General features: G+C 24.4%; 42 protein-coding genes (1 of these 42 running past the window's edge). 16 read left to right on the top strand and 26 right to left on the bottom strand.

The genetic code is table 11. The features are described from left to right. The 8 genes from Q0087_RS07250 to Q0087_RS07215 form a co-directional block, all read right to left on the bottom strand. Positions 1–855: the 5' portion of a glycosyltransferase family 2 protein gene (locus Q0087_RS07250; RefSeq protein WP_297899021.1), read on the bottom strand. Its footprint begins 144 nt before the window's first position; 855 of the gene's 999 nt are visible here — the first part of the coding sequence; it begins with the start codon at positions 853–855; the stop codon falls past the left edge of the window. Then, positions 855–3,218 carry a glycosyltransferase family 2 protein gene (locus Q0087_RS07245; RefSeq protein ID WP_297899034.1) on the bottom strand — a complete coding sequence of 788 codons (2,364 nt, stop codon included), beginning with the start codon at positions 3,216–3,218 and terminating at the stop codon, positions 855–857. The genes Q0087_RS07250 and Q0087_RS07245 overlap by 1 nt, the downstream gene beginning before the upstream one ends. 172 nt (positions 3,219–3,390) lie before the next feature. Next, positions 3,391–5,277, bottom strand: coding sequence for a CDP-glycerol glycerophosphotransferase family protein (locus Q0087_RS07240; RefSeq protein WP_297899020.1), 1,887 nt, complete (start codon positions 5,275–5,277; stop codon positions 3,391–3,393). Between the two features lie 294 nt (positions 5,278–5,571). Further along, on the bottom strand, positions 5,572–6,741 hold the full coding sequence (locus Q0087_RS07235; RefSeq protein ID WP_297899019.1) for a CDP-glycerol glycerophosphotransferase family protein: 1,170 nt from the start codon (positions 6,739–6,741) through the stop codon (positions 5,572–5,574). Between the two features lie 20 nt (positions 6,742–6,761). Continuing rightward, the gene (locus Q0087_RS07230; RefSeq protein WP_297899018.1) at positions 6,762–7,505 is read right to left on the bottom strand and encodes an ABC transporter ATP-binding protein; all 744 of its coding nucleotides are present in this window, start codon (positions 7,503–7,505) and stop codon (positions 6,762–6,764) included. Positions 7,506–7,513: 8 nt separating this feature from the next. Further along, positions 7,514–8,308 (bottom strand): ABC transporter permease, encoded by a 795-nt coding sequence (locus Q0087_RS07225; protein ID WP_297899017.1) that lies wholly within the window; start codon positions 8,306–8,308, stop codon positions 7,514–7,516. A 438-nt stretch (positions 8,309–8,746) separates the two neighbouring features. Beyond that, positions 8,747–9,772 carry a ribitol-5-phosphate dehydrogenase gene (locus Q0087_RS07220; protein WP_297899016.1) on the bottom strand — a complete coding sequence of 342 codons (1,026 nt, stop codon included), beginning with the start codon at positions 9,770–9,772 and terminating at the stop codon, positions 8,747–8,749. Between the two features lie 78 nt (positions 9,773–9,850). After that, positions 9,851–10,555, bottom strand: coding sequence for a 2-C-methyl-D-erythritol 4-phosphate cytidylyltransferase (locus Q0087_RS07215; RefSeq protein WP_297899015.1), 705 nt, complete (start codon positions 10,553–10,555; stop codon positions 9,851–9,853). A 690-nt stretch (positions 10,556–11,245) separates the two neighbouring features. On the opposite strand from Q0087_RS07215, the gene Q0087_RS07210 reads away from it, so the two are divergent. The 4 genes from Q0087_RS07210 to Q0087_RS07195 all read left to right on the top strand — a co-directional run bounded on the left by Q0087_RS07210 (position 11,246) and on the right by Q0087_RS07195 (position 16,415). After that, a complete protein-coding gene (locus Q0087_RS07210) occupies positions 11,246–12,583 on the top strand; it encodes a polysaccharide pyruvyl transferase family protein (RefSeq protein ID WP_297899014.1) in 1,338 nt (445 codons plus the stop codon). A 602-nt stretch (positions 12,584–13,185) separates the two neighbouring features. Then, positions 13,186–14,241 (top strand): polysaccharide pyruvyl transferase family protein, encoded by a 1,056-nt coding sequence (locus tag Q0087_RS07205; protein WP_297899013.1) that lies wholly within the window; start codon positions 13,186–13,188, stop codon positions 14,239–14,241. A gap of 121 nt (positions 14,242–14,362) precedes the next feature. After that, the gene (locus Q0087_RS07200) at positions 14,363–15,538 is read left to right on the top strand and encodes a polysaccharide pyruvyl transferase family protein (RefSeq protein ID WP_297899012.1); all 1,176 of its coding nucleotides are present in this window, start codon (positions 14,363–14,365) and stop codon (positions 15,536–15,538) included. Between the two features lie 70 nt (positions 15,539–15,608). After that, positions 15,609–16,415 (top strand): right-handed parallel beta-helix repeat-containing protein, encoded by an 807-nt coding sequence (locus tag Q0087_RS07195; RefSeq protein WP_297899011.1) that lies wholly within the window; start codon positions 15,609–15,611, stop codon positions 16,413–16,415. A 150-nt stretch (positions 16,416–16,565) separates the two neighbouring features. On the opposite strand, the gene Q0087_RS07190 is transcribed toward Q0087_RS07195, so the two are convergent. The 5 genes from Q0087_RS07190 to Q0087_RS07170 form a co-directional block, all read right to left on the bottom strand. Next, positions 16,566–18,356 carry a CDP-glycerol glycerophosphotransferase family protein gene (locus Q0087_RS07190; protein WP_297899009.1) on the bottom strand — a complete coding sequence of 597 codons (1,791 nt, stop codon included), beginning with the start codon at positions 18,354–18,356 and terminating at the stop codon, positions 16,566–16,568. Between the two features lie 122 nt (positions 18,357–18,478). Then, positions 18,479–19,618 carry an acyltransferase family protein gene (locus Q0087_RS07185; RefSeq protein WP_297899008.1) on the bottom strand — a complete coding sequence of 380 codons (1,140 nt, stop codon included), beginning with the start codon at positions 19,616–19,618 and terminating at the stop codon, positions 18,479–18,481. A 676-nt stretch (positions 19,619–20,294) separates the two neighbouring features. Beyond that, positions 20,295–21,164, bottom strand: a complete 870-nt coding sequence (gene rfbA / locus Q0087_RS07180; protein WP_297899007.1) for a glucose-1-phosphate thymidylyltransferase RfbA — start codon at positions 21,162–21,164, stop codon at positions 20,295–20,297. Between the two features lie 11 nt (positions 21,165–21,175). Next, the gene (rfbD, locus tag Q0087_RS07175; protein WP_297899006.1) at positions 21,176–22,033 is read right to left on the bottom strand and encodes a dTDP-4-dehydrorhamnose reductase; all 858 of its coding nucleotides are present in this window, start codon (positions 22,031–22,033) and stop codon (positions 21,176–21,178) included. A gap of 177 nt (positions 22,034–22,210) precedes the next feature. Further along, positions 22,211–23,530 (bottom strand): UDP-glucose/GDP-mannose dehydrogenase family protein, encoded by a 1,320-nt coding sequence (locus Q0087_RS07170; protein WP_297899005.1) that lies wholly within the window; start codon positions 23,528–23,530, stop codon positions 22,211–22,213. Between the two features lie 1,002 nt (positions 23,531–24,532). Between Q0087_RS07170 and Q0087_RS07165 the strand changes: the two genes are divergently transcribed. The 3 genes from Q0087_RS07165 to gyrA all read left to right on the top strand — a co-directional run bounded on the left by Q0087_RS07165 (position 24,533) and on the right by gyrA (position 30,494). After that, a complete protein-coding gene (locus Q0087_RS07165; RefSeq protein WP_297899004.1) occupies positions 24,533–25,828 on the top strand; it encodes a nucleotide sugar dehydrogenase in 1,296 nt (431 codons plus the stop codon). A gap of 130 nt (positions 25,829–25,958) precedes the next feature. After that, entirely contained in the window at positions 25,959–27,881 is a 1,923-nt protein-coding gene (gyrB, locus tag Q0087_RS07160) for a DNA topoisomerase (ATP-hydrolyzing) subunit B (RefSeq protein WP_297899003.1), read from the top strand. 180 nt (positions 27,882–28,061) lie between these two features. Next, the gene (gene gyrA / locus Q0087_RS07155) at positions 28,062–30,494 is read left to right on the top strand and encodes a DNA gyrase subunit A (RefSeq protein ID WP_297899002.1); all 2,433 of its coding nucleotides are present in this window, start codon (positions 28,062–28,064) and stop codon (positions 30,492–30,494) included. A 70-nt stretch (positions 30,495–30,564) separates the two neighbouring features. On the opposite strand, the gene Q0087_RS07150 is transcribed toward gyrA, so the two are convergent. The 7 genes from Q0087_RS07150 to Q0087_RS07120 form a co-directional block, all read right to left on the bottom strand. After that, positions 30,565–31,740 (bottom strand): glycosyltransferase, encoded by a 1,176-nt coding sequence (locus tag Q0087_RS07150; protein ID WP_297899001.1) that lies wholly within the window; start codon positions 31,738–31,740, stop codon positions 30,565–30,567. A 67-nt stretch (positions 31,741–31,807) separates the two neighbouring features. After that, positions 31,808–32,917 (bottom strand): glycosyltransferase family 2 protein, encoded by a 1,110-nt coding sequence (locus tag Q0087_RS07145; RefSeq protein ID WP_297899000.1) that lies wholly within the window; start codon positions 32,915–32,917, stop codon positions 31,808–31,810. 33 nt (positions 32,918–32,950) lie between these two features. Further along, positions 32,951–33,445, bottom strand: coding sequence for a hypothetical protein (locus Q0087_RS07140; protein WP_297898998.1), 495 nt, complete (start codon positions 33,443–33,445; stop codon positions 32,951–32,953). A gap of 40 nt (positions 33,446–33,485) precedes the next feature. Continuing rightward, positions 33,486–34,850 (bottom strand): glycosyltransferase, encoded by a 1,365-nt coding sequence (locus tag Q0087_RS07135; RefSeq protein WP_297898996.1) that lies wholly within the window; start codon positions 34,848–34,850, stop codon positions 33,486–33,488. A 158-nt stretch (positions 34,851–35,008) separates the two neighbouring features. Then, the gene (locus Q0087_RS07130; protein ID WP_297898995.1) at positions 35,009–36,280 is read right to left on the bottom strand and encodes a glycosyltransferase family 2 protein; all 1,272 of its coding nucleotides are present in this window, start codon (positions 36,278–36,280) and stop codon (positions 35,009–35,011) included. Positions 36,281–36,599: 319 nt separating this feature from the next. Next, on the bottom strand, positions 36,600–37,724 hold the full coding sequence (locus Q0087_RS07125; RefSeq protein ID WP_297898994.1) for a polysaccharide pyruvyl transferase family protein: 1,125 nt from the start codon (positions 37,722–37,724) through the stop codon (positions 36,600–36,602). 77 nt (positions 37,725–37,801) lie between these two features. After that, the gene (locus Q0087_RS07120) at positions 37,802–39,043 is read right to left on the bottom strand and encodes a hypothetical protein (RefSeq protein WP_297898991.1); all 1,242 of its coding nucleotides are present in this window, start codon (positions 39,041–39,043) and stop codon (positions 37,802–37,804) included. Between the two features lie 452 nt (positions 39,044–39,495). On the opposite strand from Q0087_RS07120, the gene hacA reads away from it, so the two are divergent. The 6 genes from hacA (at position 39,496) to mmp11 (ending at position 45,751) form a co-directional block, all read left to right on the top strand. After that, complete coding sequence (hacA, locus tag Q0087_RS07115; protein ID WP_297899033.1) at positions 39,496–40,743, top strand: homoaconitase large subunit; 1,248 nt, start codon at positions 39,496–39,498, stop codon at positions 40,741–40,743. A 15-nt stretch (positions 40,744–40,758) separates the two neighbouring features. Next, on the top strand, positions 40,759–41,238 hold the full coding sequence (locus Q0087_RS07110; protein WP_297898990.1) for a 3-isopropylmalate dehydratase small subunit: 480 nt from the start codon (positions 40,759–40,761) through the stop codon (positions 41,236–41,238). 23 nt (positions 41,239–41,261) lie between these two features. After that, the gene (locus Q0087_RS07105; RefSeq protein ID WP_297898989.1) at positions 41,262–42,275 is read left to right on the top strand and encodes an isocitrate/isopropylmalate family dehydrogenase; all 1,014 of its coding nucleotides are present in this window, start codon (positions 41,262–41,264) and stop codon (positions 42,273–42,275) included. Positions 42,276–42,371: 96 nt separating this feature from the next. Continuing rightward, positions 42,372–43,583, top strand: coding sequence for an aminotransferase class V-fold PLP-dependent enzyme (locus tag Q0087_RS07100; protein WP_297898988.1), 1,212 nt, complete (start codon positions 42,372–42,374; stop codon positions 43,581–43,583). Between the two features lie 392 nt (positions 43,584–43,975). Continuing rightward, complete coding sequence (ribH, locus tag Q0087_RS07095; protein WP_297898987.1) at positions 43,976–44,392, top strand: 6,7-dimethyl-8-ribityllumazine synthase; 417 nt, start codon at positions 43,976–43,978, stop codon at positions 44,390–44,392. Positions 44,393–44,812: 420 nt separating this feature from the next. Continuing rightward, the gene (mmp11, locus tag Q0087_RS07090; RefSeq protein ID WP_297898986.1) at positions 44,813–45,751 is read left to right on the top strand and encodes a methanogenesis marker protein 11; all 939 of its coding nucleotides are present in this window, start codon (positions 44,813–44,815) and stop codon (positions 45,749–45,751) included. A 157-nt stretch (positions 45,752–45,908) separates the two neighbouring features. Here the strand turns inward: mmp11 and Q0087_RS07085 are convergent, their stop codons facing one another. Beyond that, complete coding sequence (locus tag Q0087_RS07085; protein ID WP_297898985.1) at positions 45,909–47,576, bottom strand: glycosyltransferase; 1,668 nt, start codon at positions 47,574–47,576, stop codon at positions 45,909–45,911. 663 nt (positions 47,577–48,239) lie between these two features. On the opposite strand from Q0087_RS07085, the gene purE reads away from it, so the two are divergent. Next, positions 48,240–49,298 (top strand): 5-(carboxyamino)imidazole ribonucleotide mutase, encoded by a 1,059-nt coding sequence (purE, locus tag Q0087_RS07080; protein WP_297898984.1) that lies wholly within the window; start codon positions 48,240–48,242, stop codon positions 49,296–49,298. Positions 49,299–49,433: 135 nt separating this feature from the next. Then, the gene (locus Q0087_RS07075) at positions 49,434–50,717 is read left to right on the top strand and encodes a UbiD family decarboxylase (protein ID WP_297898983.1); all 1,284 of its coding nucleotides are present in this window, start codon (positions 49,434–49,436) and stop codon (positions 50,715–50,717) included. 124 nt (positions 50,718–50,841) lie between these two features. Here the strand turns inward: Q0087_RS07075 and rfbB are convergent, their stop codons facing one another. From rfbB to thiL, 4 genes are all read right to left on the bottom strand, one after another. Then, the gene (gene rfbB, locus Q0087_RS07070) at positions 50,842–51,867 is read right to left on the bottom strand and encodes a dTDP-glucose 4,6-dehydratase (protein ID WP_297899032.1); all 1,026 of its coding nucleotides are present in this window, start codon (positions 51,865–51,867) and stop codon (positions 50,842–50,844) included. 46 nt (positions 51,868–51,913) lie between these two features. Beyond that, complete coding sequence (gene rfbC / locus Q0087_RS07065) at positions 51,914–52,471, bottom strand: dTDP-4-dehydrorhamnose 3,5-epimerase (protein WP_297898982.1); 558 nt, start codon at positions 52,469–52,471, stop codon at positions 51,914–51,916. A 231-nt stretch (positions 52,472–52,702) separates the two neighbouring features. Continuing rightward, positions 52,703–53,707: an AmmeMemoRadiSam system radical SAM enzyme gene (gene amrS, locus Q0087_RS07060; RefSeq protein WP_297898981.1), complete on the bottom strand. Its 1,005-nt coding sequence runs from the start codon at positions 53,705–53,707 to the stop codon at positions 52,703–52,705. Positions 53,708–53,810: 103 nt separating this feature from the next. Beyond that, the gene (gene thiL, locus Q0087_RS07055; RefSeq protein ID WP_297898980.1) at positions 53,811–54,917 is read right to left on the bottom strand and encodes a thiamine-phosphate kinase; all 1,107 of its coding nucleotides are present in this window, start codon (positions 54,915–54,917) and stop codon (positions 53,811–53,813) included. 462 nt (positions 54,918–55,379) lie between these two features. Between thiL and Q0087_RS07050 the strand changes: the two genes are divergently transcribed. After that, entirely contained in the window at positions 55,380–56,522 is a 1,143-nt protein-coding gene (locus Q0087_RS07050; RefSeq protein ID WP_297898979.1) for a hypothetical protein, read from the top strand. A 163-nt stretch (positions 56,523–56,685) separates the two neighbouring features. On the opposite strand, the gene cfbA is transcribed toward Q0087_RS07050, so the two are convergent. Beyond that, entirely contained in the window at positions 56,686–57,210 is a 525-nt protein-coding gene (gene cfbA / locus Q0087_RS07045) for a sirohydrochlorin nickelochelatase (protein WP_297898978.1), read from the bottom strand. Positions 57,211–57,671: the final 461 nt, after the last annotated feature.

Below are 57,671 nucleotides of genomic sequence, written 5' to 3'. Positions count from 1 at the left end.
TCCATAACCCTTTTTAAAGAAAAATAAATATTTTATTAAAAATCCAATAAATAAAAATCCGATATTAATAACTATTTGAGGCCATGGCATGTTTTTATAAATCAACCATATATTATTACGAGCAGCAAGTTTTATTTTAAACTCATTATACCTACTACCACTACTACCACTACCAACATGATAAACAATTGCTTTTGGAGAATAAACATTTTTATATCCATATATTTGTGCCCTGTAAGAAATATCAACATCTTCCATATATGCAAAAAAATTTTCATCAAAATATCCAATTTTGTTTAAAATTGATTTTCTATATAAAGCAGCACCAGCACAACTACTAAATATTTCTCTAGATTTTGAATAGTTTTTTGAAGATAATCCATCCCCTGATTTTTTTGTCCATCCCAATAAAGTGTATTCATCACCAGCATCATCAATTAAATCCTTATTGTTATATTGAAGCATTTTACTACTTACACTAAAAATTTTATCATCTTTTTCTATAGATTCAACTAAATAATAAAAAAAATCAGAAGTTATTTCAACATCATTATTAAGTAAACAAATATAAGTAGAATCATTTGAATTAGAAAATTTTATTCCTTGGTTTACAGCTTTCGAAAACCCTAAATTTATATTATTAAATAAAACATTGTAAGTGATGTTTTTTAAATTTTCATTTTTTAATTTATCATTTAAATATTCCCTACTTCCATCAGTTGATCCATTATCTATAATTATTATATATAAATGATTGATTCTTAATTTTTCTGAAAATTTTCGCTCTAATGAATTTAAACAAATTTTTAAAAAGTTCAAACCATTAAAATTAGGAATAACAATAGAAATTCTCATTATTTTTCACCATTTAATATTTCTTTAATATAAAGCAATATTAAAAACATCCTATGAGTACTATAAAATAATGAATAGGAAAAAGGAATTTTTCCATTCTTAAATGAAGATTTAAACATTACTTTTTGAGATAAATTGGTAGATATTAATTTTTGATAAATTCTAATTGATTTAGATTCCCTATATAATTTTAAAACATCTTTATAGTAATTATTAAAAAATATTTTATTTTTTCTTAAATAATCAATGTTAACAAGTTTATTAGATAAATACAAATCAAAAACTAAGAATTTTGATTTATTAGAAGGATAGGGAGTTTTTTTATAAAAATACGCCAATTCTTGAGTTGAAAAATTATATAGACTTTTGCTATCAGAATTAAAAATTGGTGTTGATAAAAATGAAAATTCTCCAAATTCTTGTTTATCATTTAATGATTCCAATTTAGAGAATGTTTTTTCCAAAAAAGAATTATCATAAGTAACGGGGATATCAACGAATAATAAATATTTAGATTTAGATTCTTTTATAATTGTTTTTCTAAAATTATCATTTCCCAAAATATTAAAATTATTCATAGAGATATATTCATTAGAAACTTTATCTTTTAAATTTTTATTTAAATATATATCAAAGGACTTGAAAGTTTGGTTATAAATTGATTTTAACAAATCTTCTAATTCAGATTTTTCAATTTTTATATTATCAATAATTATAGATATAAATGAGTTATTAAGATGCTCATTTGTAGTCAAAATATAATGTGCATTAAACTTTTTATAGTTCCCTTTATCGTATAATAACTGAATATCATCTTTAATATTATTAGAAAACTTAAAATCGATCCCTTTTAAAAAATCCTTTTTAAATAACTTATCAGATAATAAAAAATCATGTTTTAAATTAGAATTAATTGTTTCTCTTTTTGAAAATTCGTTTATAGTATATTGATCATTTTTAGAAAATTTTTTATCAATAACTGGATCCATAGGGAATAAAACCCAGTCATAATTTTCCATATTAAGTTTATCAAACATTTTTTTAAATAGTATTGGTGAAAAAAGAATATCTTCTTCAATGAAAAATAAAAATTTTCCTTTAGATTTATTAACAGCATTGTTTTTAAATTCTTCATTTGATTTAGATTTAACAACCTGAATATTTGGTTTATTTATTATTTCATTATTTAAACTATTAAACAACTCTTCTGAAATAATTAATTCAAAAGAAGGGAAATGTGAATTATAACAATTTAAAATAGTCCTATTTAAAGAATCTAAATCTAAAGCAATTTTATCTCCATTATTGATTCTCAAATCAGTCAAGACTATAGAAATTATTGGATTTTTTGCCATTTCATCGTTTTTAATTATTAAATCACTCATTTTGAGATCACTATTATTTTCCACTACCTTAGTCCATGTTCCAGGAAATAAATCATCTCTTAATTGATTAATAATTTCCTTACATCGCTTTAATGTTTTAATATCCGATCTCCAAAAAAATCTATAGGTTATATTAATAAATAGGGCAGTGAGCTCCTTATATATCAGGGTATCGATATATTTTAAAGCATTTCTTTCAAATTCATATAATCTATCATTTTGACCATATTTTTTCAATTCGTTCTTATAATTTATACAATAAGTGTTAAAAGAGTTTAATATGATTTTATAAGATTTATAATAAGAATTAACAGAATTCAAATTGGAATCCTGTGAAAGAGAGGAATCTTCTAAGAATAATCTTTTTTTATATATTAAAAAATCATGAGGGCAACCCACAATTTTTTTACAATTATATAAAAAAGAAAAGAAAAATCCAGCATCACTTGCATGAGTTAAAATAGGCATTTTAACACCTGTTTCCAAAATTTTCTCCCTTCTAAACATCTTATTTAATATTAACATAGTCCAAATTATCCTTTCATCATGAGGAAGAATATCATCTGAAAGAGAAAGTTCTTTTGCATTTTTATAAGACCTTTTTGACCAAGTATCAACAGTAGTTTGTGGACCTATAATTAAATCAGGAGTTTCACCATTAGATTCATGGAAATTTATGGTTTCATTAATATGATAAAAAGAATCTTCAGCAAAAAGGTCACCATCTGGATCTAAAAATCCTATATATTCTCCTTTAGCTACATCTAAAGCATTATTACGGGCAATAGCTACTCCTTGATTCTCTTGGATTATAACATTGATATTAGAATATTTATTAGAATATTTATCAATTATTTTCTGTGTTGAATCTGTAGAACCATCATTAATTATTATAACCTCAAAATTTTGAAAACTCTGATTTAAAATTGAATCAAGAGTATCAGAGATATTTTCTTCCACATTATATGCAGGTACAATAATTGAAAACCTATAGCTAATAATAATTCCTCCTTTCCATTAATTATAGAAAAATTTACTTTAATTGCAATTCTAAAAATTTTTAATTTTTTATAAGATGAAATACCTTTTATTAAATATTAAATTTCCATTTATAGTAATTTAAAAACTTATAATGATTATTTAAAACTTTTCATTTATTATCCAAATTAATCAATTTTTTTATTAAGTCATAAACTCTTTTAGAAGATTTTCCATCAAAATCCTCAAAAAATCTATTTTTAAATTTATCAATTTTAAATTTATCCAAATCTTCGGATTTTATACAGTTAGCTATATCTTCAAAGGCATATACAATTTTTCCTGGTGCAAATTTATTAAAATCATAATAAAAACCTCTATCCACCAAATATTCATCGAAATCATAACAATAAAATAACATTGGAATATCTAAAATTGATGCTTCAAAAACTACTGATGAATAATCAGTGATTAATATATCTGTAATAAACAAAATATCATTAATTTCATAGGTATTAGAAAAATCGAAAACATTGTTCTTATATTTTTCAGGTATCTCTATTTTTTTATTAATAAATGGATGTTGTTTTATTATTAAAACATAGCCAGAATCGCATTTATTATAGCTTTTTTTGAATTCATTGTCGGATTTTTCATTGCCCGATTTATTAATTTTTTCAGTACAAGTAGAGTATTGTTTAATATTAGAATTTAATGAATCTAAAAATTTTTCTATATTAAATTTTTCCATAGGGTAATAAGCATCATCTTTACCTTCCCCCCTAAATGTAGGAGAAAATAATATAATTTTTTTATTTTTAAGCATTGGAAATTCATCATAAATCTTATTCAAAACATATTTTTTATATCCATCATCAAAAAATATATCAGTCCTTGGAATACCCGTTACTACTACTTTTTCATCTGAAATCCCAAATCCTTCACTATAAAATCTTTTTATTTCATTAGAACTTACTATTGCATAATCATAACTACGATGGTTTGAAGAACTCTGATCAACCCCTCCAATTTTACCTAACCTTGAAAATCCAAAAGTTTTAAAAGCTCCTGCTGCATGCCATAGTTGAATAAGTTTTACTTCATTTTTAAGATTAAAATTATGAATATTAGGATAGAAATCATCTAATAATATTATTTTAGAAGTAGAAATAAAGTTAACAAAATGAATCATGTCAAAAATATTAAAATCTTTAATTTTTTTATTTAACAAAAACTTAACAATTTCTATTTCATTATCATTACTTAAAATATTATAAACAGATTGAAAATTTCCAGACAAATAGTTTTTTCTTTCAGACAAGAATAAGATTCTATTATTTACAATTTTTTTATGCTTAAAAAATTTATAAAGAAACCCCATAATTCCTATTTTTAACAATCTTTTGCTATATATAAAACCAGCTAAAATTGATGTTTTCCAATTTATATGCATTAAAATAGACCCAAATGTATTATTTTTTTGATAAAAATTTGGTGACTTATCTACTAAACCTTTTGAAGCTAAATAGCCATCAATGAAGAAAAAAGGAAAAGATATGATTGAAATAATTCCTAAAAAAAAGCTATTTAACTTTTTCAATGTTCTGTATTTAATATCTTGCTTATTATTAATTAAATTTCTCAATATCTCTTCATTTGGTTCCAAATATAATTTATTTAGTTCAAATTTTGGAAGGTAATACATTTTTTTAAAATTGGCTGGCCTATTTCTATTAAGATATTTAATTGAAAAATTTTCGATAATTTCATTACCATAAATCAAGCTAAAATTAATATTAATATCTCCAATAAAATCTTTATCCAAAAAAAGATTATCAATTTCAAATTTTTCATTAGCTGATATGAAACAACATTTCGAAACATGATCTATGTTAAAACTTGTAATTTTAAAAGGCAATCTTCTATTCTCTAATTCATTACTAAAGATAATTCCTAATCTAGGAACATTGATATCATCATATCTAAATTTAATTGATATAGACATGTTTAATATACTATTAATAATATTTAGATCAGTGATTTCAAGTATTGGTTTCATATAACACCTTTATTATATATAATTAGAATTCATTATATAACTAAATAATAGATATAATAAATAATATGCTCATTTTTAATAAGATTAAAAATATTATATAAAATAAATATAGATTTAAAATTATTTAAATATATATAAAAGTTATTAAAAATTATAATAAATTAAATAAAAATAAATAAAAAACATATGCTTAAATAAGGTTATTATTATTTTAAAAGAAGCATTAATGAGAATAATATTAAAATAGTGAATACTATATAATAAAAAAAATATTTCTGAAAATAAGAAATTAGCCTAATTTTCTGACAATATGTAGTCAACTATTCTTTTAGAAGATTTATCATCTAAGTAATCATAATTTCTAAATACGAATTTTTTAATTTTATCAATGTCAAAATTATTATTTTTTATGATTTCAATTATTTCATTAGTATCATTAGCTATAGGTCCAGGCACATCATTATATTCAAAATAGAAACCTCTTTCATTTGAAATATAATATTCTAAATCAAAAGGATAGAAAATAATTGGTTTAAGGAGAACAGCAAACTCTATCATTATAGAAGAATAATCCGTAATCAAAATATCAGAAATCAGCAAAATTTCTTGAACATTATCGTGTTTAGATATATCAATTGAATTTTTAACCGTGGAAATATTATATTTTGGGTGAGATTTAAATATTAAAAAATATTCATCTCCTAAATTTGATTTAAATAGGTTTCCATCAAAATTAACCGTAATTTTATCATTTAAAGATTTATTTTCACGAAATGTCGGAGCATAAAGCACTATTTTTTTCCCTTTAACTTCAGGATACTTTTCTTCAAATTTTGTTCGGATATTTCTTACATTATCCGGATTAATATTATTTTTGTCAAAATAGTAATCAATTCTAGGAATTCCAAATGGCAATATCTTTTTTTCATCAACTTGAAATGCTTTTTGATAAATTTCAGAAATATTAGATGATGTAACAATTAAATGATCAATTTTACTTCCACTCATTTTTAATAATTCTTTAATATTATTATCATCTGTAGTATGAAATCCAAATTTTTTAAAAGCTCCAGGAGCATGCCATAACTGTATTATTTTAATATTATCTTTAAAGTTCATATATGCAATTGGGAAAAAATTATCATTTAAAAAAACAAAATGAGATTTAGATAATTTATATGTTTTTATAAAAAAGAAGTTTAATAAATAAAAAAATTTTTTAAATTTATCTTTAAATGATTTTGATTTATCAAAAGAATAGCTAGATTTATAAATATAATTATATTTAAAATTGTCCCTATTATCTAATTCCCTCTTTATATAAGATAAATTGCTATTTAAAGAAATCTCATCTATTTCATCCATAATAAATGAAACATTTTTATTATTTCTAATTTTTTTTTCACTAGTGAAAAAACTAAAAAAATTAAATATAGAAGCAAATAATTTATATTTAAAATTCATAATAAATAACCTTTAAAAATTTATTTATTAACACTTTCAGTATATAATTCAGCAACGTCGTCTACATTCCCTTCCATTATTAATTTACCATTTTCTAATAATATTGCTTTATTACATAAATCTTTAACTTGTTTTATTGAATGAGATACAAATAAAACAGTAGTATTTCTATCTTCTATCAGAGACATCATTTTTTTAAAACTCTTTTTCCTAAATTTAGCATCTCCAACTGATAGAACTTCATCTAAAATGAGTATATCTGGATTAACCATTGTTGAAATTGAAAAACCTAATCTTGCTCTCATTCCAGAGGAATAATTTGATACTGGAACATTTAAAAATTTTCTAATCTCTGCAAAATCAACTATTTCATCAAATTTTTCTTCCATATATTTTGTTGAAAAACCTAGAGTTGCCCCTCTAAGAAATATATTTTCTCGTCCAGTATAACTCTTGTCAAAACCTGTACTTAATTCTAATAATGGAACTACTCTTCCTTTAGTTTCAACAGTCCCTTTACTTGGTTTCATTACTCCTGCAATTACTTTAAGTAAAGTACTTTTTCCTGCCCCATTTAATCCCAATATAGCTAACCTATCTCCTTTTTCAACCTCAAGGTTAATATTTTGAAGAGCCCAAAATTCTTGAAACATTAATTCTCTATTTTTAAGATCTTTAAAATAGTTTTTTATGCTAAATTTTCCTTGTCTTTTTAAGTTAAACCTTACAGAAACATTATCAACATCAATAACCTTCTCACCCAAATTATCACCTAAATATAAAGTATAAACTTGTCTTGATACTTAAATAAAAGAGCAATACCCAATACAAGGAAAAATATTGTTATCCCTAGAACATAAAATACTTGAAAGGGATCATATGATTGCCCATAAATTACAGATCTTCTAATCATGTCAATTATCTGAAATATCGGATTATATTGGAAAATAAATTGATATTTCTCAGGAACAATTGATACTGGATAAAATAATGCACTACACCACATCAACAAGGTAGTAAAAACTCCCCATAAATGTTGAACATCCCTAAAGAAAACTACAATTGTAGCAAGTGTCAAACCAACACCTAATGTCAAAAAGAACAAAAGAAAGAATGGCAAAATTAATGAAAATACATGCCAAGTTAAAACAACTCCTGTAACAATTACAAGAAGAGCTAAAACAATTAATGACATTAAAAATGTTACATATTTCCCAAGAACACTAGCTAAAGGATATATATACTTCGGAACATAAATCCTTTTTATAATTGAAGCCTTTTTTAATGAATTTAAAGAAGCTTTTGTTCCTCCTGAAAAAAAATCAAAAGCTAATCTCCCACATAATAAATAAACAGGATAATTTTCAATAGTTCTACCTAAAAAAGTTGAAAATACTATGGTTAAAACAATTGTATATAATAAAGGACTTAAAAATATCCAAAAAATCCCTAAAAAGGATCTCCGATATTCTAGCTTTACACTCTTTTTAACAAGTTCATACAATAGATACCTATATTTCATGAAATTTAGAATAAACCTATTGTTCGTTATACTTTCAAATGCCATTATTATCCTCAAACGTGTGCCAATTATGAAAAAATCAATTTAAATAAGATTAATTATAAAAAAAATATGATTCAATAAACATACTAACAAATACTAGAATTTAATAAATTTAAATAAAATAAATCTAGTAATATAATAATAAATCCCATATAAATTAATAAATCTAGTAATATAATAATAAATCTAGTAATATAATAATAAATCTAATAATAAATTAATAAATATCAATGATTAAATTAATAAATCTACTAAAAAGTATCTTAATAAAATATCATGTAAGTATTATATTAAAAATACTATTATAGAAGACGATAATATTTTTATTTTGTCATCATTGTTAATAAATTTATAGTGTTAAATTTATTTATAATATAAAATTTTATGAAAATGATTTTATTATTAAGGCAAAAACAAAATTGAAAATATAAATATTAAAAATTATTTTTTCCATACAAGAACAGTTTTACCAAAATCGGAATTAAAATCTCTCTCAAAAGCTAGATTAATATCATTTAAAGAGTTAATTTCAACAACATCATTGACAATATTTTCTAAATATTTCAATATTTTTGGATATTTTTCAAATAACCCTATTGTTTTAATAAAATCTTTTCTACCGCTCCTACTAGTTCCAAATAAAAATAAACCTTTTTCAAGAATCATTCTAGTATTAATAGGTACTGAATATTCAGAAACTCCTAAAAGAGAAATAGTTCCTTCTGGATTAATTAAATCAATAATTTGATCTACTGCAAGTTGTGAGCCTCTACCACCAACACATTCAAAAGCATGATCAACTCTCAAATCCTGAGGAACTTCATTAATTTTAAATGTTTCATCAGCAAAAGTAAATATATTTAGTTTTTCTTCATTTTTTCCAAATATGATGATTTTAGATTCTGGGAAAAATATTTTAAGTAAAAGAGAGGTTATATAACCTAAATTTCCATCACCCCAAATTCCGATTTTATCTTTCCTATTATGAGAAATTTTAGAAAATCTAGTAATTGAATGAACACTTACACTAATAAGTTCAGTAAATGAAGCAACTTCTTTATTAATATTATTAGGTAATTTAACAAGTCTTTCAGGATTTGAAATAATATAATCCTGCATAAATCCATCAAAACCACTAGCCCTAAATTTACTACTTTCTAAATAATTTTCAGATATAACTTCATCTTTCTCCATTGGAGTATTTGGAATAATTACTACCAACTCACCAACTCTAAAAGTTCCAGTATTATCACTAACAACTTCCCCAATTCCTTCATGTATCAAAGCCATTGGAAGTTTTTCAGCTAATGTTTCAGGATCCCTACTTCCATTATAATATCTTTGATCTGCCTGACAGATTGATAGATAAGTAGGTCTAACCACAACATTATTTTCCAAATCTTCTGCTTCATCATAAATTTCTTCAAATAATTTTGGAGAAACTAAGCGATATACTGTATTAATCATTGTTTCAACCGATATATTTTCTTAAAAAATCCAATTTCACAAAATATATATTTTATTTTCTATATTATTTTAACTATATTATTCTCCTTTTAAAATTGAATTTGCTACTCTCAAATCATTAGGATATGTAATTTTAATATTAGTAACTTCTCCATTAACAAGTGAAACTTTTTCATTGTTAATTGTAAAAATCTTACAAGCATCTGTTAAAATTTCTTTATCTTCTTCTGGAACCATATTATAAAGTCTTTTTAATTTTTTTAAAATAAATGACTGAGGAGTTTGCCCTTGATACATATTTTGCCTATTTGGAATATTGGTAATGAAATTACCATTATTACTTTCTACAATTGTATCTGTTGCAGGAATTACTGTATCACAAGCCCCAAATTTTTTTGCAAATTTTATATTGTCTTCAATAATTCGATGAGTTATAAAGGGCCTAACTGAATCATGAGTAATAATAATATCCTCATCTTCAACATCATAATTGTCTTCTATATAACTAATAGCATTCATAATAGTTTCATTACGAATGCTACCTCCTTCTATAACCACGATTTTTTTAGAATTTGGTATATATTTAGCTACAAGGTCTTCAGTATAATTAATCCATTGTTTTGGACATAATACAACTATTTTCTCTAAATTTTCATTTATATAAAATTTCTCAATAGTGTGTATTATAATAGGCTTTTTTCCTAATAATAAAAATTGCTTTGGTTTCTCGACATTTCCCATCCTAGTTCCTGTTCCACCTGCTAAAATAGCTGCAAATATCATGTTATTTCCTCAAATATTAATAAAATAAAATAATAATAAGTATGTAAATTTTAATTTAAACAATAATTACTTAATTTAAACAACAATTACCTATAATTTAATCCAGAAGCAATACTTAAATCAAATTTTTCTACTGTTTTAAGTATTTCAAAGAATAATGCAAATAAATTTGTATATAAAGTGCATATTAATAAAATTTTATAATTTATAACATTTATAATTATAGTATAAATTTAATAATATTTTAGTTATTTTATAAAAATAATATTTTAATTAAAATAATATTTTAATTATATTATATTAATTATATTATAAAAATAATAATTTTAATTATTATTATAAATTATTCTAATTATAAAAGTGCCAAGAATCTAATTATAATAGTATAAAAAAGACATATTTTAAATTAAAAATTATCAAAACTTAATATTATTATTGAATTTAATATTTAAATATTTGAAATATTATAATCTATTAAAATGAATATTATAATTTATTAAATAATTTAATAATGGATATAATATAAAATAATTATAGATTATTAAGAAAATTAAGATTTTGTAGAATTTTAAAAAATAAAATGGATAAATAAATATATATGAAATTTACAAAAAGTATTTTAAGATGATTGATTGTTTGAGTGGTTATCTATCTACAAACTTATTATTTACAAACAAAAAGTGATTGTTTATGAAAATATTAGTTAGATCTGGAACATCTCCATTAATGAATTTTACTCCAGGACAACTTATTGCAAGAAATGCATTTGGAGGAAATTTAGGAAATTTAGCATATCAATTTGGAGTTTATAGGACATTAATAAACAAAGAAACAGAACTTTTACCTGACTATTATGGTGTAGATAGAGGAAGAATAACATTAAAAGATGCTGAAATGATTAATAAAAAGTATTCAGCATATATCTGTCCTATGGCAAATGGATTTAGAGAAGGATTTATAAATCATTTGATAAAATACACTAGTTTCATTGAAAATCTTGAAATTCCTTTTGTTGTTGCAGGAATTGGAGTTTCTACAGATATAAAAAGTGATGGATATGAAAATTTTCCATTTGATGAACATGTTACTAATTTTATAAATGCAATCCGTGACAATGGAACTATTATAGGAGTAAGGGGCAGAATAACAGGGAATTATTTGTCTAATTTAGGATTTAAAGAAAAAAAAGATTTCATGGTGATTGGTTGTCCAGCAATGTTTTCATTTGGAAATCATTTAAAAATTAGAGATAAAAAGATAACAAAAGAATCTCTAATATCTATAAATTCTGGTTTATATTCCTCAAAAATAAATAATTTTATTTTTAAAACAATGCAAGAATTTTCAAATTACTATTTTATTCCACAATGGAGATCAGAACTTAGATTAACATATATCGGAAGACCAAATCTAAAACAAAAAAGCGAAGTGTATCCAGTTGATTTGGAATCACCAGCTTACAAAAATAACCGTGTTCGAGCCCCAATAAATGCCCAAGGATGGATAGATTTTTTAAAAAAGATTGATTTAAGCTTTGGAGCAAGATTGCATGGAAATATAATGGCCACAATAGCAGGTACACCAAGTATAATGATTGTTAAAGATGGAAGAATGCGAGAATTAGCAGATTTTCATAGATTGACAAATATAACTGAAAATGAATTAATTGAATTTGATTCAGTTTTGGATATTATTGAAAATGTTGATTTTAATTCACCTGAAAAAGGCCATACCGATAGATTTAATAACTATTTAAAATTTTGGAAAAAAAATAAGATTAAAACTGCTTATGATGAAGATTTTAATCTTAAAAAACTTCCTATAGATGATTTATTAAGAAAAAATTCATCACTCCCTATTGAAACAACCTCAAAATTGAAAAAGGAAGAAGTTAAAGAAAGAGTTAAAGAATTTAAAATTGCGAAAAATAGCTGGAAAGTCGAAATTAATGAAAATAATGAAATTAAAAATCTTCTTTCTCAAAATAATATATATAATAAGCTACTAAATTATTTTAAATTTAATTAAAAGAACTAATATTTATTTTTTTAATTATTACCTTATAAAATAACTATATTGTAAAATAATTAAATTTTATATAAAAAATCTAAAAAATATAAATATAAAATTGAATATGAATAAAAGAAGATAAAAGTAAATAATATTATTAAAAATATTATTATATAAAAATTATATATAAATAATAATTAAATATATAATAGAATAAATATATCCGAAATTATAGAAAATATCTGAAATTATAAGAAATCACAATAGTAGTATAAATACTAAGCATAAATATTAAAAATTAATATTTAAAGAGATAATAAGGCAATTATAATTTAAAAAATAAAAAATTATTATATAAAAAATATTATAATTTAAAATATTATAATTTAAAAAATTATAATTTAAAATATTGAAATTTAAAATAATATAATTAAAATAATAAAAATTATAAATTAATTAATAATCTAATTTAAAACTCTAATTTTACTAGTATAAATATTATTAAGAGACAAATAGTAATAATATTACAATATAAATTATTTATAATAATTATTCAGAATTTTATAATAATAAAAATCATGTGGCATTTTTCACAGAAAACTATTTTTGGAGCAGATTAAATGAAATATGGAGTATTATATCATAGATATACAAAAAATTTAGGTGATGATATTCAAGCTTACGCATCATCAAGATTCCTACCTCAAATAGACTATATGGTCGATAGAGAAGAATTAGACACATTCAAAAGTGAAAACAATGAAGCAGTAAGTGTCATAATGAGTGCATGGATGTTTAGGAAAAAATGGAACTGGCCACCATCCCCAAACATACTCCCCCTATTCGTAGGAATGCACATGATAAGAAAAGGCATTGAAGGAAAAGCATCCCCAATAACTAATGAATGTTTCCAAGGTTTGGGTGGAGACTATCTAAGAAGTTATGGACCTATAGGGTGCAGAGATAAGATAACAGCCAAAATGTTTAAAAAACTTTCAATAGATAGTTTCTTTTCTGGCTGTATAACACTAACATTACCAGAATTTGAAAGAACTAAACCTAAAAAAGAATATATTTGTCTAGTTGATCTGCCAAAAGATGTGGAAAAAAAGATAAAAAACAAATTAAAAGGGAAAAATATTGAAGTAAGAACTTACAGCCATATAAATAGTGATTCTAAAAAACCTTACCATGAGATGACTTGGGAAGAAAGGGCCAAAAATGTTGAAGAACGACTAAAAATCTATCAAAATGCTAAATGCGTAGTAACAATAAGACTACATGCAACACTACCCTGCCTAGCAATGGGAGTACCAGTCTTATGGGTTTTAAAAAGTCCTAATTGGGGAAGATTTAATCCATATAGAAAATGGGTTAGAGTAGTAAGTCCTAAAGATATTATGAAAGACAATTATGACTTTGATTTTGTAAATCCTGATCCAAATTCTGGAGATCATTTGAAAACTAGAAAAAAAATGATTAAAAGAATTAAAAAATTTATAAATGAAAATGAAGATAAAGCTACTATTGAAGATATCAAAAAGACTAGTTTTACTGAAGAAGAACGAAAAGAATTCCAATTCCAATTAATGAAAAACGCTCTTGATAAATGGTTAAGACCAAGTATGGATATGGTTAATGAAATAGAAGAGTTAAAAAGAGAATTGAAAAAATAAAAACTCACAATTTATTTAAAAATATTACATGGCAAAATTTTATTAAAAATATATCATTAAATGCCATATTATTAATTATATAATTTATTTACTATAAAAATCTAAATTTGGAGCAAATTAAATGAAATATGGAGTATTATATCATAGATATACAAAAAATTTAGGTGATGATATTCAAGCTTACGCATCATCAAGATTCCTACCTCAAATAGACTATATGGTCGATAGAGAAGAATTAGACACATTCAAAAGTGAAAACAATGAAGCAGTAAGTGTCATAATGAGTGCATGGATGTTTAGGAAAAAATGGAACTGGCCACCATCCCAAAACATACTCCCCCTATTCGTAGGAATGCACATGATAAGGAAGACAATAGAAGGGAAAGCATCTCCCTTAGTTGATGAAGGGTTTGAAGGTTTGGGTGGAGATTATTTAAGAAGTTATGGGCCTATAGGATGCAGAGACAAGCCAACCGAAAGATCATTTAAAAGACTTTCAATAGATAGCTTTTTTTCAGGTTGTATCACACTAACATTACCAGAATTTGAAAAAACTAAACCTAAAAAAGAATATATTTGTCTAGTTGATTTACCAAAAGATGTAGAAGAAAAAATAAGAAATCAATTGAAAGGTGAAGATATAGAGATAAGAAATTATACTCACATAAATCGTGACCCTGAAAATCAATTCTATGAAATGACTTGGGAAGAAAGGGCCAAAAATGTTGAAGAACGACTAAAAATCTATCAAAATGCTAAATGCGTAGTAACAATAAGACTACATGCAACACTACCCTGCCTAGCAATGGGAGTACCAGTCTTATGGATACCATTAAATCCTAAATGGTCAAGGTTTGATCCATATAGAAATTGGGTTGAATGTGTTAGCCCTGAGGATTTTATGCAAGACAAATATAATTTTGATTTTATGAACCCTGCTCCAAATTGGGGAAAACATCTAGAAACTCGTGAAAAATTAATAGGGACAATAAAAAAATTTATAAATGAAAATGAAGATAAAAATACTATTGAAGATATCAAAAAAACTAGTTTTACTGAAGAAGAACAAAAAGAATTCCAATTCCAATTAATGAAAACCACTCTTGACAAATGGCTAAGACCAAGTATGGACATGGTAAATCAAATCACGAAAAAAAATAGAGAGATAAATAAACTAACAAAAAATAATGAAAAATTAAATAAAGAAAATAAAAAACTTAAAAATGAAATTAAACTAAAAAATAGGACATTTTTCCAAAAAGTTAAAGGAAAGATATCTCGAATGATAAAAGGATAAAAGATAAATAAAATGCATAATTAGAAATAAAAGTGTCAGCCTATTTATCTTTTTAATAGTGGGTGAAATTATGAAGTTAAAACATGTTTTAATTGTAGTTTTATTGTTTTCTACTCTAGTTATTGGAATGAGTGGAATTGATGCTAAAACATACCAAATAGATAAAAAAGATTCTGATAAGAAAATTAAAAGTATTTTTAAGAATGTTAAAAATAAAGATGTTGTTATTTTTAAAACAGCAAATCATAAAAACTTAGATTTAACATTGAAGAAGTCAATTACTATTAAGACAAAGGGTAAGGTAAAAATTAGGTCATTAACGATTAATGCTGATAAAACAAAAGTTTCTGGTTTAACATTACAACAAATAACAGTTAAAGGAAAATATAACACAATACAAAAAAATATTGTAGAAAATCATAAAAGTTCTGGATACATTTTCTATGATCCTGCTTATAATAGACCCTATGATGGATCCATTATTATTTATGGTTCAAGTAACAAAATACTTTCAAATAAAATAAGAAATAATAATAATTCTTGTGGAATAGTTATTTTAGATGCCGCTACTAAAAATATAGTTCGTGAAAATTTAATTTACAAAAATTCATTATTTGGCATATTATTGTATTCTGGTGAAGAAAAAAACAAAGGAAATACGATAATCAGAAATACAATAAAATATAACGGAAAGCATGGTTTGTTTTTAGAGCGCTCAGATAATAACTATATTAAGTTAAATAGAATAATTAGCAATTCAGGTATTGGTATTGTTGTTAATAAAGCCTTCAATAATCAGTTCATAAAAAACAATATTCAGAAAAATAAAATAAATAATATTACATATACTAATGAAATAGATTATAGAGATGTTTAATAGGATTTTAAGCTATAATATTCTCTATTTTTTGTTTTATTTTTAGTTTTTTTAATATGATTTAATTTTTATTTAATTTTTATTTAATTTAATTTTTATTTAATTTTTATTTATTAGCCATTATTATCTAGCTTATTTTTTATTTTTATTCTATTTCTTTTTATTTTTTTCTAAAACATTACAAATATAATTTATAATTCTTTCTGTTGATTTCCCATCAACCTCTTCAAAGAACTTATCCTTAAAGTCTTTTATTTTATAGTTCTCAAAATCATTATTTTTAATAGAATTAATTAGCTCATCTTGAGTATAAGTTATTTTTCCAGGGACAAAGCTCTTATATTCAAAATAAAAGCTACGATTAGAAATATAATCATCTAAATCAAATGCATAGAAAATCATTGGAACATCTAATAAAGAAGCCTCAAATACCGTAGAAGAATAATCTGTAATTAGAATATCCGTGACAAAAAGTAAATCATTTATATCTTCATTAACGTCCAAATCAAGTATATAATCAGAATATTCCTTAGGAATTTTAAATTTATTGTTTATAAAAAAATGTCTTTTTATAATTATTGCATATTCTTGATTCAAATCATTATAAATTTTAACAGGGTCAAATTTCTTTATAGGATAATAGCCATTTCTTCTATTAGTTCCTCTAAATGTAGGCCCAAATAGTATAATTTTCTTGTCTTTTAACTGAGGATATTTTTTATAGAAATTTTCTTTAGTTGAATCAATATAATCAGTATCAAAAAATATATCTGTTCTTGGGATACCTAATGGAAGAATTTTATCTGAAGAAACTCCATAAGCCTCTGAATAACAGTCTATAACAGCACTACTTGAAACTGTAGCCATGTCATATTTCCTATGATTTTTAGAATCAAGTTTTGGGCCTCCAGGTCTTCCAAATCTTGTAAATCCAAAAGTTTTAAAAGCACCTGCTGCATGCCATAACTGAATTAAAGTTTGATTATTAAAATTCAAAATATTTACTGGGCTAAAATAATTATCTAATAAAATAACATTAGAACTAGCCATATCCTTGTAAGTATTCCACTTATGACTAAAGCTAGTAATTGGAAAACTTTGATTTATGGTTGAAACCTTAATATTAACGTTTTTAGTATTTTCATTATTTTTTATATAATCATACACAAATTTGAGATTTCCTGTTAAATTTTGTCCTCTTTCTGAGATAAACATTACAGTATTTTCTTTTTGATAGATTAATACAGCTAATTGATAAATTTTATTTAACATGTAATTTTTGAAATTTATAAATAATTTTTCAACGGGAAAATTGGAAAATGAAGATATTCTCCATAATATATGTCTTATTCCTCTTTTAATAACATTTTTATCTTCTAAATATAAATCTCCTCCTGAAGAATTTAAATCAGGAGTTTTGATCATTATAAAAATAGATTCGAAAATAAAGAAAGGAATTAAAAATATTGATATAATTAGTGCTATTATTCTTATAAAAAGTGATAAAACATGCCTTAAAATATTTAAATTATTCTTATCGTTTATTTTAATTAATTTAATCTGATTTTCATCATTTTCAATGAGGTATTTTGAAACAAAATCATTATTTATATCGTTATCCAAATCAAAAGAAAAATCTGTAACAATATGATTTCCATAGTGTAAAGATAAATAAAATTTAATTTCTTTCCATTTTTTATCTAGAAATATATCATTTATTTCAAATTTTTGAGAAAATTCTAAAGAATCTAAATTTTTAAAAGATATATATCGCCTATTAGTAATTAGAACAGGCAATATCAAATTATTTTTGCCATTAAAAAAATTTATTTTTAATTTAGGTTCAAAAACATCAGGATCATAATCAATATCACAATTAACATTAATATATAGATTATTACTCTTAACAATGCATTCTTTTATAATTAATTCCGTTTTCATGAAAATCATTGAGTGAATTTATTAATTTATTAATTAGTAGAATTAATCTTATTTAATCAATTCAGTAACACATAAACCCATAATAGTATAGTATAAATTAAAATTTTAAAATATAAATAAGCCTAATTAGGAGCAGGCTTAATAAATATTTTAGATATTATGTCAAATATCTTATTTAATATGTTTGTTATGAAATCTCTTGATAAAACATATGTGATTATTAAAGCAGTTATTACAATGTAAACACCGGCCAAATAAGGATTATCCAATAAAAATGACCCTAGATCAGAATGTATAAAGTATATATCTAATATTCTAGTGAAGTAAAAATGTAAAACATAGACAGCTAATGAATTTTTACCTATTTTAGTTAGAAATGTTTCTTTGTCAGTCATGAGATAGTTCATCAATATTACAGCAAATAAACTAGCAAGAAGCACAAGCAATCTCATTAACATTCCAATTTTATTACCTAAATCTAGTTGAGAATAGCTAAGTTCAAAAGAAAAAAATCCTGAAGGATATGTTCTAAATACAAAAGTAAGAGATATTAATAATAAAGCTAAAATTCCAAAGGTTATTAATTTATAATTAACAAAGAAATCTTTTATTTTTAAAAATAACCCTTTTAATTTAGGATTAATTGTGTTTAAGTAATAATCAGAGTTTTTAAAATAATAACCTAACATGAAAAGAGGCAAATAATAAATAAACTTAGTGAATGCAAATATATTTGATCCAAAAGTAACTACGCCTATTAATAAAGATCCTGCTATCATTATCCAGAAGAAATACTTAATTCTGACAAATATTGGTAGGAATAATCTCATTAAAAATAGAGTTAATAAATACCATAAACCTCTTGCAGGGACTATATAAGGCATTTCAGGAATATTAGAACCTAATACTATAACTGTGAATATAATCCAAAGTGTACAGAAGAATATATAGGGTATAAAAATCCCTTTAAAAGCTTTTATTTCAGTATTTTCATCAACCTTAGAAAAGTATCCACTTACAAAAAATATAACTGGCATTATAATAATCATAGAACTTTTCGCAATTGCACCATAAAAAGGAACACTAGAAAAAGGATTCATTAAATGGAATAAAACTACTAATAATATCCCTAAACCTCTTAAATTATCATATTTTAGCAATCTAACTTTTTTAACCTTATCATTAAAACTTCCCAATGTTGATGATGAAGTAGCAGATGATACACTATTTAAAACCAAAAATTTTTTAAGATTATTCAGCACAAAAATACACCTTTATATCAAATAAAATATTTAATTAAGTAAACAAAAATATGTAAAATGTTTCAATAAAATAATAAACTGAAAAATTTATCTTCTAAAAAAATTCATAATTATATATTTCAAAAATTAGCTACTAATTTTAAATTTAAATCTAAGCAAATTTAAAAATTATATAATTGAACCTATGAAATTTCAAATTAAATTAATAATATAAATTAATAATATAAATTAATAACTAATTATTAACTACAATTAATTAAATTAATAATTTATTAGCCAAACTATTACCATATTACATAAATATAGTTATTACATTATAATATAATATCATAAAAATAAAAATTTTTACAAACTTCTTTATGAAAGCAAAAATTTTTATATTTTACAATTAAATTGCCTTTTAAAATATAATGAAGGCAACTTTTCAAGATTAAATAATTATCAAAAAGCATTTTATATTCTATAATTTAGAATATACTATTTAATATACTATTTTATTTATTATACATTATTTTTCAAAATTATGTATTATCAATTTTTAAATTATTATCATGATTATTAATATTGCTCATGAAAAATTTATTATAATTATTAATAATTTATAATAACATTATTTTTAATAATAATCATAATTAAATTGATAATCATTATTAAAAATTTATAAGTATTATATCATTTATCGATTATTAGCTAACTTAGACAGATATTTACCATAATCTGTTTTTTTCAAATTATCAGATATTTCAATAAGCTTCTCTTTAGAAATATAACCTTTATAATAAGCTATTTCCTCTAAGCAAGCAATATATAAACCTTGCCTTTTTTGAACAGTCTCTATGAAGTTAGCTGCTTCTAAAAGACCATTATGGGTACCTGTATCTAGCCAAGCCATGCCTCTACCAAGAAGTTCAACTTTGAGTTTATTTTGTTTTAAATACTCTTCATTGATAGAAGTTATCTCTAATTCACCCCTAAGTGAAGGTTTAACATTTTTAGCTATCTTGATGACATTATTATCATAAAAATAAAGTCCAGGAACTATATAATTCGATTTTGGATTATTTGGTTTCTCTTCAATGGATAAGACATTTCCATAATCATCAAATTCTACAACACCAAAATCTTCAGGATTATTAGTATAATATCCAAAAATAATTGCACCTTGGTCTAATTTAGCTGCATTTTTCAATATTTCGGTCAATCTATGGCCATAAAAAACATTATCTCCCAAAACTAAGGCAACATTATCAGAACCAATAAATTCTTCTCCAATTATAAAAGCTTCAGCTAACCCTTTTGGTTCTTTTTGTTCGCAATAAGAAAAAGAAATACCTAAATCCTCACCATTCCCAAGTAATTTCTTATATTGAGGAAGATCATGAGGAGTTGAAATAATAAGTATCTCCTTAATACCTGCAAGCATTAAAACCGATATTGGATAATAAATCATTGGTTTATCATATAAAGGAATAAGTTGCTTAGAAATAGCTTTTGTGATTGGATAAAGTCGAGTTCCAGAACCTCCTGCCAGAACAATGCCTTTCATTAAAACACCTCCTATTCACTATTTTCTAATTCAAGTTCAATGTAACTTTTAAGAGCATCCTTATATGATCTTAATTTTTTAAAACCATTATTTTCCCATTTTTCATTTGAAAGTACAGAATATTTTGGTCTTTCAGCTGGTGTTGGATATTCTTTAGTAGTTACTGGGATAACATTAACATCAATATTTGCTAATTCAAATATTTGTTTTGCAAACTCATACCAAGTACAACTATCACTATTTGTAACATGATAAACCCCATATTTATCTGTTTTTATAATTTCAGAAATACTTTTAGACAGATCTTTTGCAAATGTAGGAGAACCATATTGATCATTAACAACAGTGATTTTATTATTGTTTTTTGATAATTCTAACATTGTTTTTACAAAATTTTTGCCATTAAACCCATATAGCCATGCAGTCCTAATAATAAAATATTCCTCCATGTTTTCTTTAATGAATAATTCTCCTTGGAGTTTAGTTTTACCATAATAACTTTTAGGGCCAATTCCATCCTCTTCTTTATAAGGTTTAGATTCTTCTCCAGAAAAAACATAGTCAGTACTTATATGTAAAAGTTTAGCATTAATTTCGTTTGAAGCAATAGCCAAGTTTTTAGGCCCTATAGAATTAACATTATAAGCTAAATCCTGATTAGTCTCACAACCATCAACATCAGTATAGGCAGCTACATTGATTACAATTTCCGGTTTTTCATTTTTAAAAACTTTTATAACTTCATCAAAGTTAGTTATATCTAATTCTTCAACATCAGTAAGGATTAAATCATGTTTATTTTCGTTTTTCAATGTTTCAACTAAATCAGAACCTAACATTCCATTATATCCAGTTATCAATATTTTCATATTATCCTCCTTTATTCTATTAAATAAAAATACATTTAATTCTTTTATGATTAATTATAAATTTGATATCCAATTCCAATTACTAAATATGTTGAAAATTAATATAATATAAATTACAAATTAATATAAATAATTAGAACTTATAGCACATAGTTGCAGAATAATAATTACAGTATACTAATTACCAATTTGGTAATATTCAAAACCAAGTTTATTTAATAATTCTCTATCAAATTGATTTCTACCATCAAAAATAATTTTATTATTTAATCTATTATAAATTTCATTAAAATCAGGACTTCTAAATTCATTCCATTCAGTCACAATAATAAGTCCATTGCTATTATCCAATACATCATATTTACTATTACAAAACTCAATATTTTCATTATTTTCAAAAATATTCTTAGCTATTTCAGTAGCTTTAGGATCATAAGCTTTTATTTTTGCACCAGCATCAATTAAACCATTAATTATAACAACAGATGGAGCTTCGCGCATATCATCAGTTCCAGGTTTAAATGATAATCCCCAAAGGCCAAAACTTAGGTTTGAAAGATCTTCACCAAATTTTCTTTTTATTTTGTCAATAATAACTTTTTTTTGTTCGTTATTTATATTTTCAACTTCTTTTAAAATTTTAGGAGAATATCCTGCTATTTCACCTGTTTTTATAAGTGCACTAACATCTTTTGGGAAGCAACTTCCCCCATAACCACAACCAGCATATAGAAAGCTATAACCAATCCTTTTATCGCTTCCAACACCTAAACGAACTTGATTAACATCTGCTCCTACATTTTCACAGATATTGGCTATCTCATTCATGAAAGAAATTCTAGTAGCTAACATTGCATTAGAAGCATATTTAGACATTTCAGCACTTCTAATATCCATTACAATAAATCTATCGTTGTTTTTAATATAAGGAGAATAAAGTTCTTTAATTGTTTTTATTGTTTTTTCATGGTTTGAACCGATTATAACCCTATCTGGCCTCATAGAATCTTCAACAGCAGTTCCTTCTTTTAAAAATTCTGGATTTGAAACCATGTGAAATTTATAGTTAACTCCCCTTTTATCAAGTTCTTTTTGTATAATTTTTTGAATTTTATCTCCTGTTCCAACAGGAACTGTTGATTTTGTAACAATTATAAGATCTTTAGACATTAATTCTCCGATATTTTTAGCTACTTGAAAAACAACGTTCAAGTCAGCACAACCATCAGATGCCATTGGAGTTCCTACAGCAATAAAACAAATATCACATATGTCTAATCCTTCATTTAATTTAGTAGTGAAAATAAGATTCCCTTTCTTGTGATTTTTGATAACCATATTTTCTAAATGCTGTTCATAAATAGGCATTATGCCGTTCTTGAGAGAATTAATTTTATTTTCATCAATATCTACACAATAAACATTATTTCCCATTTCTGAAAAGCAAGTCCCTGTTACTAAACCTACATACCCTGTTCCAATAACTGTTATATTCATAATAATCCACTGATAAATTTAATATTTAAATAAATATTTTTAATACCTTTAATGTTTCAAAAAATAACTAATAGCAAGTTATTTTGTATAAGATTGAATTTTATAATATACAATATATTATACAATATACAAATAATATATCGTAATATGATTTAGAAATTAAAATTTCATATAAATTTTGTAAAAAAATTAATAAAAACCTTAATTAGTAAAATATGTTTCAATTAAGAAGATAAATGAAAATTAATTATTTAATAAGAATTTTAATTCAATAATAACATAATATTAATATATATACAAATGCAAATATAATATTAACAAATATGAAATAATTCTAAATATGAAATAATTCAATATACTATTAATAAATAAAGAATAATTCGATATACTATTAATAGATATGAAAATATAATATTTTGTATAATAAAATAATGCAGGTATTAATAATCCTATTAAATAATTAATATAAATTTTAATATATTATAAAATTTAAATTTATTATAAGCTTCAAAGTAATATTGGCTTAAATAATTATTAAATATATTTAATTTATATATTAAAACTTATTAATACATTTAAACTTAATATTAATTTTACTGATATAAATATTTTAATAAATATTTTAATATTATATAGAATTTAGTATTAATTTTAATTAATAACTATCTATTAAAAATAAATTATATATCTATTAAAAATAAATTATATAAATATTAAAACATATTTTTTAATTGAATTACAACAACAAAATATCATTTTTTTTTAAAAAAAAAAAAAAAAAATAAGAAGTAGTTATAAGAAACTATTTTATTTAAAAAAATTATCTTATTAAAAGTAATTTTCTTTTTAATATATGAAAAAACAATTAAAAAATTAAACTATTGAAATCTTATTGATTTATATAAATTTTCTATTAAAACTAATATATATCTAAATTAAAATCAAAAAAGATTATTAAATAATTTAATTAATTCTATAATATAAAATTAGCTAGTGATTATAATGAAAGTCTGTATAATTGGTCAAGGGTATATTGGTCTTCCAACAGCAGTTTTGTTTGCAGATAATAACTGTGAAGTGATAGGTGTTGATATAAACCCTAAAATTATTGATTGTTTAAACAGTTGTCAAATTCATATAGAAGAACCAGGGTTGAAAGAAAAATTAAAGCTAGCTATAGATAATAAAAAGTATCATGCATCTTTAGAACCTCAAAAAAGTGATGTCTTTATAATTACAGTTCCAACTCCAAACAATATAAAAGATCTTTCTTGTGATTTAAGTTTTGTTATCTCTGCATGTGAATCAATAGTTCCTTATTTAGAAAAAGGAAATATTGTTATTGTTGAATCTACAATAGCCCCAATGTCAACAGATGAAATTATAAAACCTATTTTTGAAAGTGCGGGTTTTGAGATTGGTAAAGACTTATACTTATCACATTGTCCTGAAAGAGTTCTCCCAGGAAAAATAATGGAAGAGCTTATAAATAATGACAGGATAGTTGGTGGAATAACAGAAGAATGCTCTAACAAATCAGCCCAAGTTTATGAGACTTTTGTTAAAGGCAAAATAATGAAAACAGAGGCTAAAACTGCTGAAATGTCTAAATGTATGGAAAATACATTTAGAGATGTTAATATAGCATTAGCTAATGAATTAACGAAAGTATGCTCAAAAATAGGAGTAAATGCACTAGATGTTATTGAATTAGCTAACAAACATCCAAGAGTGAACATACATAGTCCTGGACCAGGTGTTGGTGGGCACTGTCTAGCTATTGATCCTTATTTCATTTATTCCTTAGCTCCTGAAGAAGCAAAAATTATTAAATTAGCTAGAGATACTAATAATAGTATGCCTAAATTTGTGGTTGATAAAACAAAAGAAATTTTAGAAAATATAAATAATGTTGAAAAAGCCAAAATAGCTGTTTTAGGAGTTGCATATAAAGGAAATACTGGAGATACAAGAGAAAGTCCTGCCTTGATATGTATAGATTTATTAAAAAAAGAAGGTTTTGAAATAGCTATTCATGATCCTCATGTTGAAAATGAAAACTACTGTAGTTTTGAAGAAGCTATTCAAAATGCTGATATATCCATTATATTATCTGACCACGAAGAATATAAAAATTTAGACTATGATTTAATCAAAGAAAAAATGAAAAACCCTATTATTTTTGATACAAAAAATATCATATCTAATAATTCCAAAATTAATAAAACCAATACATCTAAAAAAGATGAAATTGAAATTATAAACTATGGAAATTTATGGAATATAAAAAAATTTTGAAATAAATAAAAATTTCCAAATTTTTAAAAAAAAAATTTATAAATAAAATTTATAAATAAAATTAATATAATCATAATATTTAAATTCATAATATTTAAATTTTAAAAAAATAAAGGTTAAAGAAGAAAATATGACAGATGAAACACACTACAACGATGAAGACATTAAAGTATTAGAAGGATTAGAGGCTGTTAGAAAACGTCCAGGAATGTATATTGGATCAACAAGTAGCCGTGGGCTTCACCATTTAGCATGGGAAATTGTAGATAATGGTATTGATGAAGCATTAGCAGGTTTTTCTGATCTTATAAAAGTATCCATAAATGAAGACAATTCTATTACAGTTATCGATAATGGAAGAGGAATACCTACAGGTATCCATCCGAAAACAGGAGTTTCAACTATTGAAACCGTGTTTACTATTTTACATGCAGGAGGTAAATTTGGTGAAGGAGGATATAAAGTTTCTGGAGGATTACATGGAGTTGGAGCTAGTGTTGTTAATGCATTAAGTAGTTTTTTAAAAGTTGAAGTATGCCAAAAAGGGTCCATCTATTCAATGAGTTTTAGAAATGGTGGAAAAGATATTGAAAAATTAAAAGTGGTTGGAAGTTGTGATCCAGAAATCACTGGAACCTCTGTAACTTTCAAACCAGACCCTGAAATTTTTACTGAAACAATAGAATTTGATTATGACATTCTAAAAACACGTTTAAGAGAATTAGCATTTTTAAATAAAGGTTTAAAAATAATTTTAGCTGATAAAAGGAAAACAGAAGAAATTCAAGAAGAATTTCTATATGATGGTGGAATAAAACAGTATATTGAAATGCTAAATAAAAACAGATCCCCTATAAACAAAACCATCGCCCATATAGAAGATAAAATAGATGATGTGATCGTTGAAGTAGCACTTCAGTACAATAAAGGATACTCAGAATTAGTATATTCTTTTGTTAATAATATTAACACTCATGAGGGAGGAACTCATGAAGAAGGAGTAAAACAAGCATTAACAAAAGAAATAAAGAGATATGCTAAGGATAAAAAGATTTTAAAAGAAAAAGATGAGCCTATGATTGGTCCAGATGTTAGGGAAGGTTTAACAATGATAATTTCCTGTAAACATCCAAATCCTCAATTTGAAGGGCAAACAAAAACAAAATTAGGTAATTCAGAAGTTAAAAAAATTGCATCAAAAATCTTTTCAAATGGTTTTAAGCAATTTTTGTTAGAAAATCCAAAAGAAGCTAAAATAATTGTTGAAAAATCCATGGCAGCTACTAAATCAAGAATAGCTGCAAAAAAAGCAAGAGAACTGACAAGAAGAAAAGGTGGATTAGAACTTACAACTCAATGGGGAAAATTAGTAGATTGTTCCTGTAAAGATGTTGAAAAAACAGAAATTTTTATTGTGGAAGGTAATTCTGCAGCAGGTCCTGCTAAACAAGGTAGAGACTCTAGAATACAAGCAGTCTTACCAATTCGTGGAAAAATATTAAATGTTGAAAAATCACGACTTGATAAAGTTTTAGCTAATGAAGAAATTAGAAGTTTGATAACTGCTTTTGGTACAGGCATTGGAGATGAATTTGATATTAATAAACTTAGATATGACAAAATCATAATTATGACTGATGCAGATGTTGATGGTTCACATATTAGAACACTCCTTTTAACCTTTTTTTACAGGTATTTTAAACCATTAGTAGAAAATGGACATATATACGCAGCTCAACCTCCTTTATTCAAAATAAGTCATGGGAAAACTAATAAATATGTTTTAAACCAGGCCGAACTTGATGAATATGTTAATAATTTAGGTGAAAAAACTAAATATGAAATAAGTAGAATGAAAGGTTTGGGTGAAATGGATTCAATTGAACTTAGAGAAACTACTATGGACTTAAAAACTAGAAACCTTCTTAAAATTGAATTAGATGATGCTATTTTAGCTGATGAAACTTTCCAAATATTGATGGGAGAAGAAGTTGCTCCAAGAAGAAAATTTATTGAAGAAAATGCATTAAATGTTAGAAATTTAGATGTTTGATATTTTATAATGTTTGATATTTACAATATTTTATATTTATTATAATATTTGATATTTAGATATTTATTAAAAAATAAATAATTTTAGATTTTATTAGTGGAGTTTATCAGATATAAAGGAATAAAATAAAATTAATAAAAATTATAAGAAACAAATAAATAAAATATAATATAGGGGATAATGAGGAATAAAATGGACGATTCAACTGACAAAATAACTAAAGTAAATATATCTTCTGAAGTGAAAAATTCATTTTTAGATTATTCTATGAGTGTTATTATTTCACGTGCCATACCGGATGTTAGAGATGGTTTAAAACCTGTTCATAGACGTATTCTGTATACTATGTATGAAGAAGGAATGCTTCCTAATAAAAAACATCAAAAATCTGCTAATGCAGTAGGTGCAATTATGGGGCATTACCATCCACACGGAGATTCTGCAATTTATGAGTCAATGGTTAGAATGGCACAAGATTTCACTTATAGTAATACTTTAATCGATGGTCATGGAAATTTTGGTTCTATTGATGGGGATGGTGCAGGTGCTTACAGATATACTGAAGCACGTCTTTCTAAAATTTCAATGGAGATGTTAAGAAACATTGAAAAAAGCACAGTTGACTTTATAGACAATTATGATGGGCAAAGAAGAGAACCTACTGTTTTACCTTCAAGATTTCCAAATATATTAGTCAATGGGAGTATGGGGATAGCTGTAGGTATGGCTACTAATATTCCTCCACATAATTTGGGAGAAGTAATAGATGGTTGTGTTGCATTTATTGATAATCCAAATATAACAACATTAGAATTAATAAAATATATTAAAGGTCCAGATTTTCCAACAGCAGCTTCTATTCTCGGAGATAAAGGAATTAAAAAGGCTTATGAAACAGGTAAAGGTTCAATTACAATACAATCTAAAATCGAAATAGAAGAGAAAAAAGGTAAATCTAAATTAATTATAAAAGAAATCCCTTATCAGTTGAATAAAACAAGTTTAATAACTAAAATAGCAGAATTAGTAAGAGATAAACAGATTCAAGGGATAACAAACCTACATGATGAATCTACATTAGAGGGAATAAGAATTGTTATTGATGTAAAAAAAGGATACAATGTAAATGTTTTATTAAACAATTTGTATAAAAAAACTCAATTACAGACAAATTATAGCATTAATCTCTTGATGTTAGTTAATAATAGGCCACAAAGGCTGAATCTTCTTGAAATTATAAATTATTATGTTCAATATCAAAAATCAATTATCATAAGAAGAACTAACTTTGATTTAGAGAAATCAGAAAAAAGAGCCCATATTTTAAAAGGTTTAAACATAGCTTTAGATAATATTGACACTATAATAAAAATTATCAAAGAAAAAGAAACTTTGGATGAGATAAAAAAGATTTTTAAAGAAAAATTTAACCTAAGTGAAGTACAAAGTAAAGCTATTTTAGATATGCAACTTCGTAGACTTTCTGGATTAGAAAGAAAAAAAATCAGTGATGAGTTAGATAAAATTTTAAAATTAATTAAAGAACTAAAAGAAATTTTAAAATCTGAAGATAAAGTTTTAGATATTATCAGAGAAGAACTCTTAGAAATAAAAAATCAATTTTCTACCCCTCGTAAAACAATTATAGATAAATCTACCCTCGAATTTATAGAAGATGAATCTTTAATTCCAGAAGAAGATATTATTGTGACATTGACAACTAAAGGATATGTAAAAAGCATTAAACAAGATACCTATAAAACACAAAATCGTGCAGGTGTTGGTGTTAAAGGCATGTCTACAAATGAAGATGATTCTGTAGAGAACATGATTAACATGAGCAACCACGATTATCTCCTATTTTTCACAAATAAAGGAAAAGTTTACCGTTTAAAAGGTTATGAAGTCCCTATTTATTCTAGACAATCAAAAGGACTACCTATTGTAAATTTATTGCCTTTAGGTGAAGAAGAAACTGTAAAAAGTATACTAAAAATTAGTAAGGAAGAAAAATCTAAATATTGTGTATTCGCAACAGAAAATGGTTTGGTCAAAAAAACAGCTTTAAAAGAATTTGACAAAATAAGAAAAACTGGTAAAATAGCCATTAAACTAAAAGACGGAGATTCTTTAATAAATGTTAAAAAGACAAAAGGCAATGATAGAATATTCCTTGCATCTTCAAATGGAAAATCTGTCCATTTCGATGAAAAAGAGATCTCTGTTGCTGGAAGAAATGCATCTGGTTCAATAGGCATAAGAATGGATGAGGGAGTTGTTGTTGGGTGTGAAATTACTCAAAAAGGTCAGAAAATTCTAGTGGTAACAGAAAATGGTTATGGTAAAAAAACAGATGTTGAAAAATATCGTTTAACACATAGGGGAGGAAAAGGAATTAAAGCATTGCGAAAAACCCCTAAAACAGGGAATATTGTGTCTATAAAGTCAATTGATGGTGATGAAGACATCATTGTCGTCACTAATGATGGAATTATAATAAGATCCCCATTAAAACAATTCAAAACTAGTGAACGTGTTACACAAGGGGTAAAATTAATAAAACTAAGAGATAATCAAAAAGTAAGTACAGTTACTATAATAAAAAATGATTAATAATTGTAAAGTCATACCAATATTTTTCTTATCTTTAGAATATAGCATAATTATAATGAATATAATTTAATCATTTTCTAAAAAAATTAATGGATTTCTTAATATTTTTTAATATTTTCCAAATAATGGAAGATTCAATTATTTCAATTTTAGATTTCAAATTTTTATTTTCTTTTTTAATAAATTTATTTTCTTTTTTTAATAATTTAAATTTTATCTTAAAATTATTTAAATCAATTTTTAGATTAGATATTTCATTTAAAATAAAAAATTCGGAAAATGAATCTGCATTTAATATATTTGTATAAAAAATTAAATTTCTTTGATTTAAGTTAAGAGCATATTCTAAATTTTTATCATGATTTTTATGAATATTAGTGAATTCTCTTACAATTTCTTTAAAAAAAAGTTTTTGATACTTTTCAGGCATTTTATTATATTCATCCCTAATTAAAAAGATTTTACGATTAATTACAGCATTCTTATACTCATTAAAAGCATTATTATTTTTAAATGCCTCCACTACTAAATTAGATATTGGTACTATATGTGATAGCCATTTAGGCCTCATATTAATCAAAGAAGCGTTATGCCGTCTCCTATAATAAAAATATTTTCTTATCAAACTAATCCGATTGGCATTTAAAAAAACATTGTAAAAAAAAGGATTGTCATGCATTACACGTTCTTCAGGAAACTTTAAATTTTTTTTATCTAGAAGATCCTTTTTGTACAATTTTAGCCACGGACTAACAGCTACACGAAATATGAAATTCTTAGCTTCATCATGACAAAATACCCTATTATCAAATGATTTATCAAAACATTTAAAATTATAATAATCAGTTTCATAAAATCTTTCATTTATATCATCATAGTTTTTAGCTAAGAATAATATTAAGTCTAAATTTTTTGATTTAGATTCATTATAAACATATTCAAGCATATCTTCTTCGACCCAATCATCGGCATCGATGAAAGATACATATTCTCCTTTTGCAATTTCCAAACCTTCATTTCTTGAAAATCCTCCTCCCCTATTTTCTTTATTATTAATGATAAAAATTCTATTATCTTTTTCAGAATATTTTTCTAAAATATTAAATGAATTATCACTAGAACCATCATTAATACAAATAATCTCAATTTCCTTGAGAGTTTGATTTATAACAGTACTTAAGCATTTTTCAAGATATTTTTCAACATTATAAACAGGAATAATTACTGAAACTTTTATATCATCCATAAAAATCAACCAAGCCAAAAAAGTGTTTATTTAATTTAAATAAAATAACAACAAACAAGTTTAAAAATCAAAACAATTTGTGTAAAAATTTTTTTAATTTATATTTAATCCAATACTTCGTGGATTTGAGCCTTTTTATCTGTTTATTTTTAGATTTTATTGAATTATTTAGCTTATTAACCTTATAAAGTATTGGAATCAATAAATCCAAAATATCTAAGGCTTCTTCAAATTTTTTATCTGATACTTTGGTAAAAACAGGTTCCCAATAAATAGAATTCAAACTATAATTCTCAATATCATTTAAATTAGAGCACAAAGGACCAAAATAATTTAGAATATCTATTTTATCCTTTTTATCTAAATTTGATTTCATTAATTGATTAAATATGTGAGAAATATGCCCTCTAAGTATTAAAAATAATTCTACAAAATTATCTTCATTTTTAATGATATTGTAAAGTTCAGTATTTGCATCTATTAATCCTAATAAATATTTTTTAGAAATATTATGAGAAACTGAACAATTATTTTTTTGTCTAGTAAAATTATAACAAGTTATTATATTATTAGGAAGATATACTATTCCATTAGCTTTTAAAAATGAATTAACAACAAAAACTAAATCTTGTGCAGGTACCCCATCAAGAAATCTAATATTGTTATCAACTATAAATTTCCGATTATAAATTTTTGTCCATATTGAAGGGTATAATTTAAGAAGATTCAACTCTTCATCTATTTTCTCGACTCTAACAATATTTTTAAAAGTATTTTTTTGGATTTTATGATTAGAGTCTTTTGTAAGTTTATATGTTCCAAAAACAATATCTGAGCCAGTTTCAATTATTTCATCATATAAAACCTCACAGGCATTATTAACATAATAATCATCTGGGTCTAAAAACATGATATAATCACTAGTTGCATAATTAATTCCTACATTTCTAGGTGTTCCCGCATAACCACTGTTTGTTTCTAGATGAATTGAAATAATATTATCATACTTTTTAGCAAAATCATCTATTATAACTCCAGAAAAATCATCAGAACAATCGTTTACAAAAATAACTTGTAAATTTTCAAATCCTATTGTTTGTTTTTTAATAGAATTTAATGCAACATCTAAAAACTGTTCTACATTATAAACAGGTACGATAATACTTATTTTATACATTAAATCACCGTTTTAATATGTAAATACAATATGTTAATGAACCCCTAAAAATTTCTTCATGAAACTTATTCTATTTAAATTAGCTGGTAATAAACAACTTAAAGATAGAAAAAAAAGTGGAATAAATGTTATCCATTTAATTGCAGAGTAAGAGTCTGATAAAATTCTAAAAATCGATTCTATCGATGAAAAATATCCTCCATTAGTTAATAAAGATAGAGAAATTAAGACATATGTGAAATAACAGAATAAAAAAGTTAGAAAAACTTCTAGAAACCTTTTTTTTATAAAGTCTAAGAAAGTATATTTTTTATTAAGCAAGAAAATTCCAAATAAAATTAAAAAAACTGGAACATAAAATATGCATAATGAATAAAAAACATCAGAAACAGAGAAATTAATAGAATTTGCAAATAGATTGCTTAAAATAATTGATGATAGGAAAACTACCCCAATAACGATAATTTTTAATGCTCTTAATTGATTTAAATAAAAAATTCTATTTTTGGGAAATTCATAATTAAACATAATATTCATCTACAAATAAATTAATAAATATTAAAAATATTCACAATAAACTTTCAAATAATTCCTTCCATTGAGGAAATATAATTTCACTTGTATATTTTTTTGAAACTTTCTCTCTTGCATTTTTACCCATATTTTTAGCTTTTTCAGGGTTATTTAATAGTTCTATTATATATTTAGCCATTTCATCCTGATTATTTTTTTCAACTAAATAACCATCAACCCCGTGATCTATAATATCTCTAGGGCCATAATTAATATCATAAGAAACAACAGGGGTTGCATTATACATAGATTCAATTATCACCATTCCAAATCCTTCTCTTTTTGAAGTTAATATAGTTAATAAAGACTCTTCCATAGCCTTATTAACATCTTTGACATAACCTTTTATAAAAACATTTTTTTCCATGTTTAATTTTTTTATATGTTTTTTTAGTTTTTTAAGTTCTTTAACTTCAGAAGGAAGTTCTTTAGAAGCCCTACCATATATTTCAAATATAGCATTGGGTTTTTCCTTTAAAACTTTATAAAATATATCTATAGCTTCCAATACATTTTTTTCTGGAGAAATTCTAGTAAATAATGAAATTTTATTATTATCTTTTTCAGCTCCGATTAAATTAGACTCAGGTATGGAATTTGGGATTATTATAATATTATTAATATTTCCAAATTCTTTAATAATATCTTTTCTTTGAGTTTCCGTTAGAACAACAAATAAATTATTATTTTCTATTTTATTTAATATTCCAATTTTCCTCATTTTTTCTCCAAATTCATGATTCTTTCCAATATAAGGATTAGAATGAAGTTGAGAAATCAAATATGCAATTTTTTTATCAATATTAGATATTCTTGGTGTGGGGCCAGCCCCTTCACAAATAAAAATCGGCTTTTCTTTACAACTATTAGCAAGCTCTAAAAAAAAATGTTTGTTAATAGCATCCTCATCTTCAAATTTGAAAATTTCCTTTTTTTCTCTGTCAATCAAAAATCTAAAACTTAGTTTATTTTTAATAAATAATTCAATATAATAACAGAACCCATTAGATGCATAATATCTTTTAACAAAAACGTTTTTATGTTTTCTTAAAGGAAGACCTATTTCTCGTAATTTTATATTATTAAAAAAGTTTTCAAATATACATAAAAATCTTTTTCCAAAATTAACACTTTTATCTTCATAAAAATTATATAAATTAATAAAGTTTATATCTGGCAAAAGTTGATTTCTTTTTTTAAGTTCTTTAGAAATATATTTATAATCCATATTTAAATCAATTGTGAGAATAGTTACTTTATAACCCATTTCAGTAAATTTATTAGCTTTATTAAGAACAACCTTGGGTAAACCCCCTAATTCAAGATATAGTCGATTGCAAATTAAAAATATTTCGTTCATATAAATCACTGCAAAGAAATTATTAAAATAAACAATTTAACATTGTATAAGAGGATATTTAAAACTATTGATTCTATAATATAAATTAATAGAGTATCATGCTTTAATTATTTATTTATATATTTAATATAAAAATTATAAAAATATAAAGTTAAAGATTATATTTCATTTAATAAATTTCTAATATATCTTAAAGGTTTTGTTATTTTCCAACTTATTGAGCTCCTCATATCTAATATTAATTTATTTTTAGACTTTATTTTCTTATTTTTTGTATCAATAGATTTGTTTAGAATGTTAATATGAGACTCATAACTAACCTTTTGTTTTTCTATTTCCAGATTACACCTCTTTTTTAAAGCATTATACTCTTTTTTAAAATTATGTAATTCATTCCAATGGCGTCCAATTTGCTTATTTAATTCTTTTTCTTTTTCTATTTTAATTTTTAGAATTTTATTCTCTAATTTAACTTCAATATAAGAAGAAAATTGTATTATATTTTTGTAAACCCCCCTATAATATTCAGGAAGTTTATCAATTTCCTTAGAATTCAAATTTAAGTGTGAAATAGATAGTTTAGACCTATGTAAAAAATCCTCTTGAAATTCTTTTCCACAACGCATAAGATAATAGTTTATTTGTTGTAGCTTAAAAAGTTTAAATTCAAATTTATATGATTCCATGAAACCATTTTTTTCTAAAAATTCTTCAGTATCATTGATAATGTCGAAAATGTCGAAAATCTTCATTGAATTCACAGAACTACTTAATATTGAATCAGGAGATCCTTTTCTATAAAAATATAAAGTTTCAGGGCAATATGAAATTTTTTCGGCCCTTAATAATGTCTGAATATGAAATGGGACATCTTCATATGAAATTTTTTTAAAATAAAAATCATCATATTTATTAATAAACTCATGTTTAAATAATTTCAACCAAGTAGCAAAGTAACTATTCATAACAAATGGCTTGATATCATTTAAATTTAAATCGTTGATATTGATATCATTATCTAAGTAATTTTCAAGGATATTTGGATATTCTAATTTATTTTGATAAACAAATGCAAATTTAAAGATAACAATGTCAGAATTATTATTTTTAGCGTTATTATATAAATTTTCAAGTGCATCCAATGACAACCAATCGTCAGAATCAACAAAAAAAATGTATTCACCAGATGAGCAATCTAATCCATTTTTTCTTGCTGGCCCTAATCCTCCATTTTCTTTTGTTATTATTTTTATCCTATTATCTTTTTTTGAATATTTTTCTAAAATATTTAATGAATTATCCGTTGAGCCATCATTAACACAAATAATTTCAATATCTTTTAAGCTTTGATTAACAATGCTATCCAAACATTCTTCAAGATATTTTTCAACATTATAAACAGGGACAATAACAGAAACCTTAACACTCACAATAAACCACAGACCTAAAAAATTAATAATAATAGGATAAAATTTATAAAAAATAGCTTATGAGTTTTGAATCTATTTTTTATTAAATACTAAATTATAAATATAACTATTATCATATAATATGAATATATAGCTTATTATATCTATTGATTATAATTAAGTAAAAGAATATCACTAATATTTTTTTTTGAATAATTTACTACAAATAATTGTATTTTATATTTATTAAAAAAGATGCAAAAATAAATATCATTATGTGAAAAATTTCAATATTAAAACAATAAATCATCTTTCATATTTTATAAAAAACTTCAAATGATTATTTAATAATATCCTTTAAAAAACGTATTGGTTTAGTAATTTTCCAACTTTTAGAAGATTTTATCATTTTAATTTCTTCATTCTGTTTTTTTATCACTTTACTTTTTTTATAAATTATTTTATTTTTTAATTTAACATCATCTTCAATAATTGTGTGTTTTAAATGTCCAGTTATATTTTTATTAATGTTATTAGATATTTTAGATATTAGATAAGTATAATAATTATAATCACCATCAAAACTTGTTCTTTCATTTGAAGTATACCCTGTAAAACTTTTACATTTATTTATTAAGTCTTTTCTTAATTTTAAATAGTCTTTTTTATTTTCAGTAGGATCATTAACATCAAATATATCATGATTTGAAATATATCCCTCTAAAGAGGTATTTAAAAATAAATTTTTTAACCCAGAAAATCTATCAACATCGTATTCATAATTATTTATTAATAAAACAGGTGTATTAAAAGCTAAGCAGGGTAATGCCACATGAAGTCTATTCGTAATAACACAACTGGCTCCTTGATACAAATCTAGCAAACTATTTGCCAAAATAAATTTTTCTTTTGAGTTATATAGAGATATATTAGATTCTTGGGGTTTTTCAATATTTAAAGGTGCCATTTGTGTGACATTATAAATTTTTTTATTTGTTTTGGATTTTAAAAATGTTATAATTTCTTTTGGCACATCTGAAGTAACAATATAATCTTGATTTTTAACTTTAGGGTTTTTATCAAGTGTAAGAGTTAAGCAACCTGAAAAATAAGAGGGAATTTTGTTTTCATTTAAAAAATTTAATGTAGAAATATCTCTAGCACCGATTGGGCCATTCTTTTTCATATATTCAATACTTTCATCTGAAGTAAAAGAATTTATAACTTTTTCATCGTTTAAATTAATATGGATTGAAGTTATTAATGGGTCTATAGAATTTGATGGCGGCCAAGTTGATTCATAGTGAAAATACCATGCATTTAGTATTGTTTTAACTTTTTCATCAGAACAAAAATTACTTAATTCTGCTCTATCAATAAAATGATCTATATGAGGTATAAACTTATTAGCCGCAATACTTTGAATTTGATCTCCTAAATTTCTAGTATAATCATATTTAAGCAATCCAAACTTAATATTATCAGCTCCTTTTATTAATAAATACCATTAGGAATCCATAAAAATATAAAATTTTAAATTTATTATTTAAAACTTAAATCTATATATAAAAACCAATTGATATTTTTATCATCATTCCAATATTCAATATCTTCTAGAAATTTCTCTTGAATACTTATCCATAAAACATTTGTAAATTTGTTTTTAGAAAATAGATTAATATTTTTTTTAATATTTTCAAATGTTTTATCATTTACATTAAATCCATATAAATTTGGATCTTTTTTTTCAGATAATATTCCCATTATTGTTCTAGAACATTTTTCACATAGATTGCAATTTTTTCCATCAGTTTTTTCCCAGCAAACATGCAAAAAATCCTTTTTATTATTATTGTCACAATAATTTGTAATAATTCCAATTTTATCTTGTCTTGAATTTTCTACACCATCATGAAAAACAATTCCATTTTTTGCAAATTTAATCTCATTATCCACACTTGGACAAGAGGCGCATGGGATTTCGTCCATTCCTAATAGTTTAGATTCACTTTTAGAATATGTACTAGCAATTAATATATTATTAATATCATATAAATATGCATAAGGAATAGCATGACTTATAATACTCATACCATGTTGTAAACCATGCCACCAATTATCTTCTAAAATTTCAGAGAATTTTTTTGAAAGAATTCCTGTATTGAGAAGTTTTCTAAAGTCTGACTTTATAAATAGCGTATCTAAATCAAATTCATTTGAAAAATCAGATATTTTTTTGCTAATATATTTCCAGCCATTTTCTTCTTCTAAAGGAATGTCTGATCCCCTAATATTAACTAATGTAAGATTTTTATCAATATTAGAAATAACTGTGCTTGTAGAATCAACTCCTAAGCTAAAAAAAGATAGATAATTTTCATTATTATCAATTTCATAATCAACGATATTTTTTACTATCAATTCACCTTTAAAATCACATTTAGGATATAAAAGAGAATATTTATTCTTAATTATCTCAATAGAATAGTAGAAAGTTTTATCAAGTTCATTAATAATAATTTTCGAGTCGAACATCCAAGATATTGGTAATACATTACATAAAAAAGGTATTATGAGTATTCCTTCAGGAACTTGATTTAATTTTCTACCAATATTTATATATTCAATATATGAACTTTTTTTTATAAAAAATTCATCCAACTCATTACTTATATCCATATTTGAATAAACAGTATTATTAGAAATTTTTTCAATATTAATTTTAATAAAACTATTTCTTTTTTTATAATTAAATCTTTTAAAAATAGCTTCTTTAAAGGACATATAATCTCCATAAAATAAAAAGTTAAAATTCATAAATTATAAAGCATTATTATATTTATAATATATGACACATAATATATCTATATTATTATTAATCAAAATCATATAATATTATCATAGTTGAAAATATTATAATAAATTATTTATAATGATTTAGAATTTAAATTTCTATAGTAATTATTTGTAATAATTTATTAATTATATTATTAATAATGATTATTTTTTAATAAAATAATATTAAAATTATTAAATGATTACATTCTATGATAATTATTCTATATTAAGTTATTAATTAAATATTTATTTATTAATCAAACATATTAATATTTGATAAATTTAAAAATAATTTTTATATTTGATATATCTTAACAATAAGATGCTATTATAAAGATTTTATTATAAAAATAGAAATAATTTATACTATTTAATGTATTATTTGGAGAATTATGAAAATGTCAATGACAATGTCTGAAAAAATATTAGCTAGAGCTTCTAATAAATCTTCATCTGAGGCTGGCGAGATAGTTATGGCTAATATTGATGTAGCTATGACTCATGATTTAACCGGACCTCTTTCGGTTGAATCATTTGAAAAAATAGGAACTGAAAAAGTATGGGATCCAAATAAAATTGTAATCCCTTTTGATCACCAAGTACCTGCAGATTCATTAGATGCAGCTAACAATCACATTATTATGAGAGAATTTGTAAAAGAACAAGGAATAAAAAATTTTTATGATGTAAACGAGGGCGTTTGTCATCAAATATTACCAGAACTTGGTCATGTTGTTCCAGGAGAAGTAATCGTTGGAACTGATTCTCATACTTGTACTCATGGAGCATTAGGTGCTTTTTCAACTGGAATTGGGTCTACTGATATGGCTATGGTCTTTTCAACTGGAAAATTATGGTTTAAAGTCCCAGAAACTATTAGATTTAACATTGAGGGAACTTTAAAAGAAAATGTTTATGCTAAAGATGTAATATTAAACATAATAGGAAAAGTTGGAGCAGATGGGGCAACTTACAAAGCATGCGAGTTTGCTGGATCTACTGTATCTGAAATGACTGTTTCTGATAGAATGGTTCTTTGTAATATGGCTATTGAAATGGGTGGAAAAACTGGACTTGTGGAACCAGACAAAAAAACTTTAAATTATGTTAAATCAAGGTCTAATAAACAATTTGAAGTTTTTAAAACTGATTTAGATGCTCCTTCACTTGAAGTTGTTGATATTGATGTTAATGACCTTGAGCCTCAAATAGCTTGTCCCCATAATGTAGATAATGTAAAACCAGTGAGTGAAGTTGATACTGAAATTGATCAAGTTTTCCTAGGTTCATGTACTAATGGAAGGATAAGTGATCTTAGACAAGCAGCTAAAATATTAAAAGGAAATAAGATAGCTAATGGAGTCAGAATGCTTGTTATTCCTGCTTCAAAAGAAGTATATATTAAAGCACTCGATGAAGGATTAATCAACATTTTTGTTAATTCTGGAGCATTAGTTTGTAATCCTTGCTGTGGTCCTTGTCTTGGTGGACATGTAGGACTTATAGGTCCTGGAGAAGTAAGCCTTTCAACTTCCAACAGAAATTTCAAAGGAAGGCAAGGTAGTCCAGAAGGGGAAGTTTACTTATCTTCAGCAGCTGTAGCTGCAGCATCAGCTATTAAAGGAAAAATTGTGGGTCCTGAATAATTTTGAAGTGATAAAATGAAAGGAAAAGTATGGAAATTTGGAGATGACATTGATACAGACATAATAATTCCTGGAAGATATTTAGTGGTAACAGACCCAAATAAATTAGCTAAACATTGTATGGAAGGATTAGACTCTGATTTTTGCACTAAAATTAACAAAGGAGATTTTATTGTAGCTGGAAAAAATTTTGGATGTGGTTCTTCACGTGAACATGCCCCAATAGCTCTTCAAGGTGTTGGTGTTGGAGCCGTAATAGCTGAATCTTTTGCAAGAATATTTTATAGAAATGCAACAAATGTTGGAATTCCTCTTCTTGAAGCTCCTGGAATAAGTAAAGTTTTAAAAGAAGGGGAAGAGATAGAAATTGATATGGAAAATGGATTGATTATCTCAGAAAGTGGAAAAGAATATAAATTTAAGAAATTACCTCCATTTATGCTTGAAATTCTCGAAAAAGGTGGTTTAATACCATATCTTAAAGAAAAAGATTAATATTTTTATAATTAGTGATAAATATGTACAAAATTGCCGTAATCCCTGGAGATGGAATTGGAAAAGAAGTGATGGAAGCTACTTTAAACGTTCTAAATGCACTAGATATTGATTTTGAATTTAAATTTGGAGAAGCAGGTGACGAGTGTAAAGAAAAAAATGGTTTAGCTCTCCCTCAAGAAACAATAGACCTTGTGAAAAAAACTGATGCTTGTCTATTTGGAGCTGCTGGTGAAACAGCTGCTGATGTGATAGTTAGACTTCGTCAAGAAATGGATTTGTTTGCAAATCTTAGGCCAGTAAAATCATATCCTGGAACCAATTCGATATTTAATGATCTTGATTTTATGATTGTTAGAGAAAATACTGAAGGCATGTATATTGGAGAAGAAGAGTATATAAAAGATGAATCAGGAAACATTAATGGTGCAGCAGCTAAAAGAATTATAACAAGAGATGCTTCAGAACGTATATGTGATTATGCATTTAAGTATGCAAAAGAAAATAATAGAAAGAAAGTTACAGGTGTCCATAAAGCAAATGTTTTGAAAAAAACCGATGGGTTGTTTAAAGAAGTTTTTTATGAAGTAGCTAAAAATTATAAGGATTATAACATTGATTCCGAAGATTTTTATGTTGATGCAACAGCAATGTATCTTTTAACAAGGCCTAAAAGTTTTGATGTTATTGTTACAACCAATCTCTTTGGAGATATATTATCTGATGAAGGTGCCGGGCTTGTTGGAGGACTTGGACTTATACCTTCTGCCAATATTGGTGATGAAAGGGCTTTATTTGAACCAGTCCATGGTTCTGCTCCAGATATTGCAGGTAAAGGCTTAGCTAATCCAACAGCTATGATATTATCTGCTATAATGATGCTTGAATATTTGGGTGAAAAAGAAAAAGCCAATATTTTAGACAAAGCTGTTTTAGATGTTTTATCTGAAGGAAAGATAGTTACTGGGGATTTAAATGGAAAATCAAGTACTATGGAAATGTCTGAAGCTATTAAAGAAAAATTAAATTTCAAATAGATAAATAATTAAATATAAAATAATTATCTAATATTTATAAAACATTGGAAATAAATAGTATTAGAAATTAATAATTAACCAGATAAGAGTGATTTTTTGATATCTGCTGAAAAAATAAGAGAAGATTTTCCTATTTTGAAAAATATTACTTATCTTGATTCTGCAAGCACTAGCCTTACCCCAAAACCAGTTATTGAAGCCATTAGTGATTATTATTATAATTATAATGCAAATATAGGACGTGGTGCATATAAAACAGCCATTAAAACTGGCCAAAAAGTAGAAAGTACTAGATTTAAAATAGCTAGTCTAATAAATGCTTCAGAAGAAGAAATTATTTTTACTCAAAACACAACAAATGCCATTAATACAGTGATTAATGGTTATCCTTTTGAAAAAAATGAAAATATAATAATTTCAGATGTTGAACATCACTCTAATTTTATACCTTGGATTAATCTTGAAAAAAGAAGCAAAGATAATTTATCTCTAGATGTAAAAATAGCTAATGCTGATTCAGACGGTATTATCAAACCATCAAAAATTAGAGAGTTAATTGATAAAAATACTAGAATGATAGCTATCACCCATATTTCTAATTCTATTGGGTCTTGTCAAGATATTAATAATATTTCAAAAATAGTACATGAATACGACGATGTTTGTCTTTTGATTGATGTTGCACAATCTATTGGACACACCAAAATAGATGTTAAAAAGATTAATGCTGATTTTATAGCTGCACCTGGTCATAAAGGTTTACTTGGACCTACAGGTACAGGTTTTTTATATGGAAAAAAAGAATTGCTAGAGAAATTATCTCCTACTAATCTCGGTGGAGGAACTGTCACAAATCTTAAAAATAAAGAATTTGAATTAGAAAATGTTCCTTACAGATTCGAAGGAGGAACCCAAAATATAAGTGGTATTATTGGTTTTGGAAAAGCAATAGACTATATTAATAACCTTAACATCTCAAAAATCGAAAAACATTCGATTTATTTAACTAAGGAGTTGTACAAATTATTGTCTGAAATCGATAATGTTATTGTGTATGGAAACATAGATAATATATTTAATATTGTTTCATTTAACATAAAAAATGTTAATCCTCATGATGTTAGTAAAATACTTGATGAAACAGGAAATATTTGTGTTAGAAGTGGTTATCACTGTGCAATACCATCATTAGACATTATAAATGCAAATGAAGGAACTGTAAGGGCTTCTATACATTGTTATAATAATTTAGATGATATAAAAAAATTAGCGAATAGTATAAAAGAAATATCTGAATTTTTTAAATAAAATTAAAAAATAATAAATATAATTGTAAACTAAACTTCAGTTAAAAATTAAAACTTGATTAACTATAAATTTTAATAAGTATAAATTTTAATAAATAATAAAATAAATATAGATTATTTATAAATTTTTATTAAAATTTTAATGAATATTATTCTAATTAATAAATATTGACCTTGGAGGAATACAATGGAAATAATAAAGATAGCAGCCATAATAATTATTTTAATTATGGTTATGAGTGCAGCAGCAAGTTTCTTATTGATGATATAGTAAAAATATCTTAGAATAAAAAATTTAATCAATATTTAATTAAAATTTGACATATTAATTAGAATTTGATAAAAATAATATTAAATTATAATATAACAAAATAGTAAATTAGAGGGATTTTTATGGTAAAATATAGAATAGGGGCAGTTGTAGCTGAATTTAATTATGATTTAACCCATATGATGTTAGAATTAGCTAAAGAAGAGGCAAAAATTAGAGATTGTGAAATTGTTCAAGTTGTTCCAGTTCCTGGAGTATTTGATATGCCATTAGCTATTAAGAAATTATTAGAAAAAGAAGACATTGACACAGTGATTACACTTGGTGCTGTTATTGAAGGTTCAACTGACCATGACCAAATTGTAGCACAACATGCTTCAAGAAAAATTGCAGATCTTTCATTAGAATCTGGAAAGCCAGTTTCACTTGGAATAAGTGGTCCTGGAATGACACGATTAGATGCACATAAGCGCGTTGATTATGGTAAAAGAGCTGTAGAAGCAGCAGTTAAAATGTGTGATCGTTTAAAAGAAATTTAATTTTAATAATAATCAAATTAATTATTAAAAATCTATTACTAAAATATATTATTAAAATTATAATTAAAATATATAATTAAAATTTATTATTTTTAGTATTTATAAAAATTTTATATTTTTATAATTTTAAAATCTTTGATTTCTTATTATTTAGAATTATTATTTGGATAAAATTTAATTGAAAATTATTTTAGAATAATTTAATTTAGTCAATTCACTTTATTAATAAATTTTATTTGTTAAATTAATATTTATAGTTTAAATTAATATTTATATTTAAATTAATATTTGTTCTTTTAATGGATAAATTTTGAAATATTAAACTTAAACAAATATAATTAGATTGAAATATATTATTTAAATATATTTCAATTTTTATTTTTACATTATTATAAATCGATTAAAAATAGACTGGTTTTTATGGAAATTTTGAAGCCTAATGATTTAAAAAAGAAATTTAATGACCCTTGGATAGCGCCTTATGAAAAAGTAATAACAATGGCCGATAACAATCTCGTTGAAATTGTTGAATATCACCCTTGCATTTCAGGTTCACATTGGCTTGTTAACCAATATAAAAATACTAGTAAACTAATCTTAAATGCCTATAGAGATGGTAACAAGCAAGTATTTCTGACAAAAGTTGGTCATGAACCACTTAATCTTAAAGCTAGTGTCAATGCTGCAGGAATTGAAGAAGTTTCAATTGATGATGAAAATAACACTGTTAAAGTTGTTCACAGTGGTTTAGCTGGTGCTGGTGTTGGAGCAGGAATGTGTCGTGGAATGGGTGATGGTATAAAACAAGTTGAGATCTATGAAAAAGGTGGAGGATCCAAACTTGGAAAAGCTGGAGTTATAACACCAAAAATGGAAAAAATAGTTATTGGTATTGATGATACTGATACTAAAGACGAAGGAGCTACTTGGACCATGGCACATAATATAGGATTGAAATTGAAAGAAGAAGGTTTCGAATATTTAGACCATGTTATTGTGCAACTCTATCCACACAATCCCCATAAAACACAAAATTGCGTTTCAATAGCATTAACATTTGCAGTCCTTCCAGATGAAAAAGAAAAACTTGTTAATAGAACAATAGAATTGCTTAAAAAGGATACTCTTTCTGATAAAACAGCTATTGCAATATTAAATGGATTAATTATTCCAAAAAATCTGGTTGAATATTCAATGAAAGCAAAAACTGGTATGGTATCAGTTGAAGAAGCTGAAAAAGTAGCTAAAGACTTAAATATAAAATTAATAGCTGTTACTGGAGATCATGGAAAGATAGGTGCATTGGCTGCACTTGGACTTTACAACAACTTAGAAGAAGCTGTTAAAGTTTATTATTAAAATAGATTAATAATCGAAAAATAGATTTATATATCTAATTCATAAAAGAATTTCAAAACAAAGAGTTTATAAATAATAATAAAATACAAATTTATTAAAATAATTAAGAAATAATTTAATTATTTAAAAAAAATTGAAAATTTGTATTATCTAAAAATTAGTTAAAATTAAATACTAAAAAAGGACCAAACTTATTTGGTAAGAACCTTTTTGAAGTTGAAACATTATTTGAAACTTTTAATTCAATAATGTGATCTCCAGAGTAAGCATAATAGCTAGTTCCTTGTTTTATATTATTTTTATTTATATTTATAGATTTAACTACAGAACCATCAACATAAATGTTATAAGTTTCATCAGGATTGAATGAACCAGAAATAGAACCAATTTTTTCATGATCAACATAAACATCCATAGTACAACCTTCCATATTTCTAGAATTTATTATGAAATATTCAGTTCCAGATACATTAGATAAATTGCTAGTGTTAAGATTATGTTCTACTTGAACTCCTTCAAAAACACCTTTTATTTTACCGTCAGAAATTACATCCCCAACTTGTAAATCTAAAAACATTCTTACATCAAATGGAAGCCTTAAAATATTTGACTCTCCATCCCTAGTTTTATTAACTGTAAAATATTCATCTCCAATGCGCAAATTATCCCCATAACTAAGTTCCAAAGTATTTAAAGCATCTTGAGGCATTCTTATAATAGTAGATTGATTTTCAAGTGCACTATCAACAGTATAAGGTCCTCTAACATATATTGTCTGATCTGGGGATCCTGGAAATATTACAAGATTTTTTGATGTTGGTTCAATAGATAGCTTTCCATCAGAATATGTAGCAGCACTTAAAAATGTTGAAATCATAAGTAATAAAACAATAGCAGAGATAACAACAGGAAAATGCATTTTAATAAAAGACCTGAAAAAGTTACCCTTAGGTCGCTTTTTAAACATTACATTGGTTTTTATAATAAGTTTTATTATATAATAAATAGTTAAAACTATTCCTATAACTGATATAATCGCCCCTAATTCTAAAGGGACTCCTTGAACAAAAAATATTGTAAAAAGACCTAAGATAATTAGTGAAAGTCCTAAAGTGGTCATTCTAATATAATTACCCATAGAATCCATCATTGTTACCCGGCCATATTCCATTGCCCTATCAACAATAGTTCTTGTAACCTCATTAGCCATTTCATTAAGACTTTCAAGAGGAGACATGTCATGTTTAATCTCTCCAATATCAACTTCTTTTATTCTCATCCCATGTGCATCAGCATCAAGGACAATACCAACATCAACACCATAATCTTTTTCAAATTTGATTTTTTCAAGAACTGAGCGTTTTCCAGCAAATTGACCACTTAAAGGTTGATCAAAACTCACTTCTGGGAAAAAAAATCTGAGAAGTGGTTTTGCAGTGAGCTCAGTGACTCTTCCACTTTCTCTCATAAATTTTGTCTTAGTAATGTCTGTTTTTCCCTCTAAAATAGGACTTATAATCATGTCTACTTTATCAGAAGTTAAATTATAAATGTCTGCATCTATAAAAGCTACAATATCGCCTTTTGAATGTTTAAATCCAGTTTTAATAGCTGAACCCTTACCTTGATTACTAGTATGAGATATAACATTTGCTCCTGCAGATTTTGCTTCTTTAGCAGTTTTGTCATAAGACCCATCATCAATAACAAGAACTTCTGTTACATAAGATAATTCCCTAGCTACATTAACAACATGAGCTACAGTTGCTTCTTCATTATAAGCAGGAATTATAATTGAAACAGACGAAGAGATTTTATTTTCCATTTTGCACCTTTATATAAATTAATAAAAATAATTTTATATAGAAAAAATATTACTAATACTGAAATTTATAATTAAATTCATCATAATAAATAAAATCTTAAATTATATCAGGAATAATAGTTAAATAACAATGCCTATTAGGGCTAATACTTAAATTTAATTTAATAGATGAAATTTATTAAATAAATATAATAAACTATTAAATTATCTAATTAATTATAATGTTATCCATATTAATTATAATTATCTATTAAAGATTTATAACCTATTACTAAATAAAATTGGATAATTAAACTAAGTATTTATTTTATTAATATTACATTATAAAGGTTTTTAAATCTAAAATAAATGTAAAAATAATAAATAAATAATAATTAAATAATAATTAAATAATCAGAGAAACATAATTAAGCAAGATATTTCTAATATAAATATTTCTTATAAAAAATTTGTATAAAAAATTTAATTATAAAAATATTAATCTGAGAACTTATAAATATATCTAAATAAGTAAGTTTAAAAGATGAAATTCTTAAAAATGGAATATAGGTAAAATTAAAAATAAACTTATAAAAATAGAAATTATTAATAGAAATAATTAAAATAAGTTTTAAATAAGGAAAATAGAAATAATTAAATATAATGATTATTAAAGGTGAATAAATGGACCCTAAAGTGATGATAATACTTGGAAGTGCATCTGATTTAAAAATAGCTCAGAAATCTATTGATATTCTTGAAACACTTCAAATTCCATATAGCTTGAAAGTCGCATCTGCACATAGGACTCATGAAAAAGTTAAAAAACTTGTAATTGAAGCTACAACAAAAGGAATAGAGGTTTTTATTGGAATTGCTGGTTTAGCTGCACATCTTCCAGGTTCTATAGCTGCTTATACCCATAGACCCGTTATTGGTGTTCCAGTTGATGTTAAAGTAGGTGGATTAGATGCATTATTTGCTTCATCACAAATGCCGTTTCCTGCACCAGTAGCAACTGTTGGAATTGATAGAGGGGATAATGGAGCAATTCTTGCAGGACAAATTATTGGAATTAATAATCCTCAAGTTAAAAAAAGAGTATCTCAACTTAGAAAATCTTATCAAGAAAAAGTAAAAAGTGATGAAGAAAACCTGATTTCACAATTAAATGGTAATTTACTACAAAAAAACTTTTTATCTAATTATGATGAAATAAGTGAAGAAAAACTTAAAAAAGAAGAACCTCATACAGATAAAGTATTTAAAGAGTCAGAAGCTATCGGATTAAACGAAGATAATCCCTTAGTATCTGTTGTTCCAGGAAGTTATTCTGATATTGAAGAAGCTAAAAATGTGGCCTTAACATTGGATAGATTAGGAATAAGTTACGATATTAGTGTTATATCACCAATAAGATACCCGGATAAATTTAAAAAATATATGGAAAGTATTAAGAATGTTAAACTATTCATAGCGGTTACTGGATTATCTGCCCATGTTACTGGGTCAATTGTTGCATTAAGTGAGAAGCCAGTTATAGGAGTTCCATGTTCTGTAGAATTAAATGGGCTTGATTCTTTATTATCTATGGTAAATATGCCACCAGGAGTTCCTGTTGGAACAGTAGGTATTGAAAATGGTAGAAATGCAGGAGTTTTAGCTGGTGAAATTTTAGGAATTTCTGATAAAAATATTGAAAAGAAATTAAAATTAATGAAATACAAAACAGCCGATATATGAACTCAAACAAACTAAAATTTTAAATAAAATTGGTTTATTTATAAATAAAGCCAATAAAAAAAATATTCAAATAAAAAAAATAAATTTAGCTATTAATAAATTATTAATTAAAAATATAAACCACGAGGTATTTTTATGAAAGATTTTTTAAATATAATAGAAGATGAGGATGAAGTTTTAACTATAGAAAGAGAAATTTCTACCGAATTTGAAGCGGCGAAAATACTAAGAAAACATCCAAAAAAGACAGTTATATTAAAAAATATAAAGGGTTATGATATTCCAATAATCTCTGGAATTTGCAATACAAGAGAAAAAATAGCTAAATCAATAGGTTGCAATGTTGATGAAATAACAAAAGAAGTTATTAAAGCTACTGAAAATCCTAAAAAAGTAACTAAATATAGAAAGATTGATGATTTAGAATACAATGGAAAAAAAGCAAATTTAAGTGAAATACCAATATTGAAACATTATAAACGAGATGGAGGAGCATATATAACTGCAGGAGTTGTTTTTGCAAAAGATCCAGAAACAGGAATACAAAATGCATCTATCCATAGAATGTTAGTTATTGGAAAAGATAAATTAGCTATTAGAATTGTTCCAAGAAATCTATATACTTATTTCCAAAAATCAGAAAAATTAGGTAAAGATTTGGAAATAGCAATAGCTATTGGAATGAATCCTTCAACACTTCTTTCAACAACTACATCTGTTCCTATAGACTACGATGAAATGGAAGTGGCAAATGCATTTAATAATGGAAATCTTGAATTGATAGAATTAGAAAAAAGTGGTTTAAAAGTTCCAAAAGCAGACATAATATTTGAAGGGAAAATATTGGCTGGAGAAAGAGCTAAAGAAGGGCCTTTTGTAGATTTAACAGATACTTATGATGTAGTTAGAGAAGAACCAGTGATAAAATTAAATTATATGTATATAAAGAATAATGCAATGTATCATGCAATTCTTCCAGCAGGATTCGAGCATAAATTACTTCAAGGCCTTCCTCAAGAGCCTAGAATTTTCCAAGCTGTTAAAAATACTGTTCCAACTGTTAAAAATGTTTTATTAACAGAAGGAGGTTGTTGTTGGCTTCATGCAGCAATATCTATCAAAAAACAGACACAAGGTGATGGTAAAAATGTTATTATGGCATCACTAGCTGCACATCCTTCTTTAAAACATACAGTAGTAGTTGATGAAGATGTTAACATTTTTGATCCACAGGATATTGAATATGCTATAGCTACTAGAGTTAAAGGCGATGATGATATAATAATTGTTCCTAAAGCAAGAGGATCATCTCTTGATCCTGTAGCACTGCCTGATGGTACAACTACAAAAGTTGGTGTTGATGCTACAAAATTACTTGGAAAAGAAGATGAATTTGAAAGAGTAAGTTTTAGTGAATAAATAAAAAATTAAAGATAACACTTTAATATTAATAATAATAATAGGAAAGTTTAGTATTTTAATAAAAATTTAAAGAAAAGTTATGAAAATAAATTTTATAGAAATAGCTAAATTATATTCCTAATCAAATTTTATTATACATTTTATCATAATAATGTATATATTCTCCAGAGCTAACTTTTTCAAGCCATTTATTATTATTCAAATACCATTCTATTGTTTCAATTATTCCTGATTCAAAATTATATTTAGGTTTCCATCCTAATTCCTTTTTTATTTTTCTTGAATCAATTGCATATCTTTTATCATGCCCTAATCTATCTTTCACAAATTCAATAAGATCTTCAGGCTTATTTAAATAGTCAAGAATTATTTTAACAATATCAATATTTGTTTTTTCATTATTTCCACCAATATTATATACATCCCCAATTTTTCCGTTTTTCATTACTAAATCAATAGCCGTGCAGTGATCATAGACATGTAGCCAGTCCCGAATATTTTTTCCATCTCCATAAACAGGTAATTTCTTATTTTTTAATGCATTATTTATAATTAAAGGAATTAATTTCTCTGGAAACTGATAAGGCCCATAATTGTTAGAACATCGAGTTATATTTATAGGAAGGTTAAATGTTTCATAATATGCCCTAACGATCATGTCAGCTCCAGCTTTACTTGCAGAATAAGGACTATTTGGAGCTAACGGTGTTTCTTCAGTGAAATAACCTGTTTTTCCAAGAGTCCCATATACTTCATCAGTAGATATTTGAATATACTTCTTAATTTGACCATTTTCATAGTACTTTTTAGCAATTTCAAGAAGATTTTGAGTCCCAATAATATTAGATTCGAGAAAAATTTTAGGGTTTTGAATACTACGATCGACATGAGATTCAGCAGCGAAATTGACTATATAATCAATATTATTTCCATTTATTAGAGAATCAAGAAGGTTATTGTCTAAAATATCGCCTTTAATAAATTTATAGTGTGTATTAGTTTCTAGTTCTTTTAAATTTTCTAAATTACCACAGTAAGTAAGTGAATCTAAATTTATAATATTATAATCAGGATATTTATTTAAAATATAATGTATAAAATTACTTCCAATGAATCCTGCTCCTCCAGTTACTAATATATCCATAATTTTCCTCCTTTTAACAAATCACTGAATTAATGAAAATTATTTAAAATTATTTAAAATCGGTTATTGTATCTTTTAAAGTCTTCCATTTCTGATCTTTATCTGAAAGAATCAATTCTTTATCATCTAAAGGCCAATTGATATTTATATCCAAATCATTCCAGATGATTCCTCCTTCATCAGAACCATTATAAAAATCTGTGCATTTATAAGTAAACTCTGCCTCATCACTTAAAACTAAAAATCCATGTGCAAAACCTGGAGGAATATAAAACTGTTTCTTATTATCTTCTGAAAGAATAACACTTTCATATTTTCCATAAGTTGAAGAATTTTTTCTTAAATCAACAGCTACATCGAAAACTTCTCCTTTAATAACCCTAACTAATTTACCTTGTGGTCGAGTATATTGAAAGTGAAGCCCCCTCAAAACACCTTTTGTAGATTTAGATTGATTATCCTGAACAAAATCAACTTTTAAACCATTTTTTTCAAATTCTTTTTTATGGTAAGATTCCATAAAATATCCTCTTTCATCAGCAAAAACTGTAGGTTCGATTATAAAAACTCCGTTGATAGAAGTTTTAATGAATTTAAACTTGTTCAAATTAGTTTCTCTCCCAATATATTTTTAAATAAAAATTAAATGAATTTTAAATAAAGATTAAATTAATTTTAAATAAAGATTAGATGAGTATTGAATAAAAATTTTTTATTAAAATGTTTTTATAAAATATTCTTATTAATAGTATTTTAATATTATATAGTTGTATAATAACCATATTAAATATATAAACCTATTATTATAATATGTTTATAAAAATAGTTAATTACTTAATTATTCAGCAAAATTTAATTCTTTATGGCAGATACCACATTTACCACCAGTAATCATATTCATATTTTTAATATTATAACCATCTCTTTCAATCAACAATTCACCACAATTAGGACATTTGGTATTTTGTTTAAAAGGCACATTTCCTAAATAAATATTATTTAAACCAGATTCAATAGCTATTTCTTTAGCTATCTCAAGTTTGCTAATTTCTGTAGGTGGAACATGTGACATTTTATAATAAGGAAAAAATCTAGAAAAATGAAGTGGAACATCTTTACCAAGTTCATCTGCAATGAAATCAGTTAAACTTTTTATTAATTCATATGAATCATTATATCCTCCTATTAAAAGATTTGTAATTTCTAGATGATTTTTATGTTCATATATATTTTTTAAATTGTTTAAAATAGGTTCAAGTGTGGCTTTACAATTATTTATATAAAATTCATTACTCATTGATTTTAAATCTATATTAAAAGCATCAATTTGAGGAAGTAATAAATTAAGAGATTCATCACTCATATAACCATTACTAACATAAATATTTTTAAGTCCATTTTCGTGTGATATTAAAGCAGTTTCTAGAACATATTCTAAGTACATGGTAGGTTCATTATATGTCCAAGCAATCGATTGACAATTGGCATTGATTGCATTTTTAACAACCTTTTCTGGAAGAATTTCAATGGATTCATTATGCTTATCAATATTTTGAGATATTATATAGTTCTGACAATTCAAACATCTCATATTACAACCAAAACCACCTAAAGAATATGTTAATGATCCTGGCAAAAAATGATATAAAGGTTTTTTTTCAATTGGATCGATAGCTTGAGATGATATAAGAGCATAATTACAAGAATATAGCTTTCCATTTAAATTATTTCTTGTTAAACAAAACCCTTGTTTATTTTCAGCAATTTTACATCTATGATTACAAACATTACATTTAACTTTTTTATTTTCCAATTTATTGAATAAAATTGATTCAATAATCATTAAAATTACTCCTTAAATTAAATTATAAATAATAAATATATTAAAAATATATTTAATGAAAAATAATTATTAAAAATAAATTCATTAATAAAGTTATTATTAATCATGAAACATTGGAAAAATGTTCATACCCCTTTGAAGATAATTTTTCAACTTTTCCATTAGAATATTCAATTTCAACCCTATTGGAATTATTAATTTCGCCAATTATGAAAAAATTAACTTTTTTTAATAATTTATCAATATCCTCAATCTTATCATTAAAAGTAAATAAAAGTTCAAAATCTTCACCTATATGGAAAATAAGTTCAAATATATCTTTATTCAATATTTTAGATAAAATATTCATCTCTTTAAAAAGTGGTTCTTTAGATATCTTATCTTCATAAACTCTAATTCCTAGATTTGAATTTTTATTAAAGGATTTATCTGCATCAAATAATTCATAAAGCTCACTTGCCAAACCATCAGTTATATCTGTGGACGATGAAGCAATTTCAGATAAATTGATCCCTTCATTTAATTTTGCACTTGGATTTAAGGCTTTTTCTATAGATAAATTGATTATATTAGAGATATTTTCCTTATTTTCTAAGTGTTTTTCTGTAAGCATTTTAATTATTTCTTGATTTTTTTCTTTCAATATCTCAAAACCAAGAGCTGCAAGACCTAATTGTCCAGTTACAGCTATTTTATCCCCATTTTTAAATCCATACTTCATTTTAGAATTTTTATGTTCAACTTTTCCTAAAGCAGTCCCTGAGATTATTATTTGATCAGCCTGATTTGTATCTCCACCTATTAAAGGTATTTTATAATAATTACATGCTTCTAAAATTCCATTTATTATCTCATCAAAAGATTTAAGAGATAAATTTTGAGGAATAGCTAGACTAATTAAAATTCCAGTTGGAATTGCCCCCATAGCTGCAATATCACTTACATTAACTGTAACTGATTTCCATCCCATTTGGAAATAAGACATTTGGATTGGAAAGTGATGTTTTTGAATCAATAAATCAGAAGTAGCAACCAAATAATATTTTTCATTTATTGAAGTATTTGAAAAATCAATTAATGCCGCATCATCCCCAATATAAGAATTTAATCCTTTTTTATGATTAAAATCAAAATTTTTGGATTTTTTTGCTATTCTTTCAATTAATTTTTTCTCACCAAGATCTGAAACTTTAAGATCCCTATTTTTCATATAAATGTATATGTTTATTAAATATAATAAAATTTTATTTAATTATTAAAATTTTTTAAAATAAAAATCACTAGAAATGAAAATTATCTAATTTATTAAAATATTTTAAATTTAAAATCAAATATTAAAAAATTATTTAATTCTTTTTTAAAGGCTAATAATAATATAAAATAGAAGGATAATTATTTAATTTAAAAAAATTAAATATTGTAACATAATTTAAAATAATTATTATAAAAAATTTATGAAAATATTATTGAAGATAAATTATTAAAATATTATATTAAAATAGATTATAAAAATATCTTAACAAAATTATCTTAAGAAATAAACATTAATTATAAGAATATCTTATTAAAATTAGGTCAAAAACAATAAAATTCAAATTTAAAAAAATATATAATATTAATAAGTATTCTGAATAATTTTTATATTCAAAAATAGTCAAGGATTTAAATAATTATGAAAAAAGGAAATATGTCCCTAATTATCTTAATATTAGGAATTATGGTTTTATTTTCAACTATTTCAAGTGTAGATGCAACTATTGTTAAAGAATTAGGAACAAGTAATGTTGATTATAAAGATATGGTTAAAATAAATAATGATAAAGCACCTAATTTTATTAAAGCTAGCAAATATCTAAAATCAGCAAAATATTCAAAAACAAAGGGATTTGAAAAAAGAAAAAACATTTTAAAAACGAAATATGGTAAAAAATATATATTTATAACAAAATATTTTCTTCCAATGTCCTGGAAAAATGGGGGTAAAAATGGAAAAACAGAATACTGGTATAATTGCCAATCCGTTGTTATAAATGGAAAATATATGTACCTATTGACTTCATCAGGATATGGAATGAATAAGGGATTTGTTATAAGATATGATAGAAATATATTAGATAAATATAATGGAAAAAGTTTAGTTAAATTGAGAAAATTAGGAGCAGCGATGAGAGATGGTAAAAAACTTACAAAAAGCCAAAAATCTCTAAAAAAAGCAATAAAAATTGGCCCTAAATTTATTGTTGGGCATGGGCAATCATTAACTTATAACCCAAAAACTAAATCATTGTGGATGTGGCAAGACAATGCGAAAAACTCAAATAATTTGAAATTAATGAAAATAAACAAAAAAACATTGAAACCTTCTATTATTTACAAATTCAAAGTAAAAAATACTGAAAAATATTTTAAGCAATTTCATAACTTAGCATTTGATAGATATGGAAATTTTTATACAGATAAAATAGTTAAAACTAAAAAAAATCCAAATGGGTATATTTGTATATTTTCTGGAAGATTAAACCACAATAAAATTAAAATGAAATTATTAACTATCATAAAAAAAAGACCTGGAATATATTCTCAATCTTTAGCCATTAACAATAAAAATAAGAGACTATATTTGGTTTCTGATGGAGCTATTTATTCGATTCCTATGGTTAAACTTTTAAACGGTAATCTAAAAGAAAGTGATTTTTATTATACTCTTTTTAAAACAAAGCGTGAATTTGAGAGCATTAGCTTTGACAAATACGGGAAAGCTTATTTATTAATATTAAGAGGTACTGAAATTTTAAAATCAAACCAAATATATTAATATACTTTATTAATTAATCAATCTAATTGATTGATTATTGGTTATATTATTAATGACTAATAAATTATCTATTAAATTATTAATAAATGATTAATAATTGGTTAAATAATTAATGATTAATAAAATATAAAATTTAATTAATATAATATTATTAAAAATTAATTTATTGATTTAAAGCATTTTCCACCCTTTTTTTTATTATCTCCAAAACTAAAGGATCCGCTCCAAGTGGTTCAGTGTAAATAATTTTTCCATCGAAATTTATTTTTTCTAAATCATGACTATGATGATGGTGAGAACCTTCATTATGACCTTCATGACTATGATGATGGTGAGAACCTTCATTATGATCTTCATGACTATGATGATGAGAAACTTCATCAGAATCTTCATCTTTTAAGCGTAATATTTTAGGAATATCTCGTGTAGTATGCATTCCATGAGACAAAAATACTGGAACCGCAATTACAGTATCAATATTTGTATCCTTTACTAAAATATCTAGTGCATCTGGAATATTAGGTTCATGTATTTCCATATAAGCTACACCCACTTTTAAATCAGTTTCTTGCTCATACATTTCAGCTAATCTAGTTATAGTTTCACTAGCTATTGGTAATCTGCTTCCATGACTTATAAGTAAAATTCCAGTGTTATCTGGATTAAATTCTGATTTTTCTTCTAACATATTAGTTTTTCCTTAAAATTTTTAGTTGATACAATTAGTAATTTTGAGTTGGTTAAAAATTAAATTAAGTGTTTTTAATAATAATTAGATATTTTTAATTTAAATAATGAGTTTAATTAATATTATACTAATTAACATGATAAAAATTCTATTTAAATCTTATTATTAATTCACTTATATCACATTTATTAAATCCAATTTTAATATTAAGTAAAGTACATTATATATTTTATCAATTTTTCTTTAAATATTAAGATTATTATATTTAAAAATATCGTTTTAATAAAAGATAATTAACAAAAAGATATTTAATATTAAAATTGGATTTAAAAAATAGTTATAATCTAATAAATAAATAATAAAAAATAATAAAAAATAGTTATAATCTAATAAATAAAATAATAAGAAATAATAAGAAATAATAAGAAATAATAAGAAATAATAAGAAATAATAAGAAATA

The sequence above is a fragment of the uncultured Methanobrevibacter sp. genome (genome assembly GCF_937881195.1).
Lineage (GTDB): Archaea > Methanobacteriota > Methanobacteria > Methanobacteriales > Methanobacteriaceae > Methanobinarius.
The sequence above is the reverse complement of the archived record's forward strand: the minus strand, read 5'-3'. Positions and strand labels throughout refer to the sequence as shown.

Coding starts and splice junctions, on each gene's coding strand:
- Q0087_RS07240 (WP_297899020.1), bottom strand. CDS start 5,277: ATGAAACCAATACTTGAAATCACTGATCTAAATATTATTAATAGTATA.
- Q0087_RS07235 (WP_297899019.1), bottom strand. CDS start 6,741: ATGAATTTTAAATATAAATTATTTGCTTCTATATTTAATTTTTTTAGT.
- Q0087_RS07225 (WP_297899017.1), bottom strand. CDS start 8,308: ATGGCATTTGAAAGTATAACGAACAATAGGTTTATTCTAAATTTCATG.
- Q0087_RS07220 (WP_297899016.1), bottom strand. CDS start 9,772: ATGATTAATACAGTATATCGCTTAGTTTCTCCAAAATTATTTGAAGAA.
- Q0087_RS07215 (WP_297899015.1), bottom strand. CDS start 10,555: ATGATATTTGCAGCTATTTTAGCAGGTGGAACAGGAACTAGGATGGGA.
- Q0087_RS07210 (WP_297899014.1), top strand. CDS start 11,246: ATGAAAATATTAGTTAGATCTGGAACATCTCCATTAATGAATTTTACT.
- Q0087_RS07205 (WP_297899013.1), top strand. CDS start 13,186: ATGAAATATGGAGTATTATATCATAGATATACAAAAAATTTAGGTGAT.
- Q0087_RS07200 (WP_297899012.1), top strand. CDS start 14,363: ATGAAATATGGAGTATTATATCATAGATATACAAAAAATTTAGGTGAT.
- Q0087_RS07195 (WP_297899011.1), top strand. CDS start 15,609: ATGAAGTTAAAACATGTTTTAATTGTAGTTTTATTGTTTTCTACTCTA.
- Q0087_RS07190 (WP_297899009.1), bottom strand. CDS start 18,356: ATGAAAACGGAATTAATTATAAAAGAATGCATTGTTAAGAGTAATAAT.
- rfbA (WP_297899007.1), bottom strand. CDS start 21,164: ATGAAAGGCATTGTTCTGGCAGGAGGTTCTGGAACTCGACTTTATCCA.
- rfbD (WP_297899006.1), bottom strand. CDS start 22,033: ATGAAAATATTGATAACTGGATATAATGGAATGTTAGGTTCTGATTTA.
- Q0087_RS07170 (WP_297899005.1), bottom strand. CDS start 23,530: ATGAATATAACAGTTATTGGAACAGGGTATGTAGGTTTAGTAACAGGG.
- Q0087_RS07165 (WP_297899004.1), top strand. CDS start 24,533: ATGAAAGTCTGTATAATTGGTCAAGGGTATATTGGTCTTCCAACAGCA.
- gyrB (WP_297899003.1), top strand. CDS start 25,959: ATGACAGATGAAACACACTACAACGATGAAGACATTAAAGTATTAGAA.
- gyrA (WP_297899002.1), top strand. CDS start 28,062: ATGAGGAATAAAATGGACGATTCAACTGACAAAATAACTAAAGTAAAT.
- Q0087_RS07150 (WP_297899001.1), bottom strand. CDS start 31,740: ATGGATGATATAAAAGTTTCAGTAATTATTCCTGTTTATAATGTTGAA.
- Q0087_RS07145 (WP_297899000.1), bottom strand. CDS start 32,917: ATGTATAAAATAAGTATTATCGTACCTGTTTATAATGTAGAACAGTTT.
- Q0087_RS07140 (WP_297898998.1), bottom strand. CDS start 33,445: ATGTTTAATTATGAATTTCCCAAAAATAGAATTTTTTATTTAAATCAA.
- Q0087_RS07135 (WP_297898996.1), bottom strand. CDS start 34,850: ATGAACGAAATATTTTTAATTTGCAATCGACTATATCTTGAATTAGGG.
- Q0087_RS07120 (WP_297898991.1), bottom strand. CDS start 39,043: ATGTCCTTTAAAGAAGCTATTTTTAAAAGATTTAATTATAAAAAAAGA.
- hacA (WP_297899033.1), top strand. CDS start 39,496: ATGTCAATGACAATGTCTGAAAAAATATTAGCTAGAGCTTCTAATAAA.
- Q0087_RS07110 (WP_297898990.1), top strand. CDS start 40,759: ATGAAAGGAAAAGTATGGAAATTTGGAGATGACATTGATACAGACATA.
- Q0087_RS07105 (WP_297898989.1), top strand. CDS start 41,262: ATGTACAAAATTGCCGTAATCCCTGGAGATGGAATTGGAAAAGAAGTG.
- ribH (WP_297898987.1), top strand. CDS start 43,976: ATGGTAAAATATAGAATAGGGGCAGTTGTAGCTGAATTTAATTATGAT.
- mmp11 (WP_297898986.1), top strand. CDS start 44,813: ATGGAAATTTTGAAGCCTAATGATTTAAAAAAGAAATTTAATGACCCT.
- Q0087_RS07085 (WP_297898985.1), bottom strand. CDS start 47,576: ATGGAAAATAAAATCTCTTCGTCTGTTTCAATTATAATTCCTGCTTAT.
- purE (WP_297898984.1), top strand. CDS start 48,240: ATGGACCCTAAAGTGATGATAATACTTGGAAGTGCATCTGATTTAAAA.
- Q0087_RS07075 (WP_297898983.1), top strand. CDS start 49,434: ATGAAAGATTTTTTAAATATAATAGAAGATGAGGATGAAGTTTTAACT.
- amrS (WP_297898981.1), bottom strand. CDS start 53,707: ATGATTATTGAATCAATTTTATTCAATAAATTGGAAAATAAAAAAGTT.
- thiL (WP_297898980.1), bottom strand. CDS start 54,917: ATGAAAAATAGGGATCTTAAAGTTTCAGATCTTGGTGAGAAAAAATTA.
- Q0087_RS07050 (WP_297898979.1), top strand. CDS start 55,380: ATGAAAAAAGGAAATATGTCCCTAATTATCTTAATATTAGGAATTATG.
- cfbA (WP_297898978.1), bottom strand. CDS start 57,210: ATGTTAGAAGAAAAATCAGAATTTAATCCAGATAACACTGGAATTTTA.